The 55,010-nt window shown below is 46.6% G+C and carries 31 protein-coding genes and 4 tRNA genes (1 of these 35 only partly in view); 6 read left to right on the top strand and 29 right to left on the bottom strand.

Going from position 1 to position 55,010, the window contains the following annotated elements; all coding sequences use genetic code 11:
- From nikE to ACTJLE_RS05510, 4 genes are all read right to left on the bottom strand, one after another.
- On the bottom strand, positions 1-406 hold the start of the coding sequence (nikE, locus tag ACTJLE_RS05495) for a nickel ABC transporter ATP-binding protein NikE (RefSeq protein ID WP_481267811.1). 1,175 nt of this gene lie to the left of the window's left edge; only the first 406 of its 1,581 coding nucleotides appear in the window; it begins with the start codon at positions 404-406; its stop codon lies off the left edge, out of view.
- A gap of 48 nt (positions 407-454) precedes the next feature.
- Positions 455-2,242 carry an ABC transporter substrate-binding protein gene (locus tag ACTJLE_RS05500; RefSeq protein WP_481267784.1) on the bottom strand — a complete coding sequence of 596 codons (1,788 nt, stop codon included), beginning with the start codon at positions 2,240-2,242 and terminating at the stop codon, positions 455-457.
- Positions 2,243-2,456: 214 nt separating this feature from the next.
- On the bottom strand, positions 2,457-3,578 hold the full coding sequence (locus ACTJLE_RS05505; protein WP_481267785.1) for an ABC transporter permease: 1,122 nt from the start codon (positions 3,576-3,578) through the stop codon (positions 2,457-2,459).
- Complete coding sequence (locus tag ACTJLE_RS05510; protein WP_481267786.1) at positions 3,575-4,507, bottom strand: ABC transporter permease; 933 nt, start codon at positions 4,505-4,507, stop codon at positions 3,575-3,577. The genes ACTJLE_RS05505 and ACTJLE_RS05510 overlap by 4 nt, the downstream gene beginning before the upstream one ends.
- Positions 4,508-5,020: 513 nt before the next feature.
- On the opposite strand from ACTJLE_RS05510, the gene ACTJLE_RS05515 reads away from it, so the two are divergent.
- Both ACTJLE_RS05515 and ACTJLE_RS05520 read left to right on the top strand, forming a co-directional pair.
- Complete coding sequence (locus tag ACTJLE_RS05515; protein ID WP_119486831.1) at positions 5,021-5,296, top strand: BrnT family toxin; 276 nt, start codon at positions 5,021-5,023, stop codon at positions 5,294-5,296.
- Positions 5,274-5,477, top strand: a complete 204-nt coding sequence (locus tag ACTJLE_RS05520) for a hypothetical protein (protein WP_481267787.1) — start codon at positions 5,274-5,276, stop codon at positions 5,475-5,477. The genes ACTJLE_RS05515 and ACTJLE_RS05520 overlap by 23 nt, the downstream gene beginning before the upstream one ends.
- Positions 5,478-5,584: 107 nt before the next feature.
- Here ACTJLE_RS05520 and ileS read toward each other — a convergent pair whose 3' ends face one another.
- From ileS to ACTJLE_RS05635, 23 genes are all read right to left on the bottom strand, one after another.
- Positions 5,585-8,983: a mupirocin-resistant isoleucine--tRNA ligase gene (gene ileS, locus ACTJLE_RS05525; RefSeq protein ID WP_481267788.1), complete on the bottom strand. Its 3,399-nt coding sequence runs from the start codon at positions 8,981-8,983 to the stop codon at positions 5,585-5,587.
- Positions 8,984-9,300: 317 nt separating this feature from the next.
- Positions 9,301-9,373 (bottom strand) — tRNA-Arg (locus ACTJLE_RS05530).
- 49 nt (positions 9,374-9,422) lie between these two features.
- Positions 9,423-9,752 carry an exodeoxyribonuclease VII small subunit gene (locus ACTJLE_RS05535; protein ID WP_481267789.1) on the bottom strand — a complete coding sequence of 110 codons (330 nt, stop codon included), beginning with the start codon at positions 9,750-9,752 and terminating at the stop codon, positions 9,423-9,425.
- A 62-nt stretch (positions 9,753-9,814) separates the two neighbouring features.
- Positions 9,815-11,161: an exodeoxyribonuclease VII large subunit gene (gene xseA, locus ACTJLE_RS05540; protein WP_481267812.1), complete on the bottom strand. Its 1,347-nt coding sequence runs from the start codon at positions 11,159-11,161 to the stop codon at positions 9,815-9,817.
- 112 nt (positions 11,162-11,273) lie between these two features.
- Positions 11,274-11,347, bottom strand: a tRNA-Lys gene (locus ACTJLE_RS05545).
- Positions 11,348-11,749: 402 nt separating this feature from the next.
- Positions 11,750-17,335, bottom strand: a complete 5,586-nt coding sequence (locus ACTJLE_RS05550; RefSeq protein WP_481267790.1) for a S8 family serine peptidase — start codon at positions 17,333-17,335, stop codon at positions 11,750-11,752.
- Between the two features lie 174 nt (positions 17,336-17,509).
- On the bottom strand, positions 17,510-18,604 hold the full coding sequence (locus ACTJLE_RS05555; protein ID WP_481267791.1) for a class C sortase: 1,095 nt from the start codon (positions 18,602-18,604) through the stop codon (positions 17,510-17,512).
- A 94-nt stretch (positions 18,605-18,698) separates the two neighbouring features.
- Entirely contained in the window at positions 18,699-20,441 is a 1,743-nt protein-coding gene (locus tag ACTJLE_RS05560) for a SpaH/EbpB family LPXTG-anchored major pilin (protein WP_481267792.1), read from the bottom strand.
- On the bottom strand, positions 20,438-23,395 hold the full coding sequence (locus ACTJLE_RS05565) for a hypothetical protein (protein ID WP_481267793.1): 2,958 nt from the start codon (positions 23,393-23,395) through the stop codon (positions 20,438-20,440). The genes ACTJLE_RS05560 and ACTJLE_RS05565 overlap by 4 nt, the downstream gene beginning before the upstream one ends.
- Before the next feature lie 633 nt (positions 23,396-24,028).
- Positions 24,029-24,760 (bottom strand): Abi family protein, encoded by a 732-nt coding sequence (locus ACTJLE_RS05570; RefSeq protein ID WP_481267794.1) that lies wholly within the window; start codon positions 24,758-24,760, stop codon positions 24,029-24,031.
- Between the two features lie 458 nt (positions 24,761-25,218).
- The gene (locus tag ACTJLE_RS05575) at positions 25,219-26,292 is read right to left on the bottom strand and encodes a class C sortase (RefSeq protein ID WP_481267795.1); all 1,074 of its coding nucleotides are present in this window, start codon (positions 26,290-26,292) and stop codon (positions 25,219-25,221) included.
- A gap of 705 nt (positions 26,293-26,997) precedes the next feature.
- Positions 26,998-28,677, bottom strand: a complete 1,680-nt coding sequence (locus tag ACTJLE_RS05580) for a SpaH/EbpB family LPXTG-anchored major pilin (RefSeq protein WP_481267796.1) — start codon at positions 28,675-28,677, stop codon at positions 26,998-27,000.
- A gap of 371 nt (positions 28,678-29,048) precedes the next feature.
- On the bottom strand, positions 29,049-35,603 hold the full coding sequence (locus ACTJLE_RS05585; RefSeq protein WP_481267797.1) for a hypothetical protein: 6,555 nt from the start codon (positions 35,601-35,603) through the stop codon (positions 29,049-29,051).
- Between the two features lie 1,119 nt (positions 35,604-36,722).
- The gene (locus ACTJLE_RS05590; RefSeq protein WP_481267798.1) at positions 36,723-37,652 is read right to left on the bottom strand and encodes an ORF6N domain-containing protein; all 930 of its coding nucleotides are present in this window, start codon (positions 37,650-37,652) and stop codon (positions 36,723-36,725) included.
- Positions 37,653-38,032: 380 nt separating this feature from the next.
- Positions 38,033-38,105: transfer RNA gene (locus ACTJLE_RS05595), tRNA-Arg, on the bottom strand.
- Positions 38,106-38,919: 814 nt separating this feature from the next.
- On the bottom strand, positions 38,920-41,760 hold the full coding sequence (locus tag ACTJLE_RS05600; protein ID WP_481267799.1) for an ATP-binding cassette domain-containing protein: 2,841 nt from the start codon (positions 41,758-41,760) through the stop codon (positions 38,920-38,922).
- Between the two features lie 54 nt (positions 41,761-41,814).
- Entirely contained in the window at positions 41,815-42,423 is a 609-nt protein-coding gene (locus ACTJLE_RS05605) for an ECF transporter S component (RefSeq protein WP_481267800.1), read from the bottom strand.
- Positions 42,424-42,973: 550 nt separating this feature from the next.
- A complete protein-coding gene (locus tag ACTJLE_RS05610) occupies positions 42,974-43,792 on the bottom strand; it encodes a DUF4191 domain-containing protein (protein WP_481267801.1) in 819 nt (272 codons plus the stop codon).
- Between the two features lie 105 nt (positions 43,793-43,897).
- A complete protein-coding gene (locus ACTJLE_RS05615) occupies positions 43,898-44,536 on the bottom strand; it encodes a DUF3043 domain-containing protein (protein ID WP_481267802.1) in 639 nt (212 codons plus the stop codon).
- A 52-nt stretch (positions 44,537-44,588) separates the two neighbouring features.
- A complete protein-coding gene (locus tag ACTJLE_RS05620; RefSeq protein WP_481267803.1) occupies positions 44,589-45,956 on the bottom strand; it encodes a M20/M25/M40 family metallo-hydrolase in 1,368 nt (455 codons plus the stop codon).
- Between the two features lie 138 nt (positions 45,957-46,094).
- Positions 46,095-46,643, bottom strand: a complete 549-nt coding sequence (locus tag ACTJLE_RS05625) for a low molecular weight protein-tyrosine-phosphatase (protein WP_481267804.1) — start codon at positions 46,641-46,643, stop codon at positions 46,095-46,097.
- Positions 46,644-46,731: 88 nt separating this feature from the next.
- On the bottom strand, positions 46,732-47,361 hold the full coding sequence (locus ACTJLE_RS05630; RefSeq protein ID WP_481267805.1) for a dihydrofolate reductase: 630 nt from the start codon (positions 47,359-47,361) through the stop codon (positions 46,732-46,734).
- 45 nt (positions 47,362-47,406) lie between these two features.
- Positions 47,407-48,279 carry a thymidylate synthase gene (locus tag ACTJLE_RS05635; RefSeq protein ID WP_481267806.1) on the bottom strand — a complete coding sequence of 291 codons (873 nt, stop codon included), beginning with the start codon at positions 48,277-48,279 and terminating at the stop codon, positions 47,407-47,409.
- Positions 48,280-48,376: 97 nt separating this feature from the next.
- Between ACTJLE_RS05635 and ACTJLE_RS05640 the strand changes: the two genes are divergently transcribed.
- From ACTJLE_RS05640 to phoU, 3 genes are all read left to right on the top strand, one after another.
- A complete protein-coding gene (locus tag ACTJLE_RS05640) occupies positions 48,377-48,796 on the top strand; it encodes an OsmC family protein (RefSeq protein WP_481267807.1) in 420 nt (139 codons plus the stop codon).
- Positions 48,797-49,043: 247 nt separating this feature from the next.
- Positions 49,044-50,297 (top strand): glycosyltransferase, encoded by a 1,254-nt coding sequence (locus ACTJLE_RS05645; RefSeq protein ID WP_481267813.1) that lies wholly within the window; start codon positions 49,044-49,046, stop codon positions 50,295-50,297.
- A 177-nt stretch (positions 50,298-50,474) separates the two neighbouring features.
- On the top strand, positions 50,475-51,155 hold the full coding sequence (phoU, locus tag ACTJLE_RS05650; RefSeq protein WP_481267808.1) for a phosphate signaling complex protein PhoU: 681 nt from the start codon (positions 50,475-50,477) through the stop codon (positions 51,153-51,155).
- Between the two features lie 123 nt (positions 51,156-51,278).
- Here phoU and ACTJLE_RS05655 read toward each other — a convergent pair whose 3' ends face one another.
- Both ACTJLE_RS05655 and lysS read right to left on the bottom strand, forming a co-directional pair.
- Complete coding sequence (locus ACTJLE_RS05655; RefSeq protein ID WP_119486849.1) at positions 51,279-52,019, bottom strand: phosphoglyceromutase; 741 nt, start codon at positions 52,017-52,019, stop codon at positions 51,279-51,281.
- A 339-nt stretch (positions 52,020-52,358) separates the two neighbouring features.
- The gene (lysS, locus tag ACTJLE_RS05660) at positions 52,359-54,032 is read right to left on the bottom strand and encodes a lysine--tRNA ligase (RefSeq protein WP_481267809.1); all 1,674 of its coding nucleotides are present in this window, start codon (positions 54,030-54,032) and stop codon (positions 52,359-52,361) included.
- A 474-nt stretch (positions 54,033-54,506) separates the two neighbouring features.
- Here lysS and ACTJLE_RS05665 point away from each other — a divergent pair.
- Positions 54,507-54,580: transfer RNA gene (locus ACTJLE_RS05665), tRNA-Pro, on the top strand.
- Positions 54,581-55,010: the final 430 nt, after the last annotated feature.

The raw sequence follows: 55,010 nt of genomic DNA on the forward strand, positions 1-55,010 counted from the left end.
CAACCTCAAGAAGCTGCGAAATCACACGCTTCTTACGCTCTCTTTGGCTAAGTTTTCCTGCTTTTTCAGGATGATATATTAGCGATTCTTCTATTTGCTTGCCAATTGTTTTCACAGGATTAAACGCACTGGACGGCTCCTGAAAAATCATGCCAATCATTCCACCGCGAATCAGATCGTAAGGCGCATTTTCGCTTAGTAAATCTATGGCAGATTCGTTGGCATAAGTAGCGTTAAGAAGCGCGCTTCCTTCAACTTTCGCAGAGTCTGAAAGCAAACCCATAAGAGCCAGCGCAGTAAGCGACTTTCCGGAGCCGGACTCACCCACTAAAGCCGAAACTTCGCCCGCACTCATACGTAACGATACATCTCGCGTAATTTGACGGCCGCCAATCGAAATCGACATTCCGTCGACACTTATAACAACTTCTTCTTTCGCACCAGTCACAACTAATCACCTCTTCAAAGATACAGCGGCGTAATTTGGGTACGCAGGGAAACTTCCGATGTAGAAATTCTCCACGCCACTTCCGTGAATAAACGTATTATGCGAGTAAATAAGCGGCACAACCGGAGAATCAGCCATAATAGTGCGGTCTGCTTGCTGCCACAATTTTTCCGCTTCGTGCGAGTCAACAGTTTGTATTGCTTTTCTAAGCAGGGCATCTACTTTAGGATTTTCGTAGCGAGAAATATTCCAGTTACCGCCGCCAATTTGCGAAGAATCAAAAAGTGGACCCAAATTGGCGTAAGCAGAAGGAAAATCAGGCTGCCACGAAGCCAAAGCCAAATCGTAATCTCCGGAATTTGACGTGATTGCATCCGTAAAGTTTACTGCGTCAACAGTTTTAATCGTCACTTTAATACCAGCTCGCTTTAAACTTGATTGCACAGAAGATGCCACTTGCGTTTGATCCGGACGAGCAATCAGAATCAATTTAATATCAGTTTTACCTGATTTTTTCAACAGTTGTTTAGCTTTCTCAACGTCTCCGCGTGGATCTGTAGCATACAAATTAAACTGCTTCCTGCCCGAAATACCAGGCGTAATAAGCGTTGTTGCAAAACCGCCAGCAATTGAGCCGCCCTTCGCCGTGCGGTACGACTGCTTATCAACCGCATACTGAACTGCCTTGCGAACATTGACGTCCGTTATTCTGCGCGTATTCATAGCCAAATATTCAAGAGCACCGTCACTACTTGTAATGAGCAAGCTTCGTGACTTAGGGTTTGCTTGAGCCTGCGCAAGCTGAGCAGGCGGCACGAAATCAGCCAAAAATGCGGATTTTGTATCCGAATTTCCTTGAATCATCGACTGAGCCGCAACAGTAGCATCCGAACCAAGCTTCCAAACAATCTCATTAGGACCGGCTGTGCGAATGCTGTCAAGCTTTGAATCCCAATACTTATTACGCTGCATAACAACTTTTTTGCCGACTTCGTTTTGCACAATTCGGTATGGTCCGGAAGCTTTAGGATGCTTTGAATACGTTTGCGCGTCGCCAGAATTCGCTGGAACTGGCACAAATGCTGCCAAAGACGCAACCCAAGGCCAATCTGCAAACGGAGCTTTTAAGTGGAAAATAATAGTTTGATCGTCTGGAGTTTCAATGGAATCAAGCGACTTTCCACTAAAAGGACCGTCATAATTTTCTCCACCAACAAGAAGAGTCTTATGGTAGCTAAAACCGCCGCTTAAAGAATCAGCAAAAGAGCGCTCAATGCCGAATTTAATATCGCGCGAAGTAATCTCACTTCCATCTTCGTACTTGACACCCTTCTTAAGCGTGTACTTCCAAGTTTTGCCGCCGTCGCTTGTGGTGCCGGTATCCGTTGCTAAATCTGGAACAACGCGCGTTTTGTCGACTGAATTTGGACTCACTTTCCAAGTTGTAAGCGCGCGGAATATGAAATTATTCGACGTAATCGGCAAACCTTGGCTACGAGCTGGATCGAAATTCATATTGGTATTCGACGTAAATACTGTAAGACTGCCACCTTTTTGCGGATTGGAATTTAGCACGGAAGCGTTGGTAACGCTAGATTTTGTAGAGCTGGCACTTCCGCAAGCAGAAAGTGAAAGTAACGAGAGTAGCGAAATCGGAAGCAACGAAAAAGCTGCAAGCGACGCAACAAACTTCTTCGAAATTGCAGTCACGCTTGAAGTTACGACTGAAGTTATGCCTGAATCTTTGTTTGTATTTTTATTTGTAGTTTTAGTTGCAGTTTTAAAAGTGAACATAATAATCCCCTTATATTTATTAGTATTTTTTAAATTTGTAATTTGACTCTTCAAAATGTCAACTATCGACTTAATCCCGATTTTCTATTTACGTGCATGTACAGAAAAAATCGTTTTTTAGCGAGATTTTGTTATTTTCTTTACACAGCAGTAAAGAAAATGTCGCTTATGAAGCTTTTGAAGAGTTATGTTAATTTATGAGCACGCGAATCCACTAACAGACTGCGGCACGAGGATCGACGAAACGATAACAGATGTCAACCACAAGATTCGCAACAATCACAAGCGCAGCCGCAAACAGCGTCACACCAACCAGCACTTGCAAATCAAGATTTTTCACCGAATCAAGAAGCAGCGAACCCAAACCTTGCATAGAGAAAACGCTCTCAGTTATTACAGCACCGCCAAGCAAACCGCCCAAATCCAAGCCAAACATAGTCAGCACAGGAAGCATCGCATTAGGCATCGCGTGACGCGTTATAGCTTTCGAACGCGGCATGCCCTTAGCTAAAGCAGTACGCATATAATCCTGCTGCAACTCGTCAAGCATGTGAGCGCGAGTAAGTCGCGTATAGTATGCCGCGTTAAGAAGCGCCAAAACAAGCCACGGAAGAAGCAAATGCTGAAGCCAATCTAAAGGACTTTCCGCAAAACTTATGTAACCACCCGTAGGAAAAATCGGCAAATAAACTGCAAAAGCAAGTATTGCAAGCATTCCAATTAAATACGCTGGAGATGAAATCCCTACAGACGAAAGCGCTCGAAGCGCGCGGTCAATAAAAGATCCTTCTTTTGCAGCAGAAATAACTCCAGTTGCAACGCCCACAGTAAGCCAAAGAACCGCAGCACCAGTTGCCAACGAAGCGGTTACCACAAAACGACTCATAATAAGATTAGTTACAGGCTCGTTTAGCGCAAACGACCATCCTAAGCATGGACCAGCGCACACGATAGTAGCTCCAGAACTATCTGTGAACACGCGCCCGAAGAATATGCCACGAATATAACTGCCAAGTTGCTCATACCATGGCGCATCAGTTCCCATAAAAGCGGAAACTCGTGCCAAACGTTCAGGCGTGCAAGGCTTTCCGCAAGCAAGTTGCGCAGGATTGGCAGGAAGCATAAAGAAAATAAGGAATAGCACTACTGCAATCAGCGTTAAAACAAGTATTGCGCTTGCTGCGCGCTTGCCAATAAAAACAAGAAAATCGGAAATCTTGCCGATTAATCGCGAATTGGCAGCAGATTTATTAATGCTGATTTTCGGTGTATTGATTATATTTTGTTGCGCACTTTGCGCATTCTGCGTATTTTGAGTATTTTGCTTGTTACTCATTCCGTCACCGCCTTTTTGGAAGCTCGCGGCTGAAGAGCACTAGCCAAACCGTCGCCAACAAGATTAAAGCCGAAAGTAAGCAAGAACAGCGCAATTCCAGGGAAAAGAAGATACCAAGGATCAACCAAAACCCACTGAACTGCGTCCGCAATAGCGCGTCCCCACGAAGGCGAAGGCGGATTCATGCCCACACCAAGGAACGACAACGCAGCCTCCGCTCCAATGCGACCAGGAATAAGAAAAGTCACATTCACCAAAAGAAGAGGCAACATATTCGGCATTATCTGCTCACGCAAAATATGCCATGTGTTCGCACCCATTACGTAAGAAGCCACAGTGAAATTGCGAGATTTTAGCGAAAGCGTTTGCGCTCTAACCAAACGCGCAATACTTGGCCATCCAAAAAAGCCTAAAACAAGTATTAGTAGAAGCGGACGCGGAAAATCTTGCGGCACAACAGCAGACAAAGCAATCGCAAAAATCAGGAATGGGAAACCGAAGAACACGTCCATTGTGCGCGAAAGCAAAGCATCTGCAAAACCACTGAAATACCCTGCAATCATGCCGATTAGAATGCCAAGAAATAGCGAAATTACAGTAGAAGCGACGCCAATTCCAAGAGATACGCGTGCTCCATGCGAAATAATCGCGAAAATATCAAGACCACGAAGCGGAGTTACACCGAACCAATGTTGGAAACTAATACCCCCCTGGCCTACTGGAACTGAGTTGGAATCTAATATTTCCGGATGCTCAGAGTAAGGATTATTGCCAGTAATTGTTGTAAAAACGTCGGCAAAAATAGCCAAAATCGCAAAAATAGCAATAATTACAGTTCCAGCAACAATGCCGGTATTAGTTCTTGCAAGAACGGTGACGCCAGATGAATCACGCTTATAGCGTGAACGAAATACACCGACCCTTCTCATCTTTACTCATTTCGTCACCTGCACTTTCTTTTTGAATATCATGCAATATAAATTAACGCAAAATACAAATCGAGTAAAAATTTGTATTGTTGTCTTATCGACACTATAGGAACCCATAGAAAACGGGGTGTCGCATTGCCCTTGCTTGAAGCTGCATTGTGCGCTTCAAGCAAGCTCAATGCGGTAGCGCTTGCTCAATATGGAAAGCCCAGTGGGCTTTCCATGCAAGCGCGCACTCGATTACGCTTTCTTTATTCTCTTAAGAAAGCGTAATCTGACGACCAACAATCCAATAAGACAAGAATACAATTGACTCGCTTTTCGCTTAAGCGTAGCGCGAAAAGCGACCCAATGCGGCAGCCCTTGCTTCTATAAATAGCCTTTAACCACAATGCGTAAAAAATCTAGGAAAGCCGACTTAAAGCATTTACTATACCTAATACAAAACAACAATCATTAAAAATAGTTTCAATTGATGCTATTTTACGTTAAAATAGACGATAGAAGGTGAGTATGAATTTTGAATACGATCCTGCAAAAAGCTTAAAAAATTTAGCTAAACATGGTATCAGTTTCAAAAGAGCCCAAATACTTTGGAACAATGAAACAGCTGAAATCGAATCCAAAAATTCAGGCAATGATGACTCTCGCTACTTAGTTTTTGGAAAGATAAACGGCAAACATTGGACTGCAGTAATAACAAAAAGAAATAATAGAATTCGCATTATTTCTGTAAGAAGATCGCGTAAAAATGAGGAGCAATATTATGAAAAACACCACAAAAAGTAGAGAAATAAGCGGAGAAGAAATTGATAGAAAATTCGATAACGGCGAAGACGTACTTGAGTACTTTGATTTGGAGCATCCAATTATAGAGAACCACTCGAACGAACAAAAGCACGTCACTTTTATTATGCCTGAATGGATATTTAGAATAATGAAATTCTTTAGAGTAGCTACAACACGGTAGCCAAATAAAAGAAATAAAACTAAATATAAAACAAAACGTGCCGACGTATATGAACTATACACCGGCACGTTTTTGTTTAGTTAACTAAGATTTACGAAATACTTAAGCTACGCGCACTTAAGACTTACGCTAAGCTCAGTTGCGCTAGAATCAGCCTCAACAACTTCGAAGCTCGTAGCCAAAGTCTCCTCCGCAATCAAATCACGGAACTGCTCAACTTTAGCAACGTCCGAAGCTGGAACGCTCAAAGTCAAAGCGATTCGGTCAGTAACATCCAAACCGTTCTCCTTGCGCGCATCTTGAACAGCGCGAATAGCATCACGAGCGTAACCTTCAGCAAGCAAATCGCTAGTCAAAGCAGTGTCGAGCATAACGAAACCGCCAGTTGGCATAGCAACAGAAGCAGTATTTTGAGCTACTTGAGCATCCGAAGACTCAACGCGATTTACAAGCTCATACTCGCCTTCAACAAGCGCAACTTCGCCGTTTTCAGTATTAACAACAGGAGCGCCAGACTCGTCAACTCGCCAATCACCACTCTTAGAAGCCTTAATAGCAAACTGCACTTGCTTACCCAAACGAGGACCAGCAGCGCGAGCATTCACCTTAAGTTCGTGAACAATCTTCAAACCGTGTTCGCTTGCGTCTTGCAAAGTGCAGAATGTAACATTCTTCACGTTAAGCTCGCGCTCAAGCACCTGCTCGTAAGGCTCAACAGCAGCAGTATTTTCTGCAACAACAGTCAAGTTTGCCAACGGCTGGCGCACGCGCAACTGCTCCGCCTTACGAAGCGAAAGCGCAGAAGACACAACCTCGCGAACCTTATCCATAGCAGCAACCAAAGCATCGTCGTGTGCAAGAACAGCACCAAGCTCAGTCACTTCGCCAGCCTTAGGATTTGCTTCGCCATCCGAAAGCATTTGAGGCTCAACAAGATACGGCCAGTCAGCCAAATGCACGGATTCGCCGCCAGTAAGACCACGCCACACAGCCTCCGCTTCCATTGGAGCAAGAGGAGCAATCACACGCATAAACGCTTCCAAAACAGTGTAAAGCGTGTTGAAAGCAGCTTCGTCCTCATTCCAGAAGCGGTCACGGCTGCCACGAATATACCAATTCGTAAGTACGTCAATGAAGTCGCTAACTGCCGCGCAAGCATCGCTAATAGCAAACTCGTTCAAGCATTTTTCAACTCGCTCAACAAGCAAACGCGTGCGAGCAAGCAAGTAACGATCCATATTGCAAAGACCTGCAACCTCATCCGCACGAAGGCGACGAGCATCGTAACCCTTGCCACCGTTTGCAGCATTCGCATACAGCGTGAAGAAGTAGTACGAGCTCCAAACTGGAAGCATAACCTGGCGAACCGTATCCCTAATGCCGTCGGCAGTAACAATCAAATTACCGCCGCGCAAAATTGGCGAAGACATAAGGAACCAGCGCATTGCATCCGAACCGTACTCGTTGAAAACGCCGTTCACATCCGGGTAATTGCGCAAATGCTTACTCATCTTCTGGCCATCGGAACCAAGCACAATGCCGTGGCAAATCACGTTCTTAAATGCTGGGCGGTCGAAGAGAGCCGTAGCCATAATGTGAAGCGTGTAGAACCAGCCGCGAGTCTGACCAATATATTCAACGATGTAATCGCATGGGAAGTGCTCTTCGAAGAATTCCTTATTTTCAAACGGATAATGGAACTGTGCGAAAGGCATGGAACCGGACTCAAACCAGCAGTCGAGAACATCCGTAATGCGGTGCATTTGCGACTTTCCAGTAGGATCGTCCGGATTTGGACGAGTAAGACGATCGATATACGGGCGATGCATATTCACATTGCCATCGTCGTCGCGAGGATAGTCGCCAAAATCAGCCTTAAGCTCATCCAACGAACCGTAAACGTCTACGCGAGGATACTTTGGATCGTCACTCACCCACACTGGAATTGGCGAACCCCAGAAGCGGTTACGGCTAATCGACCAATCGCGAGCGTTAGAAAGCCACTTACCAAACTGGCCGTCCTTAACGTTTCCAGGAATCCAATTAATCTCCTGATTAAGCTCAAGCAAGCGCTTCTTAATCTTCGTAACGGACACAAACCAGCTAGAAACAGGCTTGTAAATAAGCGGAGTTGCGCAACGCCAGCAGTGAGGATAGCTGTGCACGTAGCTTTTTTCTTGGAATAGCAACGCGCGCTGATCTTCCGGCATTTGAGCAAGCGGACCGTCTCCTGCACGCAAGTTACGCAAAATTGGCAAGTTCGCGTCGAAAACGTACAAGCCTTCATAATCTGGGCAGTCGCTTGTAAACTTGCAGCCTGCGTCGAGCACGTCAACGCTGCGAATTTCGTGCGCGTTAAGCGTGTTCATATCGTCCTCGCCGTAAGGAGCCTGGTGAACAAGGCCAGTACCTTCAGCGGTATCAACATAATCTGCTGTAAAAATCGTAAAAGCGTTAGGACCAGGAGTGCCACCTTCAGCGAGCGCAGAATCGCTTGCAAAGTATGGGAAGACTGGATAGTAACGCCAGCCGGCCATCTCAGCACCCTTAAGTTCGCGCACAACCTCGTAGTTTTCGCCAAGTTCCTTAGTGTAGGATCCGAGCAAAGGCTTGCCGATGTAGAACTTCTTACCAGCGAACTTGCCTTCGGTTGGGCGAACTTCCACGTAGTCGATGTCTGCGCCGACTACGATTGCGAAGTTTGTTGGAACTGTCCAAGGAGTAGTGGTCCAGAATACTGCGTAAGCGTCGGCTTCGTCGCGAAGCTTAACAGCGACGGAAACGGTGGTATCTTGACGATTCTGGTAAACGTCCGCATCCATACGAAGCTCGTGGGCGCTGAGCGGAGTCTGATCCTTCGGGCAGTACGGAAGCACGCGGTAGCCCTTGTAAGCCAAGCCCTTATCGTAAAGCTGCTTAAATGCCCACATAACGGATTCCATGTATGGAATGTTCAGCGTTTTGTAGCCGCGCTCGAAATCAACCCAGCGCGCCTGACGATGCACGTAGTTTTGCCATTCGTTGGTGTACTTCAAAACGCTGGCACGGCAAGCATCGTTGAACTTTGCGATGCCCATTTTTTCGATTTGCTCAACCGACTCGATGCCGAGTTCCTTCTGCGCTTCCAACTCTGCAGGAAGACCGTGAGTATCCCAACCAAAAACGCGGTTTACTTTGCGTCCGCGCATAGTCTGATAGCGCGGAACAACGTCTTTTGCGTAGCCTGTGAGCAAGTGGCCGTAGTGAGGAAGACCGTTTGCGAATGGAGGGCCATCGAAGAACACGAACTCGTTTTGGCTACCTTTGCCGGACGGACGGTATTCGATTGACTTGCGGAAAGTATTGTTTGCATCCCAGTACTGAAGAACAGATTCTTCAAGCTTTGGGAAGGAAGGATTTGGTGCAACTTGCGCTCCGGCGCTTTCTTGCGTTGATGCAGAAACACTTACCTTTGGATATACGTGATTTGCGGACGCGTTTGCTGCTGGATTAGTGGATTCGCTCACTGTGCTCTCCTCGCTCAACAGGGTGAATATTTCCCTGCGAGGACGACAGTTACTGCCGCGGTACCACCTCGCTTGCTGCAAGATGCTTAACGCTACGCTTGCAGCCTCTCGTGTTTGGCTGTGCGGGCCAACCCCGTCGGTTCTAATAAGCGAGAACCTTACAAATCCTCGCCGTTCTTCCGAAAACTCCCCGCCGATAACGGATCATCGCTTAAGTTAGAAATAATCTAACACTATCCCCTAACATTGGGAAGGATTTCGCGACTCGCGAATAATTTCATAGTTTATATTGAACAAAGCAAATAAGTAATAAAAAGTGCCCCGGATCAGAATCGAACTGACGACACCCACTTTAGGAGAGTGGTGCTCTATCCACTGAGCTACCGAGGCAACAAATGGCAATTGTACACCATGGCGTGGTTTACACGCTATAGAATGCTCAAGATTCAAGATTAGACTGCGTGCCGGCTGTAGCTGCCGTCGCCGACTGCTCCGCTTGAGCAGCGTCCAACTTGGCGCGAACCGTGGCAAGCAAGCCCTGCGCGCGCTTTGCCAGCGCCTCACCAATCTCCCACTGACGCATTGACTGATCCAGCGTTAAACCTCCAGCTTCCAGCGCCTGAACCGCCTGAACAAGCTTTTCGCGAGCCTCTTCGTACGACATTGCATTAATTGCATCGCGCTCTTCTTTCGTAAGCGTGCTCGCAAATTCTGTGCTTTCTGCATTTTCCGCTACTTCTTCTGCTTTCTTCGTTGCTTTCTCGCTCATATCTAACCTTTCGTTGTATCTAAAATATTTAAAATATCTAAAAATCTAAAATATATAAAAATTTACTTAGCTGACTTTCCGGCAGCTGACTTTACTGCAACTACTTTTGCGCCAGTCACCTTGCCAAGAACCACACCGCTTTTAAGCGTAACTGTCATATCGTCGCCGACTTTCGCGCATGCCGCGTCGTCAAGCACTCGCCCACCGCTGAGCTGCACTACGGCGTATCCGCGATTCAAAGTCGATTGCGGACTTAGCGCAGTCAAGCTAGCATGCGCCTTTTCGACTGTTAAGCTCGCGTCGTCAAGAAGTCGCACCAAACCGTGACGCATTCGCTCAACAGCCTGCTCAACCAATCGCTCGTGCGGCTCAAGCATAGTGCTCGGGCGCGTAAGGCTCGGGCGGTTCGCGTAACCTTCAACGAGGCGAATCTCATTGTCAACGCGCGCAGAAATTCGCATGCGCATAGTTTGCAGCGCGTTATCAATAAGCTGCCACTGCTCGCGAACGTCCGGGACCACGCGCTTTGCAGCATCCGTAGGAGTAGACGCGCGCATGTCTGCAGCCAAATCGATAAGCGTCCAATCGTCCTCGTGGCCGATTGCAGACACAATCGGCGTTACGCACGCGGCCGTAGCGCGAACCACACCCTCGTCCGAAAAACCAATCAGATCCTCAAAGCTGCCGCCGCCGCGAGCAACGATAATAACATCAACCTCCGGATCCGCGTCGAGCTGCTTAATTGCGGCAATAACGTCCGCCGGGCATTGCACGCCCTGCACGTGCGCGTGAACAACCTTGAAGCGCGTAACAGGCCAGCGCAAATTCACGTTCGTAATAACATCGCCCTCAGCGCGCGCTTGAGGAGCACATACGAGGCCGATGCACTTAGGAAACTCCGGCAGCGGAATCTTATTTTCCGCGTCAAATAGGCCTTCGCCTTTAAGCTTTTTACGCAACTCGTCAATTTGCGCTTTTAAGTCACCGGCACCGACGCGGCGGATTTCGTCCGCAACGAAGCTTAAACGCGTGGCTTTTACCCAAATATCCGCCTTGCCGTGAACGACTACGCGGTCGCCCTGGCGAAGTTCGCGCGCTTGCTGCACGAAATTGCTGAAGCCCATTACGGAAATCGACACTTCTTCGTTGCTGTCGCGAAGGGTGATGTAGCCGGAAGATGCGCGGCGCATGTTGATTTCGACGATTTGACCCTCGATCCACGCTGCTGGCCAGCGTTCTACGGCACCGTGGAACTTTTGGCTTAAGATTGCAACAGGCCACGGGTTTTCGACGGTTGTGTCGGCGGCTTTTAGAGGAAGCGGACGCGGCTGCGATAGATTTTGTTGCGGCTGTTGCGGATTTTGCTGCGGATTTTGCGAAACATCATCCTGGAATAATTGTGGCATCATATTCGACGAGGTCATAATTCAAGATTGACTGCTAAGAGGGACAAACGATGGCTTCGTTGCGTGTGGTGATTGGATACGAAAAAACCCAAGCGCGAAGCTTGGGTTTTGTCTGTGCCCCCTCAGGGATTCGAACCCTGGACACGCTGATTAAGAGTCAGCTGCTCTAACCAACTGAGCTAAAGGGGCGTTGGTTATCTCGGCTCGTTTCCGCGAACCGAGTAACTACTATACTCAGAATTTGATTGGACGCAAGCCGGCGTGTCGCATTGCCCTTGCTTGAAGCTGCATTTCGCGCTTCAAGCAAGCTCAATGCGGTAGCGCTTGCGTTTTGGAAACTCCAAACGTGGGGAGAATTTCTCACATTTGGAGGGTTACGGAGGGTTAGACGCTCCAAAAGCGAGGAAAGTCTCTCACATTTGGAGGGTTTGGGGTTGTGTGGCGCTCCAAACGCGAGGAAAGTTTCTCACATTTGGAGGGTTTGAGGCTGTGTGGCGCTCCAAACATGGGGAGAATTTCCAGCGTTTGTAGCTACAACTTGCTTGAGCGCAGCACAGCGCGCTTCAAGCAAGCTCAATGCGACAGCGACTGCTATCGCCTATTTGCGCGCACATGATGGCGGCGACGAACCGTAAACGTCATCATTCCGCCAGTTATAAGCGCTGCGAAAGTCGCAACTGCAGCAATAACGCCACTGCCAGTGACAGCAAGCTCAGAAGTTAAAGCTTTCGCACGATCGCGCTTAACCTTGTAGTCAGCAGCAGACGAGCCAGAAGCAGAAGAAGCAGAAGCAGCATCATTATTCGCTTTTTCAACTCCCCTCTTGTTTAACTTATTGTTATGCACGCCGTCAGTGTAAACGAAATCATTCAGCAACGCATAGCCGGTTCCAATTCCATCGGAATTATTCCCATTGGAATTATTTCCAGCAGACGCAGCTTCGGAAGACTCAGAGCTTTCTGAAGCACCAGCACCTGCACCAGCAGCAGCACCAGAATCACCATGAATCTTCTCATAAGTCAAGTTATCTTCAGCAGCAGCTTCATCAAATGCCGTAGCGTCCGCAGGAATAACCCACACGTCAGTCCACGCAATCTGATTTCCTTCAGCATCAACCAAAAGAATCGAATGCTTTCCTGAATAACCATCAGGAATCTTGGCATCAAAGCTAGGAACGCCATTATTATCTAAGGTGACTTTTACGTAGTTCGTTTCTTTATTGCCATCCATTCCATGCAATTGCACAGGCGAAGAATAGATATAAGCATAAGCGTACGCAACGCGCTTCTTTTTGAGCGTCTTTATAAACAAATTCGTAGGAGATTTTGTAGACACACCCTTCGCAGCAAACGTCAATTTCATAGGATTTAACGCGCCCGAGCGAGCAATGTTATTTTCGTACTTTCCTACCACGAGATTGCTCTTTAAAGAAGCCTTTAGTTTTGCAGAAGATTTAGGAGCCTCAACAGTAGGCGCGCTACTGGCTGGAGGCACAGAATCCGCATCTGGAATCGTGGAAGGCTTAGAGTCACCACCAGATTCTGTATTACCAGAAGCGCCCGGCTTAGACGGCTCATTTGGAGTAGTCGGCGTCACAGGCTTAGGCGTAACCGGCTTAGGCGTCACAGGCTGAGGCGTCACCGGCTTCGGCACCACAGGATCCACCGGCTTCGGCACCACCGGATTCGGCGTAACCGGCTTCGGCACCACCGGATCCACCGGCTTCGGCGTCACCGGCTTAGGCGCCACCGGCTTTTCCTCCGCAGCTTTAACAGTAAATTTCGCAGAAGTATTCTCAGTTGCCACGTTCCCTGCGTAATCTACTGCTTCAACAGAAATCGTATGCTTTCCCACTGTTAGCTTGCTAGCTGGCACAGTCACTTGCAAAGGAGCATCCAATCCAAGCTTTGCAAAATTAAGCGAATACGGGTCTTGAGTTGTTAAGGTTGACTGCACTGTTGTTTCGTTCAACTTGTGCTCTTCAGCGCCAATTTCTTCACCGTCAAGCTTCACTTTCAAAGACTTAAGATTTGCATCCTTCGCCTTTACAACAATGCCATTTTTCCCATCAATATTATCGTTGTCTTTCACACCAAGTTCCACATTAGGAACCGTAGTATCAACAACCACAGGGAATCGCGCACTCAACGCATTCTTAACGTAATTTCCTCGCCCAGAAGCAGTGATAAGCACAAAATCGCCATCTTCAACAGAAAGATCCCTATCAAACTGCTGCTTATTCGTAACTTCACCCTTTGAATCTTCAGTAGAATTATCGGCAGCAATAAGATTGTTGATTCTAAGCGTATAGCCAGCAAAATCGTCACTTATACTTCCGCTAAATTTTACTGTACTTTCTTTTGTGAAAAGCCTTCCGTCATAAAGTTTTGTTGGCGAAGTGAAAGTTACAGCTGGAGGTTGGTTATCAAAATAGAACACTGCAGGAGTGTCAAGCAATGTTTTATTACCATTTTTAATAACAAGCCTAAAATCGTTTACGCCGGTATGAATTGGGATTTGCGCAGTAAACTTTTTTTCACTGCCAATAAGCATCTGCTTTTTTACTACTTTAGCAACAATTGGTGCAGGATTAGTGTATCCGGTTCCAGAATCGTTCACGCGATTAGCTTGCGTAAACATAACTTCAGTCGCGTCAGTATCTACTTCGCCCGAAACAGTAAACTTACCGTCCTTCACATCTTTTACGCGCCAATTGTATTTGCCATAAGACATCACATTGTCAAGATAGAAGGAATATTCGTCAAAAGTAGTCTCATAATTGTCGTCGTTAGAGCTACTGCCACTTGCGTTTGGCTTAGCACCGGCAGGCTTAGCTCCGGCAGGCTTAGAAGTACCGGCAGATGCTACAGCACCAGAACCATTGTCAAAAGCAACAGTTTTAGTAGTATTATTTCGACCATTGCTTGCAACTAACGTAATCGTAGAATTGTTAGCAGCCGGCTCTACTTTAGTATCAAATAATCCATTATTTAACTTAACTTTTTCTTCTACAGACTTAATCTCAAAAGCGCCTTTCGCATTCTTCACATACTTGCTATACATTACAGAAAGCGTAAGTTTGCTTGAAGAATCATCTTTAGAAGAAACCTTACCCTTAAGCTTCACAATGCCATTCGTGCCAACAGCAACACTTCCATTTCTATCCGCACTCATAACACTAATTTTTGGTGCATCAGAATTAGAAGAGAGGCCTCCAATAATGCCTCCAAAATCGCCGCCAGAGCCGCCTATAATATCGTCAAGACCACCGCCAGAACTACTCGTAGTATTCTCGATTTTAAATGGAATATCCGTTGTTTGGCACATATCTTTTGTAATGCATGCCTTTATACGGTAAAAATACTTGCCATTTGGAAGTTTCTTACGTTTTTCGCTAGCATTCTTTGCTTTTTTGTTATAAATAGTTCCGTCAAAAGCACCATACCCAACGAATGCGGAACGACTCCTAGATACTTTTAAATCATGCATCGTAGGCCTAGAAACGTAATGATCCTCGCCTACTTCTTCAAGAAGATTCTTCGATTCGTCCAGAACAGAATACTTAATTAATTGAGCGTTACGCAACAGAGCCAAAGATGGCTTAATCGTGCGCATTTTATTAGGAGAAAACGCAACTGTACCATCGTTACCATCTCCAATTTTTACAGTGCTAAAACCAGATTTGGAAATTAAGGATGTGGTAATTCGAGCGTCACTGTTGCTATATACTTCGCCTGGCTTAAGAAGAATCGGCTCAGCATTCCAGTCTCCCACAAAACCTAAGTACGGCACAGCCAAATCAGGCTGACCACTAGTCTTAGACTTAAATGTAGCCCAGCCTTCAATATAGTGATTTGTGCCATATTGCGGCTGTAGTGTGAATGTAACTTGCTTGGTTTCGCCAGCATTAATACTTACGCTAGAATCGCTTGAATTAAGAGATTCACTAGAGTTTATAAATGTTGTAATCTTCTTTCCAGCTTTAATATTTTCATTCACTACAACTTGCTTAGGAACATCAAATTCTACAGTTTTTGAACCGTAATTGTGCAATTCAACAGTAAAGTTGTGCGAACCACTTTTTAGTTCGCGAAGAGCAACATAAGCTTTCTTCTTACCATCTTTGCTGTCTTTTACAGTTGCAATAACATTAGTTGCAATTGCTTTATCGAGTTGAGCTAATCCGGCACCAATTTGACGCGGAGCATACGGAATTCCAGTATCGCTTGAGCTGCCATCGTGAGTGAGAATTGTTGCGGTATTCATTAAAGCTTGCCTTGCACGAACAACTAATTCAGGCTTATTTGCACCAGAATTACTCGACTTATAATTTTCAAGCATTAAAGCAACAAATCCAGCAATGCTTGGAGCTGCCATTGACGTTCCAGACATTGTTATGTAGCCGTTATCGTTTTGAGTAGACCACACATTGCCACCAACGCCAGTTATTTGCGGCTTAAAATCAAGCTCTGGAGTTGGGCCCCAAGAACTAAAAATAGAAGGACGAAGAGCATTCGGATTGTTGATTGGAGTAATATCGTTTCCAAAAGAAACCTTTACGCTATTTGCACTTGCGCTATTTGCACCTGCGTTAATCGCATCAATTATCTTCAAGCCGTCTTCTCGACGAATAGACGCAATGAAGAAATCAAAACCTTCAGCACCTTCAATTCCAAGGAACAAATCCGGATTATTGGCTTGGTTATATATCACCACGCCTGAAGCACCAGCGTTCTTAGCATTCTCAAACTTCTTTTTATACGTAATTTCGCCGCGCTCAATTAGCACATATTTTCCAGAAACGTTGCGATTGTTAAAATCACTTACCCTGCCCAAGCCGGCATTCACAATCTCATGCTGCACATTTTCCGCCTCACCGTTTGGACCTCTACGCACGCAAGAGTACGGGAACAAATTCTTATTTCCGCTCTTATCAAAGTAATATCCTTCAGTTTGCATTGTAGAAGAATTCTCCACAGAACCTACAGTAAAAGCAGACGGATAAGATGCAGGCATTCCTAAAGTAGCATCATCTAACTTGCCGAAATCGTTAGTATCATCCTTATTCCAAGAGAAGTTTGAACCAAAGTTTCCAGCAGAAACAATTGGCAGCACCCCAGCTTCCAAAGCCTTACGAAGCGCATACGACGTAGCGTTAGAATTGCCTCCAAAACCATTGCTTGAACCAAGCGAAAGATTAATAACATCCGCATGAAGTTTTACAGAATCCTCAATTGCGGCCACAATATCCGCGTCACGAGCAGGACCAGGATCAGGCTTATTAGAAAAGACTTTCATTGCGAGCAACTGCGCGTTAGGAGCTGCGCCGTCAATTCGACCCATCTCGCAAGTACCGTCACTATTGCAACCGTGGGCTGCCGCAATTCCGGCAACATGCATGCCATGCTGAATTGGACTTACGTCTTTTACGTCGTAATTTTCGTCGGCATAATTAAAGCCGGCAGGAACTTTTTCGTTAAAACCGTCAATAGGCTTTAATTTTTCCGAAGCTTTGGCATCATCGTCAATGCGCATGTCTTTATGGTGAATATCAATACCGCTGTCAATAATGGAAATTACCATTCCGCGGCCGTCAAGATTCTTATGACTAGACTTAAAGGCCTGCGTTACGCCCTGAATTTCGTGAATAGACTTTAAATCATTAAGAGGATAGTACAAACGCTCTTTTTCAACAGACGCAACTTCCGGCTCATCTCGAAGATCGTCAATTTTACTTTCAGGAAGAGTGGCCTCAAAAGCATTCATCAAATAGCCAAACTGACGACGAACACTCATACTATACTTTCCAGCCCAATCTTTAATAAGCTGGTTTTGAGTAGATTTATTACTATTTTCCGCTTGCTTAGACGGCTTACGTGGCTGCTTTTTTAAAGTAACAATAACAGTTACTGGCTTATTAGCTTCTGCGTCATAATTTGCAGATTGTGCAGAATTACGCGAATTATTAAGTGCCGCACTATTATTTGCACTTTCGTTAGCAGCATTCGCCAAGGAAATAGGCATAATTAACGTTGCGAAAGCAACTATTAACGCCGCTAAACGAGTAAAGAAGCTAAGCGAAGTGCGCAAACTAAGCGAACGTACGGATGAGCTGACGCGCGAGATGGCGGAACTGACTGAAGAACGGATCCAACTCAGCAAACGATTGCACCCCATAAAATTACCCCCTAACAATGGGCATCACAAAAACGTGTGGTTCCAGAGTAATTGCGGCGCCCAAGTCAAAACTGTCTAGTTAAAGTACAGATAACCGAAATTAACTGCGTCAACTATACCATAAAATTGACTAGTACACGCGCGACGAAAGCAAGTCGTAGCGCAACTTGCGCATCACCCACGACGTAACTTGCGCATCACATCGCGCGAAACCGCCAGCAAATGCCGTCCGCGCAAAGCCCTCGCACCGCGCTTCTTACCAAACGTAATCGCAAGCATCATAGCTAGCAGCATCGCAGACATCACCATAGATGCCACAAACAGCGTCATCCACAACGGCCACTGCATATGATCCTCCGGCGGCTTCACAGGATCTGGCAGCACGCGGTACCCCGTCACGAGCAGCCTGTGCGTGTTGATTCCGTACGGCGTGCAAGTAAGCAGTGTCGCCAAGTCGCGCCCCTTCTCGCGCCGCAGCAAGCGAATATCGTTCGGCTCCACCACATTTATGCGAAACACTTTGTAACGAAGAGTCTTGCCTTGCACATCAAAATAGAAGTAGTCGCCTTTTTTCAGCGTGTTTAAATCGTCGAACATCGTGGCATCCGGCATACCAGTATGCGCCGTCACAACCGTGTGCCTGCTTTTGCCACCCACCGGCAAATCCGTGCCGTACAAATGCCCAGCTCCCATTGAGAGAGTATCCTGAGTAGTTCCGTGGTAAATCGGCAGCCTAACGCCAATTTTCGGTATTTTCACGATGCCCATAATCCCCATCGGCTCACTAAGCACTTTTTCGTACTCTTTATATTCGGGAGTATTCATGTAGTCGCTGCCACCGTTATACGGATCCGCGCTAATAATCGCCTTGTGGCGAGCGTTGTACAGCCGCGCTTTTCGCAAAATTTGCGCGCGAGTTTCTTTAGGCTCGTACTTATTTAATTTGTCGTACTCGATTGAGAGTTCCTTGGCAGCATGATTGTTGACCAAAGTAGAAACCACAGGATAGCTAAAACACAAAATGCCAATAAGAACAAGCACAACAGGCTCAGCCAGCTTGCGAAGTGGGGACATTTGTTTTGGGGAAGATTGCTCTTGCGAGGACTGTGGAGATTGATCTTGCGGAGATTGATTTTGTGGAGATTGCGCAGTTTCCGCAGTTTGCGAGCTTGCGGAATACTGCGCACTTTTGGAGGACTTATTAGCGCGAATACGAGTAAGCCGCTTAAATAGCGCGCGAGCAGACTCTGCAAAATCAGCCAACTTCATGATTCCTCCAATAAATAAACAGGGAGCCGGGAAAGCGTTAGTTAACGCGCGCCCGACTCCCCATTTTCGTTAATGCTTAAAGAAAGGGATTAACTTAAGCGCGGAGCTTAGCCTGCTCCTCTTCCTTCTTGCGACGGTGAATGTACACCACGAAGCCGGCGCCAACGAAGCACACGCCAGCGAGCGCGAAGAGAATCACGCCAGCAGCACCGGTCTTTGGAAGAAGGTTGAACCAAGCGTGATCGCTATCGTCTGGAACATCTTGGAATGGCAATTCTGTGTCAGTTTTAATATCAGTTACTGCAACAGGATCAGGATTACGGATGTAACCTTTTGGAGCTACAGTCTCTAGAATGTAGAATGTCTTATCTTTTATGACTGAGTAAGACGGGGTTACACCTTTTTCAGTGCCTTTAGTTGAGTCTGTTTCTTTTGCAGTTTCCTTCTCACCGAAGCTAGAATGAGCAGCTTTGCAGGCGGTAGTTAATTCTTCTCCAGTCTTTCCATCGGTAATAGCCTTAGAGCATGTTTTAGCAGCATCTTCAGTATCAAACATCTTGAACTTTGCACCAGGAAGCGTCTTTGTGGTGTCTTTTGCAGAAACCTTCTTGATTGAGAACTTAACGAACTCAACCTTTGCAGTTTTAACACCAACAATCGGAGAGCTGTCGCTTGAAGAAATAAACGCACCCTTGTTTTCAACAGTGTTGCCTTTAATCTTCGCCGAATCAGAAAGAGTGAATGCTAAGTCAACGAATACCTTTACAACCTTGCCAGCGTTGTCGTTCGCAGCCGCAACAAGCTTATTCATACCTGCTGTAGTGAAGGAGATAGTAATCTTATCGCGAGCAACATCAGTGCTTGTAGCAGCAATTTGATTTGGATCTTTAGCAACTGTGTAGTCAGTATTAGCAGTAAGCGTCGTATCTTTAGTACTATCAGGCTTTTCACCAACACCTAAGCTTACTTTCTTAACCACGCTGGAAATATCAGTAGGATATGTGAAGTAGTTGGCAGGAGCGAGATCAATTACAGAATAGCCGGTAAAATCTGCAGCCGTAAGATCAGTGTCAGTAGCGCTATGCTTCATCTTGGTAAGCTCGGAGGTGATTGTGTACTTAACCTCATCTCCAGCACCAATTGCGCCCTCAGTATTAGCTTCCTTCTTAACGATCTTCTTCAAATCCTTGTTCTTTGGATCCGCGTATGGAGCATAGTTGTAGACTACGTTGCCATCCTTATCTTTTTCAATCCTTGGGATTGTCATATAGAATGGCTTGGATTCTGCAGCGGAGAAGCCATTTGGAACTGTTGTTTCTTGAACTTGATACAGGCCGATTCCAAGACTTTCGAACTTTGCAACGCCCTTATCATTAGTATTTTTTGGAGAACCAGTAACAGCTTCAGCGGTTATTCCAGTAGTAGTGCCTTTATTAAAATCATTAATTTTATTGGCGACCTTAACCCAGTCAGCATACTTGGTTAAATCGATATCTGCGTTGTCGATTTGCGTCACCTTTTTTACAGTGAACCCAGCACCTTCAACAGGCTTCGACTTCTTCTGCTTGCCGTTCGCAACCTCATCTTCCCACTTGTAAATGGTGATGGAACCAGTCTTTGTTGAAGCTTCGGTACCAAGCTCCCATGGCGCTTTTCCTGACTCCACAGGTTGGGATGGATTATCACCGGTATTATCATTTTTATGCGCTTGAGGAACAAACTTACCAGTACTAGCCCACGCAACGCCGGACACTGTCACAGCGCCCGCAGCGCACAGCGTCCCAGCCATTGCGAGCGAGGCGAATGCGGCGACGCATCGTTTTGTGAAATTATTCATTTCTTCTCCTTTATTTCAGTGCCCTTGCGAGCAGATACTTCATTGCCCTTTTGAACAGCTATTTCACTGACCTTTTGAGCAGAATTTTGGTACACAAAATTTTTCATAAATGCGCGCCCACACTGTGTTTGGTCGAGAGCAAACGCAAGAACCATTAAGCATGTTGAAACAGTTGCGAAACCGCCGAGCAGCATGTTCCAGCCTGCGAATCCCGTTTTTGGAAGTTTAAAAGGCTCAACAACGTGGATTGGGAAGGAAGTCATCGTCCAATCCTTGTCTTCTTCGAGGCCGGCGCCGTCAAGAAGAGTATCGCCGTTTTGTACGGAAGTTACGCTACCCACTTTATTTGTATAAGCAGCAAGCGCCTTCGGCTTCAACGCATAAACAGCGCACTGATAGTCGCCTGTTTCTGTAGGCGCACCGCCAATAATCGAATCCGTGCGTTCGACGGCATAGAACGGGTTATACACATCCCAATCACTAGCTTCAACATCTCGCCTAAATAAGGTACGCGAAGCATCACACGAAGCTGGAGTCTTCTCGCAATTTTTAAGCTCAGTAACAGTTTTAATATGATCCCATTTATGAATTTGGTTCTCAGTAGGAGTGCTCAAGCCATTAACAGTACTAGACCAGGTTGCATCATTATCAACATTTCCATCTTTATTCAGCTTAGTGCACAAAACTCTCAGCGAAATTTTCTTATCTACATCACGCAATGACCACGCATCAAGATAAGTATTCATAGAACCAACACCACGCATCAAGAAGATACCTTGGTCTGGATCTACATCTCCATAATCATCACCTTCTGAACCAGCAACACCGCCAGCAGAAGCTTTCTTGGCCGTAACACGTAAATTTAAATCACCTTTGCCAATAGTCACAGAATTATTAACTGAAACTTTCAAATAGATAGGCTTACCTTCGTTACTGGAATCCTTATCTTCTGAAGAAGAGCCATCAGGATAATGCGCAACCACTGGCACATAGTAATCCCCTGTTTTATTCCAAGTACTCATTTTTACAGTAATCTTGCCGTACTCTTTGCCAGAGCCTGGAGAAGAATCTTTGCCAGCGTTGCTTTGATTGCCCTTAAAATAAGCCGAATAAGGACATTGATGCTCAGAATCACCATCACACTGCTTTATTTCAAACCAAGTTCCATCAGGAAGATCATGCGTGCGAGCTAGCTTACTATTGCAATTATCGCCGCCTACGCCGCACTTATTAACAGGCACAATAGAAGTTGCATCTTGGCCTGGAAGAGTATTAATTCCGTCACCATAATTAAGCTGATAGTAGTAAGACATTTTGCGGACAGTAATGTTCAAAGTCTTAGCTTCCCAAGCAATGCCTTTATTTGACTTAAACAAATCTTCTGACTTTAGCGCAGAATCAATTTCATCAATGTTGTTAGACTTATTTTTAGCTATTTGATCAAACTTCTTTACTAAAGCATCATCTTGCTTGTCTTGCGCGCCGTCATCTTTAACAGAATTTCTTAAAGCATAAACTTTGCACACAAAATTACCAGTTTTTTCTACAGTGCCAGTAAGTTTGCCAACTGTATACTCGTTTACTTGCTTAGGCTCAAAATCGGTGTGCGTTTTAACATAATTGTCGTAAACGTAATCGTCATAAAGCAAATCATCCATCTTGCAGCCATTAGCAGGATCATCAAAGCACTTCTTTTGCTGATCGTAACTCGCGTGCTTCCAAACTTTTACGTCTTTTTCATCTAACGTAAGTCCGTTAATTCCGCCAAGCTTGTAGCTTCCAGCAACAGTCTTGCCATCAGAATCCTTTTCGTAGCAAATCATGCGCTGATTAATATTGCCTACGCCAAGATGCACAGAAGAATCAAAAGTGGTTTTTTCAATCTTTTTACCAGCCATTAACAGTAAATCTGAGTTATCGGACTGTCCATATTTCAAATCTTCTTTGTCTTTGCTACTTATTGAAAGCTTCAAATCGCCAGCCTGTGGACTAAATCTCGTAACATTAACATATGCATAAACAGGCGAAGACTTGCCCTCTTTACTATTTCCAGCATCAGTAGCATCGGAAGTAGTGCCATCAGGATAGTGCACAACTACTTGCACTTTGTAACTACCTTCTTTAGTCCACCTATTTGGACGGAACGTTATAACGCCATATTTTAAAGCACTGCCACTATTCGGAATGGCTTTTGTTGTTGTGCATTCTTTAGAATTATCGCACTGTTCGCCTTCAAAAACAGCCCATTTAGAAGCGTCGTCTTTACCTTTTACATCTGTCTTAATTTCAAACTTCGTGCCAGCAGGAAGAAGCCCACGCTTGATGTTCTTCTTGCCGCGGATTGGCTTACTCCTAGGCGCGCCCGACTTATTGTTTGCACTTGTAGAAAGATTTCCAGCAACAATACTCGGGGTATTTTGATACTCCGGATTATAGTATTGCGCGCTGTTTTTGTTATTGTTGGCAGAGCTTCTGTCTTCGTTCGAACCAGTCGCGTCTTCAGCAGCTTTTTTATCTTTACTGTTTTGATCAGATTTACCGTTTTGATCAGCTTTTTTATCTTGATTAGCTTTTTTATCTTTATTGGAAGCTTCGTTTTTAGGATCTGTATTAGTCGCTACAGAAGTCTTTTTCTCAGGCTGTTGCTGCTCAGGTTGCTTCTCAGCTTTTTTATCAGCTTGACTACCGGGTTGCTGCCCAGACTGCTGATCAGGTTTCTGCTCAGCTTTTTTATCAGCCTTATGCTCGTCTTGATTCTTAAGCTCTTGATTCTTAAGCTTTTGATCACCTTTAATCTCAGAATTCTCAGCAGTCTTAGCTGTTCCTTCGGTTGAAGCGCTCGACGGAGCAATAGGCACAATCGCGAGAGCTGCGAGAGTTAGAACGCAGGACGTGAAACCGCAAATTACGCGCATAATCTTAGAAAGATTGTTACGACTACGTTGCGGAAACATCTCTAATCACCTTCGTTAAATTCAAACTCTCAAAATTTGTGTAGTCATCATTACAAAATCAAAAACCACACAACACTGCAAAACCTCTCTTAATTGCAGCCGCAGTTCTTGCAACTATACCCCCCCCCCAAGGCATTTTGCAAGCCTAATCGCGAAATAGAAGTAGTAAATGCGATGAGCAAAACACCGTTAAAAACTAAGACAACCAACTGAGAAAACAACACTCAATGCCGTTTTTCGTTACTAGCGCAGATGGCGCTCGCGTTATAAGCGCTCGCTTACGAAACTCGCGTTGGAAGTCCACTGGACTTCCAACTTAAGCGAGTTTCCGCTCCGAGTTGCCTTCGCGTGCTACGCTTTAAGCGCTTCGGCAGGTCGTCGCGCTGCACGAAAGTCCCATAACGCAGATTATCAGGCCCTAACGCAGTAACCGTACTGCACGAAGGTCGAATAACAGGCAAAATGAGACACGCGCGCAGTAAGCATACTGCACGAAAGTCCCATAATCGCCAACCAGAGGCACTGGTGCAGTACGCAATCTGCGCGAAGGTCGCATCGCGCGCTAAATCGCAGTGCTCAGGCAGATCGTTCGCGTAACTTACGCATCTGCTTTAATCCTGCTTACTCATCAATTTATTTCATAAGTTCCAAATATTTATTAGCAGCTTTACGTATTTTTGCTGGATCAATCCATCCAGTCGTAAACGATTCATTAACTGAATGAAGTAGCATAAACAGTGCGTTTGTAAGATTTCTCTTTCCCTTAGCTATGTTGTATAAATTATCAAAATGAGCTGCTTTATTTCTAATCTCTTTGATGTAAATAAGATTTTGTGCTATTACTTTCCTATCCTCATCGTCTTCTTTATTGATTTTGGAGCAATTCACAAATGGAAAGGCATTACATACAGCCTCTTTCCAAAGTTTTTGCTGAATGCGATTGCTGTTTTTTGTTTCTGAAGTTCCAACAAGTTTTACCCACGTTCCCCACATGAGTTTAGATAAAATGTCATCATGATTTATACTTGCACCAGCATGCGAGCGAACTGCAATTTCTCTAGCTTGCTTGATTTGATTTTCAATCAAATCTTTAACCAAATCTGGCGTATAAAGAGGATTAGTCCATTCCTCATTTTGCTTTTCTTTCAATGCAAGTTTGCGAAGTTCTAAATCAATTGAATTACGCACGCATATTTCTACGTATCCAATCTGCTCATGCAATACTCCTGCTAATTCATGATTCGATTTGCATATAAGCATAGCCGTATCTAAATCATTATTTGCATCGCGCATATAACGATCAAATCTAGCCACGCCACAAAATTGTTGCGCTTCCTTCAGAGTAAAAATTGCATTAGCAGTCATGAAAATATTGTACATTTAATTGACATTTACCACAAAATACAATATGGAATATGCAAATCGCCACAGAATGTGTTAGAATTTATTTTACCTGTGTAGGTTGCTCCTACACGTGATTTCATTGAGCTCTTGTTTGTTTAAAACAAGAGCTCAGTTGTTTTTGGCTGGAAGATTTTTACTAAACGTGGGTTTGTGTAGCACTCCAAACTCGTGCGCTGACGACCTGCTTGAGCGCAGCACAGCGAGCGCTTATAGTGCGAGCGTTATCTCGCGTTTGGAGGGTTTAGTTTGGCGTAGCACTCCAAACGTGAGGAGAATTTCCGGCGTTTGTTGTCGCTTTGGCGGATTTGGGAAACATTTGCGGGAAATTTTTCTCCGGCATTTGTTGTCGTTTTCATCATTTTTGACCACATTTGCCGGAAAATTCTATGGCGTTTGCGCGCCGAAACTTGCGCGCCGAATCACCCGCGCCGTAACTTACGCATCACATCGCGCGAAACCGCCAGCAAATGCTTGCCGCGCACATAAATCTCATCACGCTTCTTACGCCACACAGTCGCAAGCATCGTCGCCAACACCGCAATCGTAAGAATTATAGCGAGCACAAACAGTGTCATCCAAAGCGGCCACTGCACGCGATCCTCCGGCGGCTTCACCGGATTCGGCAGCACGCGATACCCCGTCACCAGCAACCTGTGCGAGTTAACGCCATACGGGGTGCAGGTAAGCAAAGTCGCCAAATCGCGCCCCTTCTCGCGCTGCAACAAACTAATGTCGTGCGGATCGACCACGCTAATTCGGAACACCTTGTAGCGCAAAGTCTCACCTTGCACATCAAAGTAGAAGTAGTCGCCCTTCTTCAAATTCACCAAATCGTCGAACATCGTTGCATCCGCAAGACCCGTATGCGCCGTCACAACCGTGTGGCGATTCTTGCCGCCCACCGGCAAATCCGTGCCATACAAGTGGCCGGCACCATGCGCCAACACCTCCTGCGAACTGCCGTGATAAATCGGCAGCTTCACACCAATCTTCGGGATCTTTACAATGCCCATAATGCCCATAGGCTCATCAAGCTGCTTCGCGTACTCCTTATACTCCGGCTTATTCATGTAATCCGTGGTGCCGTCGTAAGGATCGGAGCTAATAATCGCCTTATGGCGCGCATTATAGCGGCGAGCTGCGCGCAGGTGAGCACGGCGCACGTCGCCAGCTTGATCGTGGTTGTACTTGTCGTACGCTGCGGAAATTTCCTTAGAAACGCGATTATTCCAAAGCGTGGAGCACACCGGATATGCAAAACACAAAAGGCCAGCGAGCACGAAGGCGATTGGCTCGATGATGCGGCGGAGCTTAGATTTTTGCTGAGATTTGTGGGCGGCGTGGGGTTTTGGTTGATTTGGTGCGGTGGTTGGGGTGGTTTGGTTAGTTTGGTTAGCTTGGTTAGTTTGGTTAGTTTTGGTTTTGAAAAGCTTGTTTTGGGAGATTTTGTTGAGGAAAGCATATACTTTCGTAACAGCGCTGTTTAATTTCATGCTTCCTCCTTGTAAAATCTATATGCGTAAATACTTGTTTGCTGTGGCGCGAGTTTTGGGGGGATTTCTCTCCTCGCAATTTTCTTTTCGAGATTCTTGAGTATCGTCTATGAGTTTTGACTGGTGTTTTATATAGTCGGTCTGATGAGCCTCGAAAGTTTTCAGCATCGCAAGTTCCCGTCCTTCGTCGCTTTAGCTGTTAAAGACTTTACTGTCTGCTTTGTTCTTAAAAGAACGTTGCTTCCTCAGTCCTCTTTTATTGCTCTGCCCGAAAACTTTTGAGGCTCTACCACACATGCCACTAACACAAAACTCATAGACTCGTGCAGAAAGTTACGTAAGTGCGTGGTTTACTAAGTGCAACTAAAGTCGAAAAATTAAGCTGCGGGTGGTTGCGTGGTTTGTGTGCCTGGCGTGGAGTGTGCAGCAGCACGGACGCTAGTGTTCTTTAAGCAACAAATACTCAACGTCAGCAGAGCAATACTGTTAAAGTTCGCTAAGCAACAAATAGTCACTGTTCGCAGAAGCATTACTGCAAAGCCACAGAAACAACGTCAGCAGAGCAATGATGCAAAGCTACATAAACATCTGCAGGGAACGAAAAACAAGAGTTTTAAGTTATAGCTAGGCGATTAAAGTCTAGCGTGAAGCACGTTTACAACTTTAATCGCCTAGCGGATTGCAATTCCTAAGAATTGCTCGGAATCAGGCAGCCTGCTGCTCTTCTTCCTTCTTGCGGTTGCGCATGAAGAGGAAGATGCCCAAGCACACCAAGCACACGCCAGCCAACGCGAAGATCACAACGCCAGCGGCACCGGTCTTTGGAAGCTTGAACCAAGAACCATTGTCCTTGGTTGGCACGTTCACAATTTCAACTTCCTGAGCAGCTGCACTAGATTGAGCAGTAGTCAAAGAAACTTCATGAGGCTGCTCAGAACGAGCATAACCTTCTGGTGCGTTAACCTCAACAAGATAAATTTTGCTATTTGTATCTGTAACCTTGGCAACGTAATCAGCAGTCTTGCCGTCTTTGCCAGTGGTCGTAATGGTTCCTTGATCACCAGCTGTAGTTCCAGCAGGATCAGCAAAACCTGTCATTGCTTTATCGCAAGCTTTAGCAGCGTCCGGGTTAGCAGCACACTTCTTAGCTTCATCTTGATCAGCAAACGCCTTGAATTCAGCCTTCTTAAGAGCCTTTGTATTATCAGTTGCATCGACTTTCTTAATGTGGAACTTACGGAACTCAGTCGTTGCTTCACCGCCAGTAGTTGGCGTATCTGGAACGCCAGCGGTGTGGCCTGGAACGAAGCCAGACTTGTTAGTTAACTTCTTATCGGAACCAACAAAACCAGAAATATCCGTTTTCAACTTAAGTTCTAATTTAACAGTAACTTTAACATCAGTACCATTTGCAGTATTCACTGCTGCAGCAATTTTTCCAAGACCTGCATCTGTGAAAGCAACTTTGATACGAGTACGAGTTGTATCTCCAGGAGCAGTTAATGCTTCAGAAGTCACCGTGTAGTCAGCTGCAACCATAGCATCATTCTGACCTACAATCTTAACTTCTTTAACAACATCCTTAGCAACAGAATCATATGCAGTAGTTACAGCATCATCGAAAACAGCAAAACCTTGGAGCTCATCCTTCGTAATTCCAGTATTAGAATCAGCAGCATCGGACTTCTTCTTGTTTACTGTTGCAGTAATGGTATAAGGCAATGTATCACCAGCACCAACAATCTTCCCGTTATCGGCGGTCTTGGTGACATTATCCTTAACATTGGTATTCTTAGGGGAAACTGACACTTCATATGTGTAGGTATTGTTCTTATCTTTGGCTCCACGAGTAATCTCTGGAACAGTCATGAAGAACGGCTTCACATCAGTTGCATAGCCAGTAGGAGCAGACTTTTCCTTCACCAAATACAAGCCCAAAGCAAGGTTATCAAATTCAGCCTTACCATCTGTGCCAGTAGTCTTTTCCGTTTCTGTACCTAATGTAAGCTTAGTTTCATCAAGAGGAGTGGTGTTAAGCTGATTTACTTTTCCAGCAAGCTTAGTCCAACCTTCCTCAGAAGTTAAATCTACAGTAAGACCAGTGGTATCGCTTTCACCAGTCTTAATATTAGTAACCTTCTGAATGGTAAAAGTAGCACCTCCTAAAGCTTTATTGCTGTCGGAAGCATCTTGCTTCTTAATGATAATTTTACCCTTCTTGGTGGTAGCTTCAGTACCAAGATCCCATGGAGCTTTTTCAGCTGTTGCTGCAGGACCATTAGCAAATGCTACGTTGTTTGCAACCACGGCGCCGGCGACGCACAGCGTGCCAGCCATTGCGAGCGAGGCGAATGCCGCCACGCATTGTTTAGTGAACTTATTCACTTTCTTCTCCTTTATATCAGTGCCCTAGCGGGCAGGTTTGAGGAAAATACGTTTTGTTCGGGAAATAACCCTTTGCTTGGGAAATAACCCTTTATTTGTTGTTGTGTTGCGGTCGGCCGCGAGCGCTGCGTTTCATAGGAGAGCTCGCGTTGCCTAGCAACAAGTTGTGCCGCGCAATCCGCTTCGTTTCTGCGATTCTGCGTTGCTGCATTTCTGCGATTCTGCGATTCTGCATTGCTGCATTTCTGCATTTCTGCGTTTCCGCAATGCTGCATTTCCGCAATTCTGCGTTTCCCATGCTTTTAGCAGCACGCAAGTCGACGTGCGACGCGGCGGTCATACTGCAGTTTTTAGGCTGCAGAAAATTTTCATCAGCATCGCCACCTTTCGGTAGCCCACCTTCTGACGCGCCTAAATGCGGCACGCAACCATCCGGTGACCTTGCGAGCAAAATCTTTTACAGGCGCACAATATTCGTCAAATCGCCTAATATCCTTGACTTTTTTGACTAAACCGCGCCAAATTTCGGAAATCTTACGGTTGCTGTTGCTGTTTCGTGCGATGTTGGCTTGCGTAGCGTGAGATTGCGTAGTGCGAGCTTGCGTGATGCTTGCGGTAACGCCGCGAGCAACGCCGCGCAAACCGCACATCATGCCAGCAGCCGCGCCGACAGCAGCACTAGCCGCGCCAGCGAGCATCGCGTGACCCCACTTCGTCTGATCAACGAAGAACGCGCCGCACATAACACACATGCCGATCATCGCCACCACCAGCAGCGCCATGCTCATCCCCTCGCCGCCGGTCTTTGGCAGAGCGAATTTGTCGACCACGTTCACCTTGAACGATATGCGATCCCAGTCTTGAGATTTCACTAGAGAACTATCTGTAGTCCTAAGATCTACATTCCACATATCAGTTGATGTGTAAGAACCGTCGCTTGCAGGAATATTCTTTTTAACAGCTGTATCAAAAGCAGTAAGTGCCTTATCTTTCAGAGCAAAAACAGAGCAAGAATACGTTCCAGTCTCTTGAGGAGCGCCCTCGATTTCTTCTTCCCTGCGCGCAACCGCACTTTCTACACTTCCAGGATTAGCATTATCGTTCAGCAAGCCGTAGAGAACATGGTCAACATTGCATACACCATTTTCTCTACAATCTTTCTGCTGCTCTTCGGTAGCAAAAGTCCATTTAGGAGTTCTATCGCCGTACTGATTACCCAATCGCATATTCAGCGTGTTTTCAAGCCATCGGCTCCACTTTTGCTCATTAGATTTAGTGCACATCATGCGCAGATTGATATTGCCTTTATCTTTTACGCTCCACGCTTGCACAAACGGGTTTTTAAGCAACCCAATGCCCTTCATAACTGTAAGATCACTCTTACTATCAAGAGGACTATCTGTATCCTTAGCTTTAGTTAAGACCATCCTCAAATCAGTACGATTATAGCCCAAATCAGTCACTTGCACTTTTGCAAACACAGGGTTCATGGTGCTGGTTGCACTCGCTGAAGCCTTAAACTGGTTATTGCCAGCATCAAGATCGTCCGAAGTAGAGCCGTCTGGGTAGTGAACAATCACATGCGTCTGGTAGTAATCTTTAGGCTCAATCGTTACGTCTGGGTGGAATGTAACTTTGCCATACTTAGAGCCTGAGTTTAAACTAATATCTTTACCACTATGATTGAGTGGGTTAGTTGGATCATGACTTAATGGATTACTTTGGTCTTTAGGCGCATTGCTATCCTTCTGACCCTTCTTCCAGAATGACCAATCGTATGCGTTATCGTACGTTGCAGGCTGAGACGCGCTCTGTTTCAGCTCAAACCAAGTGCCATCAGGGAATGCTTCACCATCAGCAATCGCATTATATGCAAGCGATTTCCGATTTACCTGATCGCCAGTCGGCTTCTTGTTCTTTGGCAAACCAGACTGCACTTCCTTACCAGCTTGCACAGACACCTTGTCGTACACTGGATTGTAATTGTGTGCTTGAGTGTGAATGTGGATTGGTATTGTGCGCTTCGCATAGTCAACGCCTTCCACAGCGTTTTTACTGCCGTTATCACCATCAAGCTTCCACTTGAAGTTTTGCAAAGGATTAGTGTTATTCTTACTTGCATCTTTGTTGAGTGTTTTAACAGCTTTGTCGAATCTATCAAGCAAATCGTCATTGTCATTAATAAGATGCTGCTTATCTTTAATCGCGTACACTACGCACTCGTAATCACCAGTCTCGTTAGCCGTACCCTTAATCCATCCGCGAGTACGCTCAGTTGTGTTGCGTGAGTTACCATTCGTAATGTAATCGTCGTACAGCTGCGTATCAGGGTGGCACTTGCTTCTATCCTTCTCGCAAGCTTTCTGCTGTTTCGCATCCTCTGTATGATACCAAATCTTTACATCTTGCATCTTAATGCCAGCAATACCGCCCGACTGGTAGTGAGACTTAGTGCCATCTGGATTAGCCTTATGGCAGATTGTGCGCAAATTGATTTTTCCAGGCTTATACACGGACCAAGAATCAAGCCAGCGAGCCGTCTGTTTGGAAGTACTGAGCTCCTCGCCTTTACTAAGATTAATAGCAGTATCTTGCCAGTCGCCGCTACCTTCTTTATCACCAACATTCAAGTGCAAATTGCCAGCTTCCTCATCATGCGATCGAGTAATGTTTACAGTCGCATAAACGGGTTTGCCAAGATTACCAGAGTCCGAATCTTCAGAAGTGGAATCGTCCGGGTAGTGCACAATAACCTGCTTTTTTTCAGGCCTACCAATAGTTGTAGAAGGGAACCACCTGTGCGGTCGGAACGTAACCTTACCAAACTTGCCCGTAGGATTCTTAGCTGAATTACCAGAGTCAGCTTTATTGTCTTGATCATCTTCAAAGAATGCGTAACTTAAAGAACCCTTTAGTTCAAACCAAGTGCCGTCCGGCAGCGCGCCTTCTTTAACATCGTCTTGCAAAGTAGTAGCACCATTAGCATTCTTCTTGCTTTGAGGCACCTCAGTGGCTTGTTTGGTGCCGGCCTCCATTGTAAGGGTGGCATATTGAGGGTTGTAGTAGTGAGCGTCCGAGTGCACGTGAATTGGGAAGGTTACAGAGTCCCAATCGACGTGCCTTTGAGTAGCATCAATAGGATTGCTTTTACTGCCCTTCTGATCCTTTAAGACTGTCTTAATAACATCTTCAAACTTGCGTTCGCCAGGATTCTTTACAAACTTATTTAGCTCTGTATCAAACTTAGTTTGCAATCCACCACGCTTACTTCCATTTTCAAGGTCTTTAATAGAGTACACAGTGCAAACAAAGTCGCCACTCTTCTTGTTTACATTGCCCTGTAACCAGCCCCAAGTGCGCTCTGTGGTATCATGCTCATCACCATATAAGTAAAGGCTACGGTTGCATTTGCTACCATTGGCTTTACACTCATTCCGCTGCTTTTCAGTAGCCGTAAGCCATTGAGAAGGTTTACCTACAACAAAACTACCGCTTTGTGTATTGCCTTCTCGACCAGCAAGTTTTAGACCATTAACACCATCAATCTCATAATCTGAGCGCTTATTAGTCGCCTTGTCTAACTTATAGCAAAGCATGCGCTGATAAATTTTTCCTGGCTTAGCGCTTGACCACGAGTCAAAGAACATTGGCTTAGTGTTGCCTTTACCATCACCTAACACTTCACCTGGGCGGAAACGAATACCAGCATTATCGTTGTCCTCAATTTGTCTTCCGCCGGCACCAAGGTGTGAATAAACCTTAAGCTTTAAATCATCATCTTGATATTGTTGATTAGTCACAGACACAGGTGCATACACAGGTTTGCCAAGGTTACCAGAATCTGGATCTTCGGAAGTTGAACCGTCCGAATAATGCACAATTACAGGAGCTAAATACTCTTTAAGTTCTGTACCTCTTAATGGTTTAAAAGTAACTTTGCCATACGCAGTGTCAGAAGTAGTATCTTCGGCTTCATTTTCATTCTGTTTTTTATTACTCTGCTTATCTTTAAAACTAGACCACGAAAGCCAATCTTTTGAATCCGAATGTTTTGAGTATTTCTTTAACTCAAACCATGTGCCTTTTGGCAAACTTGTACCATCTGGCACAAGATCGTTTTGGCTATTATCGCTTCCTACATCATTAGCACCACGCTTGCTTACTGGAGCAGCAGAAGTAACTTCAGACAAAATCTTCACATACGACTTCGTGTACTGAGGGTTATACTTGTGCGCCAAAGAATGCGCAACAAAAGTTACTGTTTTAGACTGCCAATCGTATTTTTGGCTACCACTAGGCAAAGTGAAGTTATGATTTTTAGCTTTGGCAGCATTATCAAAATCAGTTTTCGCTTGACTTCCATCTCTTAAAGCAAACACGCGGCAAACGTACTTACCGCCCTTCTTAGGCGTGCCAGAAATCTCACCACGCGAACGTTCAATAGTAAAAGCGTCACCATCAAACAACTTTTTGCTATTGCACGTTCCGTTATTAAAGCAAGTTTCCTGCTCACTATCGCTAGCGTGAGGCCATTTTTCAGTCTGCTTAAAAGTCAAACCGTTAATAGTATTATCGTTATTCGTTTTAGATAGGTCACTAAAGGTATAGTCTGACTTTGTTACTTTATTATTTTTCCCCGTTGTTTCCTTCCAACAGAGAGACTTCAACGATATTTGACCAATTTGGTACTGAGCCCACGAGTCAATCCAAACTCTTGGATTAAGCGGATCGTTAACAGTGATAGTAACAGAGCCATTTTCCCCTAAATTACTTCCATTCTGACCGTTATGAATATTCAACTTCAGCTCAGAATCTCTAGGATTTGGACGCTTAAGATTAACCGAAGCATACACTACGCTCTTGTTAAAATCTCCTCTTGCGTCAGCATTACCTGCGTCGTCATCAGTAGAACTAGAACCATCCGCATAGTGAACTACTACAGGAGTAATATACTTCTTGACAGGCTCCCTCCATTTGTTTGAATAAAAGCGGACTTTTCCATTATTTTTATCTTGCTGCTCTATGCGCGACCAATCAAGCACAGGATCGCTCTTTAGAGTATTCCTACCAGACTTTTTTGTGTACTGCTTCAGCTCAAAAGTAGCACCTTTAGGAAGATCGCCAGACCGAATAATATCCGCATTCTTCTTGCTTTTATCCTTAACACTTTGTGGTTTAGCAGTGTAAACAATAGGTACAATACTTCCCTGATCGTCACCAGTTTTTTCTGTCAAATCAATTGGAGTGTAAACAGGATTATACAGTGACGCTTGCGAAACGACCTTTATTTTAGTTGTGTGCAATTTACGTAAAGGAGTTTTGTAATTACAGTTATAAGGGCGCTTAGAAGGATCTGGATAAACAATCTCAGTTCCAAAATCAAGAACTTTGCCTTTATCTTCTTTCCTAGGATTATATGTTATTTGACCAGTCTGATTATTAATATAAACCGTTCCTTCTTTCATGTTAGACGGAGAATCAACTATTCTCACACCTGAAGGAACATTCTTAAGCTTATAAGTTATGCCTATATGCTGAGGAACATTAGTGGAAGTTTTGCCGTTATACGCAAATTTTCCATCGGAACTATCTCCTTGCCACTCTCCTTCCTTAATAAAAGGATATAAAGTAATAGGCTTACTATAAGTTGTAATTGGAACGTTAGATTTTCCATAATCTTTCAGCATATCTTCCTTATATGCTGGATACGAAATATCATCATTATTCTTAGGATTCATTTTGTACTGATGCTCAACAAAATCAGGTATGCCATCACCGTCGGTATCAAATGGGCCCATAACAGAATACTTGTTTTTACCTGTTCCTTTAGCAGAAGTCCATCCCGCTATAAACGGAAGCATCATAGCATCATATTCAGTAAGTCCCTTATTTAAATAACCAGATATAACCCATCTACGAGGAAATTCTTCATTACGAAATTCTTGACTAGAAAATACTCTGCCAAATCCTCCCCTATCTTTCCAAGCGCGCACTTCACACATGTTATATTCATAAGTTTTTGCGCCATCACCTTCGGTATTGTTATAGTGATATATCGAATTTGGATCTGTTGGACGCCCACCAAGGCCATGATTGTTAGAGCCGACTGCCAGAGAGTCGTTCCATGAAATTTCAAAATCTTTATCAGTATAATACCAAGTCTTTCTACTGGCTCTATGGCTAGGCCAAGTACTTCTATTTAATACTTCGTCTGGTTTATCAGGCCAGTAAAATGAAACTACGCCAGCTTCGATACTTCTTTGAGCAATTGATTTCGCAACGGTTATAGAACTATCTTCTATTTCCTTTGGAATCCAAGCATAAAACCAAGATGGCCTATCAAATCCCGTACCTAAAGAAGGCTGATTACCGTGTTCACCTTTACCAAACTGACCTAAAGAAGGTTTACCTGCGCGACGACCACCGATAGAATTCGTATTAAAATAGACATCCCAAGTAACCTTTATTCTATCTTCACCATTCACATTAACTTTTGCTATATCAGGATATCCAATACTCATATCACGTATGACATCAACGACAGCTACAGAATCATGACTCATATAACCATTACCAGCGTAATCCCACCAAACCTGCGCAGCGTTTGCAGGCTTAGCAGGCACAACAAAAGTCGCAAAAAGCGTGGTAGCGGCTACGAGCATTGCGAAGAGCGAGCGGCGGAAAGTGCGGGCTGGGCGTGCGGTGCGGAAACGTGCGGTGCGGAAAGAAGAGTCAGAGTCAGCGAAGTTGCATACGGAGTTAGAAGCATCAGAGTTAGAGGAAGAGTCAGATACGGTTGCGCCGGAAGTTGCGCTAGAGGTAGCGTTGAGCGCTGCATCGCGCTCGCTGGTTTTATGCCAAGACAAAGCGCGCAACGCAAGACGACCCACGCGTGATGCGAATCCACTAAACTTTGCCGGTAACATATTCCTCACCTTCCTAATCACCGCCGCCGCAAAAGGCTGATTTTTCGCGCATTTGACCCTCTAAAACAATTCGTCATTGCGCAAAAATCAAGCCGCTTGCAGCACACCTGCAACACATCTTCATCACATCTACAATCAATTGAAAAACAATCGCAATCGATGTAGCGCGCACTGCAACCAATCTCAACAATCGCAATCGATTTCAGCGTGCCTGCACTTGCAAAACAATCCAGCTGGCGAATCTTTATAAGCGTAAATTAGAGATCAAAACTCATCTTCCCTAATCTACGAGAACGCCGGCCAGTAAGCCAACTATAGGTAGAGAGTATATCATACCCTTACCTCCTATAGGCAAATACAGCCACATAGAGACTCTAGTAGTTATACCCCCCCCCGTGGTTCATTTCAAGTAATTTAGCATATAACACACATAGATTTTTATAATTGCGAAAAACTTTTTTTAATAATCAAACATGCCAAAAAATATACTGCAAAAAATGATTAATTGCAGAATATTTTTTGAAAAAATAAACCGCGCAAACAGATAAACGGCGCGCTCGGCGTGTCTTAAAACCACTAAATGTTGTTATAACATCTGCATGTTTTCACTACATGCTGTGTCAGCCGCGCGCGCTGCGCTACCTGCGCGCAAGCTAAATAAGCGCATGCAGCGCTCAAGCAGGTCGTCGCGCCAACGCGAGAAAAGCTGCGCACATTTGGAGCAAAAAAAATCGGGGCAGATGCGCTCTCGTACTTCCGCCCCCCCAAAACCCTAAGGTTTTCAGGCATTTTCAATTTTATCTTTCACATATCCAACTGTCAATAACAGTACAAATAAGGGTCGGTTACACACTAAAATCCGACCAAAACTTTACGCACGCGCAACGCAGCGCTCAAGCAGATTGGAGCGCACGTTTGAAGCAAAACGGTAGAACATTATAAAAACGCTAGAAATCCAACTCAGGATTCTTCAGCAACTCATCAAACATCGCATGATACAAGCGCAAAGACAGGTCGTGTCGCTCGCGCGTTACAGCGCGCTCACGTCTTCGCTTGCGTTGAAAGCACACCGTGCTTTCAACACTAAGCAAGCTCAGCGCTCCGAATTACCTTTTCGCGCTACGCTTTAAGCGAAAAGGTAATTCGGAGCGCACAAAGGTAAACAGCCTCATCATCCGTCCCATAATCTATAACCACATACCTATCGTGATACTTTCTGCCAGCAGTCTTAAACTTCAAATCAACACCAGGATAATCGCTTACAAAATCGTGCAACATGCTTTCCGTAAGCATATTCTTATTCCTAGCATTATCACTAAAAACTACGATTTCAACACCTTCCCCAGCAAACCGCAATAGTTCCAACGTTTTAAGACCAATATAATTATCTACAACGTAAATGCTCTTCTTGGCTGACTTATATATTTTGCAATACGCAAGATCCGCTTCTATTTTATTGCCGTCCATAAGAAGAAAATGTTTATACGAATCTGGATTAATAAAATTATCCATTACCTTATTAAAATCTTCCTTCGTTGCCATTTGAGATTTTATTTCCGCTATATCCTTAGTATTCTGATTCGTTTGAATCGCAAGCTGCGCTAACTCATTCGCACCAATAAAATCCTTATTCTCAACAATATAATCCTTCATTTGCTTAAAGGTTCTAATAAGCGCTTTCGACTGCATTATGGCAAGTTCGCCTCTTAACACCGTCATGAGCATATAAATACCCTGCTCAGTAAAAGCATATGGAAGCTTTCTGCGACCACCCCAACTTGATGTAGAATTTTTCGACATCAAGTTTTTGAACTCATCAGCAGTTAGCTGAAACATAAAGTCATCATCAAACTTTTCTATGTTATTTTTTACCTGCTCGTTGAATCTTGCCGTAGTATACCCATATATTTCAGCTAAATCCGCGTCAAGCATGACTTTTTGATTGCGAATATTATAAATTTTTTCTTTTATTGTTTTAGCGTCTATAAGCGTTTTAGCAGACTCGCTTTTAGCGTCCGCTATAATTAAATTTTTATTCTGCTCTACCATAAAATCCCCTCCTAAAAAATGTGCGTAAAACCTAGCGCCGTGCAATAAACACTTAACTTCTAACACAAACCCCATGAATCACAAGCAACACTACAAAATCAAGCACAAGCCACAAAACATCTAACAACTAGCAGAAAACTAGCATGCATCAGCGCATAAATATGATTTTATAAGATTCCACAGAATAAAAACAACACAAATACGTAGCAGCTCTCAAGCAGGTCGTCGCGCCAACGCAGGGAATTTTCCGGCAAATGTTTCCCAAAAACGCCAAACCGACAACAAATGCCGGGAATTTTCCCGCAAATGTTGCCATCCGCAGCCAAGCCGACAACAAACGCCGGAAAAGTCGCGAGCGCAATACGAAAGAAAATCAAAAGTGGGCCTAATGGGGTTCGAACCCACGACCTTCTGCTCCGGAGGCAGACGCTCTATCCACTGAGCTACAGGCCCGCAACTCGAGAAAGTATACACGCTAGTCGGGATGCGCGACGACGTGCCTGAGCGCTGCACAGCGCGCGCGAAGGCAATTCGGAGCGCCGAGCTTGCTTAGGGTTGAAAGCACGGTGTGCTTTCAACGCAAGCGAGGTCTGCCTTCGTCAATAAAGACGAAGGCAGGGCAGGTTAGTGCGGTTGTGCTTTAGAAACTAGGTTGTGACTTGTGTGCGCTGACGACCTGCCTGAGCGCTGCACAGCGCGCGCGAAGGCAATTCGGAGCGCCGAGCTTGCTCAGGGTTGAAAGCACGGTGTGCTTTCAACGCAAGCGAGGTCTGCCTTCGTCAATAAAGACGAAGGCAGGGCAGGTTAGTGCGGTTGTGCTTTAGAAACTAGGTTGTGACTTGTGTGCTTGTTCCTCACGGCTATTTGGTAGCCGTTCGGCTGATTTGGCATGTGAAGCACACTGTGCTTCACAATTGAGCCAAATCACGCTTTGAAGGAGCTTGAAATCCCATTGATTTCAAGCTCGGTCAAAGCGCCTGCTTGAGCGCAGCACAGCGCGCGCGAAGGCAACTCGGAGCGGAAACTCGCTCAAGTTGGAAGTCCAGTGGACTTCCAACGCGAGTTTCGTAAGCGAGCGCGTAATCCGCGCGAGCGCCATACTGCACCAGTGTCTCAAAATAAGCAGAATGAGACACTCGCGCAGAACGACGACTGCACGAAAGTCCAATAATCAACCACCAGAGACCATAACGCAGAACACCATCTGCACCAGTGTCTCAAAATAAGCAGAATGAGACACTCGCGCAGAAAGCAGGTCGTCGCACTATCACGCGCCGCCGAGGAAGGCGAAGGTGCCGAAGTAAAGCGCCGACGCCACCGAAGCCAGCGGCACAATCGCGCAAACAACCAAAACCCACCAATCGCGCGCATGCACACTACTCACGCGAGCATGCGAACGCGCACCAACTCCCCCAAAACCGCGAGCTTCCATAGCAGTGGCAAGCGTCGTCGAACGTCGAATCGAAAGCACAAGCAACGCAAACGACTGCGGGAAGAACGCCCTCACGCGATGCTCATCACCCAAACCGCGCGAACGCCTCGACGCAGTCAGCGCCGCCCAATCATCCTGCAGCACGCCAAACAGCCTAATTCCAGCCAAACCGCCGTACACGAATCGATCCGGCAAATGCAGCACCTGGCTAAAAGCATCCGCCAAATCGGTGGCATCCATGCCAATCACCATCACAATCGCAGGAATGCCAATCGCCAAAATCCTAAGCGCAGTAGCGACAGCCAGCACCGCCGAGCGATCCGTAGCATGCATGAGCCACCACTGGAACCAAGTATTTCCGCCACTTTTGCCGTATAGCAGCACCGTTAGCGCGGAAGTCGGCGCACCCACCCACACAGGCCACGAAAGTCGAATCACTCGCAACGGCATAAGCTTAATGCACGCGAAAATCGCAAATTCCAGCACGAGCGCCACGGACGCAGACAAGCAATCAAGCGTAAAAATCAGCGGAATAGACGCCACAAAAGCGCCAAAAATGCGAAATACCGGGTTCATCGACGCCAAAAGCGGCGAGTGACTTGAAAGTTTCGCATCCTCTCTGCGATTGTTGACAGCGCTCACTTTGATTCGCGAAATGTCAGTTGCGCTGGTGGTTGCGGAAAGCGCTTCGGTAGTTTCGGAAGATTCTGCTCTCACTTCAGTTTCAGCTTCTGCAGCTTCAGCAGCCCCAACACCTTCAGCACCTTCAGTTTTCGCATCCGGCACAAGCTCAACCAAGCGCGCACCCAACGCATCAACCAACTCGCGATCGTGCGTCACAACAATAATGCTCACGCCTTCGCTACGAAGGCTTGCAATCAAACGAATAATCTGCAGCCAAGTTTTGCGATCCTGCCCGAAAGTCGGCTCGTCCAAAATCAGCACGCGCGGAGCCGCAGCAAGCGACGCCGCCACAGTAAGTCGCCTCTTTTCGCCGCCCGAAAGCGTGTACGGATTCGCCTTCGCATAGCGCGCCAAACGGAATCGCTTCAGCAGCTCCTGAGCCTTCGCGCGCGCAGCATCCTCCGGCACACCCGTGCGAAGCGGCCCCAACATAACCTCGTCCAGCACCGAACCGCACGCAAACTGATGCTCCGGATTTTGGAAAACGTACGAAATTCGCTTCGCCAAATCAGGCGACTTCCACTTCATTGGATCCGTGCCATTCGCGCCTTCAGCAAGAGCCTCGCTAGCCACAACCTCTCCGCTTACAGCCGGCAAAAGACCTGCCAAAGTTAGCGAAAGCGTTGATTTTCCAGTGCCGTTCGCGCCGACCAAAGCCGTAATCTGCCCGGCCCTAAACTCAAGATTGATGTGCTGCGCAATCGGCTCGCTGCTGTGGCTGATTGCGAGATCCTTCGTAGAAAGCAGGATTTCTCCGTAGCCTTCTGCTGGATTGCAGTTTTCGGAAGATTTACTTTCGGAAGATTTTGCAGAAGATTTACTTTCGGAAGAAGTATCTGCAGAAGATTTTGCAGAAGATTTTACGTTTTTCTTGTAGCGCTCAGGAAGCCAAATACCAAGATCTTCAAAGTCCAAATCGGTGCGATTAAACACTTCATCCGGCGTGCCGTCCGCCACAATTACCGTGCGAGAGGAAGCCGCGCGCGCAATATCGTCGTCGTGAACAGTCTCGCCGCTCACATCTTTTCTGCTCGCATCTTCGTCATTCTCAAGCCCAAGCACCACAACGCGATCAATCATTTCAATCCACGGCTCCGCGTGATGCTCCACAAGCACCATCGTGGCGCGCGTCGAATCCAAAACCGCGCGAACAGCGCCCACAATCTGCTGCGTGCCATCAGGATCCAAATTCGCGGTCGGCTCATCCAAAAGCAGCACGCTCGGCTGCATAGCAAGCGCGCCAGCAAGCGCCAAACGCTGCAACTGACCGCCGCTTAAATGCGCAGTTTCGCGGTGCAATTGCAAGCCATCCAACCCAACCTCTTTAAGACTTTTGCGCACGCGCTCCCAAATCTCACTGCGCGGAACGTTCATATTTTCCGGACCAAACGCAACGTTATCACCCAAACGCTGGAAAATCGCCTGCGCATCCGGATCTTGCAAAACAAGCCCAACCTTGCCTCGCGCGCGGCGAACCGGCACGCCGTCAACCAAAACGTGACCCTCACTCACACCACCATCGGCATCTTCGACGAGAGTGGTTTGCTGGGATTTTGCGGAAGTATCGGAAGTATCAGAAATATCGGAAGAATTGAAAGTATCGGAAGAATTTACAGAAGTATTTTCTGATTTTGCGGAAGATTTAGTAGCGTTATCTTTCGCGCTTTTCGCGCTTTTCGCACTGTCTTTCGCAACAAAATCACTGCCAATAAGACCAGCCGCACCGCTTAAAATCGTGGATTTACCAATGCCTGACGCGCCCAGCAGCAACACGCGCTGCCCCGCCTTAATCGTGAGATCCAACCCGCGCACAGCAAAAGCGCGACGGGAAGCATGACGATAACCCCAATGCTCAAAACGAAGCTCAGCGTTACTAGCTTTATTAGCGTTACTAGCGTTACTAGTCTTATTAGCATTGCTGGCACTCTTACAATCGCAAGAAGCTGATGGAAGGAAAGTTTCAGATTCTTGCGATTTAGCAGCATCAGGCATAGTAAATCCTTTATGGCAATGATAGATTTTTAATTTTTGCGAATACGCTATTTACTACTTTTCGCGGATTTCGCGGCCGGAAGCAAACTGATCGAGCGCGCCGGTCTTAGCGATTCCAATATAAAGGAACCACATCAAAACGCCAGCAATCACAATGCCGGAAACCACGGTGCTGACGAAGTATGGAAGACCATACTTGCCGAAGAAGCTAATAGCCTGCAACTTATCGAGGAAGGTGTAAGCCCAGCAGCCGATGCCGGTCAAAGCGCCGGAAAGAACCATGGTGCCCAAATTCCACTTCTTGTAAGCGAAAATAATGAACGCAATTTCAGCGAACAAGCCCTGGAAGACTGCAATACCGAAGGTTGCAGCGCCGCCCCACTGATTACCCATCAAAGCTTCGAGCACGCCAGCGACGACTTCAGCGTAAATAGCAGCGCCTGGCTTGCGCACGATTACTGCGGCCAAAGGAGCAGCGAAGAGCCAAAGACCGTTAATCAAACCGCCAAAACCTGGAACAATGTTGTCGAGCGCGGTCCATGGAACAGCATAGAAGACTGCAACGAGCCAATAAATAAAGGAAGAAACAACGCCAATTACAGAAGCAACTGCGATGTCTGCAACACGCCACTGCATGTTGACCTGATAATTTTCTTCTGACATAAAAATGTGCCTTTCTTGTTTTGTGTTGCAATGCGTTACATTGTGCGCAATGCAATATTTTGCGTTACAACGAAACCTTGCAACAGCTCTCAGGCACGGGAAAAACTGACCTCCGTGCGCCGGCATTAACCGGATTCACGTTCAAGCGGTTTTCTCTCAGCTCTGCGGCGCGAGCAACGCGTCGGCGCAAAGCACCCGTGTCGATTGACGATTGTACGGCACCGCGTCGACGCCAACCCTCCAAACGCTGGCGCGACGACCTGCCTGAGCGCAGCACAGCGCGCGCGAAGGCAACTCGGAGCGGAAACTCGCTCAAGTTGGAAGTCCAGTGGACTTCCAACGCGAGTTTCGTAAGCGAGCGCTTATAGTGCGAGCGTGCGCGCACGTTTGGAGCGATACAAAAGCAATAACGCTCCAAACGCGAGGAACTTATCTCACATTTGGAGCGATACAAAAGCAATAACGCTCCAAACGCGAGGAATCTACCCCACGTTTGGAGCGCTACACAGCAATAAGTCTAAAACAGTAAAATTTACTTAACTTACTTAATTTACTTACCGCGCATCGCACGACGGCTAATGCGCTGAGGATGCGTTGGATCGATCCCCTTCGGAATGCCGAATCCGCTCTTGCTTTGCAACGTACGCAAGCGCTCGTTCAAAATCGCAAGCTCCGTCTTAGTAAGGAAGAAACGGCGATTTGGATGAATCTTATTAAGCAACGCAAACTTGTGATTCGAAGGCTGCAAAGTCTTGGCGCGCAACACTTTTCCGCGCAATTCCCTAAGCTTCACCTGGTTTTCGCCATTGCCAACAGATATGCGGTAGATAGGTATATTCGATCCAGCTGTAACGCTTTTTACAGCGTGCTCCTGGCGATCCATTGCGTGCATTAAGCGCTCGTAATTGCCCTCGCCAATAAGGAAGATTCCGTTAAAACCGGTGCCGCGCCAAATCGCATCCTTCGTGCGAGGATCCACCCACACAGGCTGCTGCGGGAATGTAAATCCGCCCTTGTTAATAGCCGAAACAATGCCGGCCGCCGCCCCCGGGCGACCTTCCAACTTCGCGTAACCAACCTTATCTGCGCGCTTCGTAAGCACAACCGTAAACAGCAGCAAACCAACCATCGCCGCTGTAACCATCATCATAATCCACGCAAAAATCGACCAGCGCAGCACCAAACCAAGCACAATAGCCACAACTATTGGCGCCACAAATGCCACAGCCAGCCACAGCGGCAGTTGCTTGTCATCCGTATGCGTGTACTTGTAAATACGGATAATCTGCGAAAACATGCCCTGCTTGCCAGTCTTCTTTCCAGACTGCTTCGTGTTTTGTGATTTATCTTGTGCTTTACTTTGTGCCATGCGTTTACCCCACGATATTCGCGTTATTTTTGAGTTATCCCAAATAATAATAGTAGGTTGTGCAAATATTAATAAGTTTGCGATTAGTATATTGCTAACTTGCGATTACTTCGGCCAATTTCCGCGCTTTGGCGAACTTGGCTTTGGCAAACGCCAGCGACGCATCTGCATCGCGCGGCTCCAAGCATACATGCCAGAACGCGACTTTTTCGACACAGCCGACTCGCCAAAACGCTTAACAAGCTCCTTACGCAACTTTCGCCACATAATAAACATGTCAATCACGGAAGCAAAAAGATAAACGTAAAGCAGCACAGCGAGCGCAATATAAACAATCATAAAGCGCGAAAGTGCAAACAGGCATGCCATAATCACAATTGCAACCGGCACGAAAAACTCGCCGATATTAAAGCGCGCATCCACGTAATCGCGAATATACACGCGCCAAGGAAGCTGCTCAACCTTTGGCATATGCGCCAAATCGCCTGTGCGCATTGCCTCATATTGCACGTTCTCGCGCTCCCTGATTCTAGCGCGAGCCTGCTTTGCGCTGGCCTTGCGATCAGCCGGAACAAGCGGACGAAGATTTTGCGCTTGAGCCGCGTTGCGCTTAGGAGTTGGCGCGTTTTTTTCGCGGGATTTAGTTGCGTCGCTAGAAGTTGCGCTCTGCTGATTCGATTGAGACGAAGTAGCAGATGCGGCCTCATTGTTGGCAGATTTCTTTGCAAATGGATTCCATGTCATGTTTGCAGATTACTCAACAGACTAGACGCATAAACGCAACGTAGAAACGAAATTACTCGCCCAATCGATCAAGAAGAAGCGCTTCCGTCACAATATTTCCGCGCAATCCAGAAAGCGAAATCGACTCGTTAGGACTGTGCGCATTCGACTTCGGATCTTCCGGACCAGTCACAAGCACTTGAGCTTTCGGGAAGATGCGCTGAAGCTCCGGAATAAACGGAATCGAGCCGCCCTCGCCCTTATTTACAGGCTCCACGCCGAAAGCGTCGCGCATGGAAGCGAGCGCATCCTTCGTTGCAACAGCATCCGGGTCCATTGCCCAACCCATGCCGTTATCAATCGGCTCTGCAGTAACTTCCGCACCAAAAGGCGCGTGAGATACCAAAAAGTCGCACAAAGCTTTTTGCGCTTCTTCCGGACGCTGCGAAGGCGCGGTACGAAGCGAAAGACGCAACTTAGTTTCGTGCGCGATCACATTGAAACTGCCCTCAACTGGGTGCGCGTCCATGCCGATTACCGTCAAGCTCGGCTTAGTCCACATGCGCGCGGCGAGAGAACCGGTGCCGGCAAGCTTATAAGAATCAACTACGGAAGCGTCGGCACGCACTTGCGCTTCGTCCAAATCGCGCTGCAAACCGCCAACCGGCTCCTCTGCTTTAATTCCAGGCACTGCCAAGTCGCCATCCTTGTTATAAAGCGAGGCAACAAGCATGGAAGCGAGAGTGTAAGCGTCCAAAATTGGGCCGCCGAACTGGCCGGAATGCACTTGATGGCCAAGAACCTTAACTTTTACGTCCACGTCGGTATTTCCGCGCAAACTCGTTGTGAGGCTTGGGATTTCGGCGGACCAGTTGCCGGAGTCGGCCACGATGATTACGTCGGATTCGAATTCGGCTTTATGAGACTCGATGAAAGGAATGAAGCTTGGTGAGCCCATTTCTTCTTCGCCCTCGATGAAAACCTTAATATTTACGCGCAAATCGTCGCTTAGTGCGCGCAAAGCTCCGTAGTGGATTGCGATTCCGCCGCCGTCGTCGGCAGATCCGCGGCCGTAGAGGCGACCGTCGCGCTCTGTGCCTTCAAATGGGTTCGTTTCCCACTCGGATGGGTCCGGAACTGGCTGCACATCGTGATGCGCGTAGAGCAAAACCGTTGGCGCGCTTGGGTTTACGATGCGTGAGCCGACGACTTCGAAAGCTCCCGGAGTGCCGTCCGGATTCGTGGACTGCTCGACGCGCGCGTCAATACCAACCTCACGCAATACCCCAGCCACGTATTGCGCGGACTTTTGCATATGCTCGCCGGCAATGCCCTTAGCAGAAACCGCAGCAAGCGAAATCTTCTTATTCAACACGGAAACTACGTCATTCCAAGCGTCCTGCACGCGAGCGCGCACGTCTTCGACAGCCAAATCTGCCATAAATCCTCCCAAGTAAAAGTAGCAGAGCAGTAATTGATGCCTACAAAACTATATCTAAATTATACTTATAAACTATATTCGCAAACGTGACGACTACAGCCGTTAGTTTCTATACACGCTTGTAAAGGGACTGCACTTTTAAGCCCTCTCAATGCGCGCGGCAACCCAATCGACTATGTAAGGCGCGCACTGCTCAACCTGATCCATCGCAACTTCAAACTCGTGCGGGCCGCCGTACCACGGATCTGCCAAATCAAGCAGCATCTCGCGACCCGGCTGCGGCTTCGGAAGAGAAGGATCAAACGCGCGATACATGTGCACAAGCTCGCGCTTTTGTGCAGGAATCAGTCGCAAAAGCGAGCGCATATGCGAAGCCGTCATCGGCAAAAACAGGTTCGTTTCCGCAATCTCGTCCGCTTCAATTCTGTGCGCAAAATGCGACGCAGGCAGCCTGTATCCGCGCTTTGTAAGCTCACGCTGCGCGCGGCGGTCAATCGGATTTCCGTATTCCTCGTCGCTAACTCCGCTGGAACGCACTGCAACAACGTCGCCCAATCCCCTTAACTGAAACTCGTTGCGCAACACAATTTCCGCCATTGGCGAGCGGCAAATATTGCCAGTACAAACCGTCATAACATTGTACGGGTGACGCGCGTCTACCTTGATTTTGCTTGATTCTTCAGTCATGCTTCCTCGTTTATTTTGCTGTCTCGTTTATTTTTGGGTTTTTCGTTTATTTTTGGGTTTGATAGCTTACTTCGCGATTTGCTCTTAGCTAAGGCTCATATACCATAAACCGGTATTGCGCAGGATTGCTTTCGCTACCAACTTTAAGCGGCGCTTCTTGCCAGTCGCCTTCGCGCGCAACATGCCATTTTCCGACATCAACTAACTCATGAATATTCGGAGCAAACGTGTCTGCTGCAACTTTCGCGTCGATTTGCGTAACGTAAGCTGCGTCCGCGTGATAATTCGCGAGCATTTCGCGCAAAATCGCAGCGCCTCCAATAACCCAGATTGCGGGGCCATCTAGAGGAGAGTCTTGAGATACGTCTTGAGATACGCTTTCCTGATTTTCCAGCCATTCGCGCGCGTAATCCAAAGCCGCGTCAATGCTAGTAAAAGTACGCGCTCCATCTGCTACGAAATCCGGATTATGAGTCACCACAATATTTTCGCGGCCCGGAAGCGGACGGAATTTCGGCGGCGTTGCATCCCACGTACCGCGGCCCATAATCACAGGGCAGCCGATTGTCATCGCCTTAAAATAGCGCAAATCTGGGGAAAGTCGCCACGGCATGCCGCCATTCACGCCCATCGCGCCGGGCTTGCCGTCCAAACCGAAAGCCTCGCCCCAAATAAGTCGCACCGGAAAATTATTCAGCGCACTTACGCTACTTTCCATTTTCTCCCCCTAAAAACTAAATCACGCAAAAATAATTCGCAATTATCACACCGCAACCGGCGCTTTAATCGTCGGATGATGCTTGTAATCAACCACCGTAAAATCGCTGTAATCGTAGTCAAAAATCGAATCCGCCTTACGAATTTCAAGCTGCGGATACGGGTATGGCTCGCGCGAAAGCTGCTCAAGCACCTGCTCAACGTGATTGTCGTAAATATGGCAATCGCCGCCCGTCCACACGAACTCGCCAGGCTCCAAACCTGCCTGCTGAGCCATCATCATCGTCAAAAGCGAGTAGGACGCAATATTAAACGGCACGCCGAGGAACATGTCGCAAGAGCGCTGGTAAAGCTGGCACGAAAGCTTGCCGTCAGCAACGTAGAACTGGAAAAGCGAGTGGCAAGGCGGCAGCGCCATATGCTCAACTTCCGCAGGATTCCAAGCGCTAACAATCATGCGGCGAGAATCTGGGTGATTCTTCATAAGATCCAGCACATTTGCGATTTGGTCAATCGTGCGATTCGGATTTTCTGCCGTCGGCGCCGGCCAACTCCTCCACTGCACGCCATAAACCGGACCTAAATCGCCGTTTTCGTCCGCCCACTCGTCCCAAATATGAACGCCGTTTTCTTGCAACCAACGCACGTTACTCGAACCCTTAAGGAACCAAAGTAACTCGTACGCAAGTCCTTTGAAAAACACGGTTTTTGTGGTGATAAGCGGGAAGTATTTGCTAATATCGAAGCGGATTTGCTGGCCAAAAAGTGAGATTGTGCCAGTGCCGGTGCGATCAGATTTTAGAGTGCCTTCCGTAAGGATTTTTCGCACTAAATCCTCGTAAGGAGTAGGGATGCTGGAAAGCGGTTTTTGTGGGATGCGCGCGCGAATTGCGGCGAGTTCTTCTTCTGTTAAAGCCATGATTCAATGGTAACAATTGCTCAGTAAGAAACGGACTGTCGTGGCGGTAACAATCTAGCGTAAAATAGTTAGAATAAACAGTAGCAAAGGAGCGAAAATGTCTAGAAGATTATGGGTTGAGCGCGCAGAAGACGGCACTTGGGAAGCACACAGCGACGATGGCGCGAGCTTGAAATTTGGTCACGGCGAAGGAATGTTCAATCCTGTTGAGCTGATGCAGATTGCTTTGGCCGGTTGCACCGCGCTTAGTAGCCAGTACGCGGCTGAGCACGCTGTTGGCGAGGGTGCCGGCGCGCGAGTCGTAGTAAACGGCACGTATGACGCGGAAGAAGGAGCGTACTTGCGTTTTCAAGAAGACGTTACGCTTGACGCGACTTCGGCAAAACCTGCGCTTAGCGAGGAAGATGCGGCCGCACTTAAGGAGCGCATGGAACGGCATATTTCTAAGGGTTGCACGGTTAAGCATACGCTCGAAAATGGGGCTAAAGTAAGCGTAAACGTTACGATTCGGCACTAAAATAAGCCAAAAAATCGCGAAAAATCGCACCGAAGTCGCGCTAAACTAAGCCAAAAATCGCGCTAAAATCGCACAACAATCTCGCTAAAATCACCTCAAAATCACCTCAAAATTCACCACGTGTGGCACAATTGAATACGCGAATTAAGTACACAAATTAAGTACACAAAATAAGTACACAAATTAGTACACAAGATACTTGCGCAATAACGACGCTACGCATGCATGTATGCAACCGGAGGAAACTTTGAAAATCGCTATTTTTACCGAAACGTATCCACCGTACATAAATGGCGTTGCAACACAGTCCTACATGCTCAAAAAAATGTACGAAGAGCTTGGTCACGAGGTGCTTGTGGTCACGGTTGGCTCCGAAAAACAGCGCAAAACCAAGCTTGAAGACGGCGTCGTCTATGTTCCTGGCATCTTGCTAAAAAAGCTTTACAAGTATCGCGTGGCGCTTCCGATTGGCCACATGCGAAAGCAGCTGCCGCTTAAATTCAAGCCTGACGTTATTCATATTCAAAACGAGTTTGGAATTGGCGAAATCGGCTTGGAAGTTGCGAAAAAAGAGCATATTCCTGTTATTTACACGCTTCACACGGAATACGATAAATTCCTGTTTTATATTGGTTTGAAGCATTTTACTGAGTTTTCGCGCAACCTTTCGGCGAAATATTTTATGCGATTCTCGAAAAATGCCACAATTATTACGAGTATGTCGGCTAAAGCGCAGGCTTATATTGACCGACAGAAAGTAGATAAAAAAGTTGTTGTGCTCAACAATGCCGTGGAATACAAGCAGTTTTTGCCGACGCCTGAACGACTCGCCTTCCGTAAAGCTTTCCGCGAAAAATACGGCGTTTCGGACTCGACTAAGCTTTTCGTTTTCGTAGGCAGAATTGGTGCCGAGAAAAATATTGCGGAGTTGATTGACAACTTTATGTATTGCGATTTTCCTCGCGAAAAAGCGCGATTGTTCGTGATTGGCGGCGGCCCGGATTTGGAAGACTTGCGAAAGCGCGTGGCAGACAACGGTTTTGACGATAGGATTTGCCTGCTCGGGCCTATTTCGCACACGGAAATTCCAAAGTATTTGCACGCGATGGACTACTACACCACCGCATCGCTTTCCGAGATGCACTCGCTTTCTATGCTCGAAGCAATGGCGTCCGGGCTGTTTGCGCTTGTGAAGCATGATGCGCCTAACGAAGACCAGATTATTAGCGGCCAAAACGGGTATCAGTGGGATACTCGCGAAGATTTTAAGGCGGTTTTTAGCAAGGTTTTGAATATGAGCGAGGCTGAGCAGGCTCAGCTTAAGGCGAATGTGCTTGAGTATTCGAAGAATAACGATTTTAAGAGCCAAGCGCTTGAGTTGCTTAAGATTTACGAGCGCGCGATTGAGATGAATAACGAGAAGCTTGCTGAAAAGAAGGCTCGTCGCGAAGCTATTCGCAGGCACTTTATGCTGAAAAAGCGCGGCAAGCAGGAAAAGTAGTAGTAGATATTACTCGGTATTACTCGGCGCTTTTGGAACATTTGCCGGAGATGTCACTTCGTTACGAACATCGTCTATAATTAGTGAGGATGTCCACAGATTCAATCTACAGATAAAGACGTCTGCAACTAACCAACGCGTTAGGCGCTAAAGCAGCATAAATAGAAAGGACGCACCATGCGAGTGATTTTCAACGAAGAAATGAAGGCCGTAGCAACAAACCTCGAACGCATGGCCGAACTTGTGTCAAAATCCATGAACGACGCTGGAAACGCGCTTTTGAACGCGGATCTGGACGTTGCGCAAGCTGTTATCGACAAAGACGCAGATCTGGACGCTTTGGAAGCAAACACAATCAACCAATGCTTGACTTTGCTCGCGCGCCAAAACCCTGTGGCAACGGATCTGCGCGAAGTTGTTGCTACTATGCGTTTGGCGGCAACTTTTGAGCGCATGGGCGATTTGACAAGTCATATTGCGCAAATTACCAGGCGCACGTGGCCGGAATCTGCACTTCCGCAAGAGGCGCGCGAAACTATTGTGGAAATGATTAACTTCCTGCACAATCTTTCAGGGCAATTAACAAGCATGGTTTCTAATCGCGATGTAAAAATGGCGGAAACTATTATTGCAGGCGACGATGCGCTAGATAAGCTGCATGAGAAGATTTTTGCGTTGGTTGAAGGCGAAGATTGGCACGGTACGCGCAGGCAGTTGATTGACGTTGTGCTGCTGAGCCGATTTATTGAGCGAATTGGCGACCATTCCGTGGCCACCGCAAGGCAGATTGTGTTTATTGTTTCGGGATTCGATCCTTCGAAGGCTCCGGAGCCAGATAAAGACACTGTTGTAGCTTAATACGCAAGGATTAAGTAGCGAAGTAGCGAAAGACGTTGCTTAAAAAAAAATAACTTATACAAAAAGTAGGCCTGCAAGATTAGTTGCAAGCCTACTTTTTATTTAACTTAATCTAGTTAAATTTCACTTCTGACCCTGAGCAGCCACAGCGGCAGCGCCGGCAGCAGCAGCTTCTGGATCCAAATACTCACCGCGAGGCTTGATTGGCTTGAAGTTCTCATCCAACTCGTAAAGCAGCGGAATAGCAGTAGGAATATTGACCTTAGAAATCTCTTCCTCACTCAAGTTGTCGAGCATCTTCACGATTGCGCGCAAGCTGTTGCCGTGAGCAGCAATCATTACAGTCTTGCCGGACTTAAGCTCAGGAATAATATCCGACTCCCAGTAAGGAGTTACGCGAGTCACAACGTTTGCCAAAGCTTCAGTTTCTGGAACTGGATCGCCTGCGTAACGAGGATCGTTCGCTTGCGAATACTCATCGTTTGGATCGATCTCAGGAGGTGGAGTTGCGTAAGAACGACGCCAAATCATGAACTTTTCATCGCCATATTCCTGACGAATCTCAGACTTGTTCTTACCTTGCAAAGCACCGTAGTGACGTTCGTTCAAACGCCAGCTGCGACGAACTGGAATCCAAAGGCGGTCGGCTGCATCAAGCGCGTAATTCGCGGTGTTGATAGCGCGACGAAGCAAAGAAGTGAACACGATGTCTGGAAGAACGTTCTTCTCCTTAAGAAGCTCGCCACCATGCTTAGCTTCCTCAACACCCTGCTCAGTCAGCGGTACATCAACCCAACCAGTGAACTGATTGGTCTTATTCCATGCGCTCTGACCATGTCGGAGCAATACTAATTTATATGTCATAATTACCTAGTTTATTCACGCCTTACGACGACAGACCTAAACCCTCCAAATGTGAGATAAGTTGCGCACGTTTGGAGCAAATAACCACACCAAACCCTCCAAACGCGGGCGCGACGACATGCTTGAGCGCAGCACAGCGCGCGCGAAAGCAACTCGGAGCGGAAACTCGTTCAAGTTGGAAGTCCAGTGGACTTCCAACGCGAGTTTCGTAAGCGAGCGCTTATAGTGCGAGCGTCCTCTCACATTTGGAGCACTGCGATACACAACCTCATCGCATACAAAAAGCCGCTGAATGTTAAACAACATCCAACGGCTCTACAATCTACTAAAATTTACCAACTAGCGAAGTGGCTTCACAAGTGGGAACGTAATCGTCTCGCGAATAGTCGCGCCCGTAAGAGCGATCAGCAGGCGATCAATACCCATGCCCATGCCGCCGGCAGGAGGCATACCGACGCCGAGAGCCTCAATGAAGTCCTCGTCAATATCCATTGCCTCAACATCGCCAGCCAAAGCATCCTTAGCCTGAGCCACAAAACGCTCGCGCTGCACAACAGGATCGTTAAGCTCGGAATAGCCGGTTGCAAGCTCAAAGCCGCGCACGTACAAATCCCACTTCTCAACCATTCCAGGCTTCGTGCGGTGACCCTTAACAAGCGGGCTGGTCTCAACCGGGAAGTCGCGCACAAACGTTGGCTCGTAAAGCTTATCCTCGTAGAAGTGCTCCCACAAGTGCTCAACCAACTTGCCGTGATTCTCCACGTCGTCGCGCTCAACGCCAAGCTTGTCCGCAATCGCACCCAAATGCTCAACGGAAGTTTCTGGCGTAATCTCCTCACCCAAAGCCTCGCTAAGCGAGCCGTACATTGTAATCTGCTTCCACTCGCCGCCAAAATCGTACTCTTCGCCATTAAGCAAAGTCACCTTGGTAGAGCCGAAAGCGTCGATAGCAGCCTTCTGAATCAGCTCCTTAGTAAGAGCGCCAATCGTATCGTAAGTGCCGTAAGCTTGGTAAGCCTCGAGCATAGTGAACTCAGGAGCGTGAGTTGCGTCCACGCCTTCGTTTCTAAAATCGCGGTTAATTTCAAACACGCGGTCGATGCCACCAACCAAGCAGCGCTTCAAGAAAAGCTCCGGAGCGATGCGCAAATAAAGATCAATGTCAAAAGCGTTCATGTGAGTTGTGAACGGACGAGCAGCAGCGCCGCCGTGAACCGTTTGCAACATTGGGGTTTCAACTTCCAAGAAGTCGTGGCTGTCGAAAGTGCGACGGAGCGAAGCCACAGCGTGAGAACGCCTGCGAACCATATCGCGAATCTTCTCGTCCGCAATCATGCCAATATAAGGCTTGCGCGTGCGAGTATCGTCGCTTAATTCCTTGTGCAAAGCTGGAAGCGGCTGCAAAGCCTTAGCCGCAATCGCCCACTCGGTTGCAAAAACGGAAAGCTCGCCGGTCTTAGAAGAAATCACGCGACCGCGCACGTACAAATGGTCTCCCAAATCAACCATCTGCTTAAAGCTTTTAATGGATTCTTCGCCAATTTCCTTCTTGGAAACCATAGCCTGAATCGTAGTGCCGTCGCCAGCAGAAAGCTTAACGAAGCACAAGCCACCAGCGTTACGCAAGAAAAGCACGCGACCTGCAATACCAACCTCGGTATCGGTTTCTTCGCCGGCTTCAAGCTTGCCGTCGAACTGCTTACGAACCTGCTCAATAGTATCCGTAACGTTAAGATGCACCGGGTAAGGCTGCACGCCTTCCTTAAGAAGCATCGCGCGCTTAGCAACGCGCATCTGCACCTGCTCCGGGTGCGCAAGAGGGCCAAACTCTTTATTGCTTGGGTCGATTGCTTCGTCCAGAGTTGCGCCTTCGTTTACGCGCTTGGCGATTGCCTCGTCCTGCGCGAGCAGCATTTCGGCATGCTCAACGGTGTCGATTTCGTTGGTGGTATCTGTTGCTTCGTTTTCTGCGGCATTTTGCGCGGCAGACATTGCAGTATTGGTGTCAGTCATAAACGCTTATTGTAGCCAGTAGGTAATACAGATGTAAGGGTTTTGAGTACGTTTTATTGCGCTATTAGCTTGATTCGACCGACCATTTTTGCAAAAAACGTATGTTTTTGCGGAAATATTTATATTTTTCTGTTTTCGGAAGAAAAATGCATTTTTAGTAAAAATTTTTATTATTTTATTAAGATATACGAAATTATTTACGAAAAGTGAGGTAATTTTGCAAATATTGCGGAATGATGCAGCTACAAAATGGTACAAGTGAATTTTCTATAAAAATTTTTATAAGATTTTCAAAATTTCTCGAAATTTTTCGAAAATTTGAGAGAGTTATTTGGAAGCGACACACATCGCTTATTTGTAGAAAGTTCACGATAATATAACCAAGTTGTCGAAGTGTTACGAAACGCGCGAAAATGCAAAAGTGCGCAGCGCGAGTAATCGCAAGCGCTGTTTCTTGATTAGCACAATCGACATCGGGCTGTAGCGCAGTTTGGTAGCGCGCTTCGTTCGGGACGAAGAGGCCGCGGGTTCAAATCCCGCCAGCCCGACTTTTGATTTTTGAAACATTTGCCGGAAAATTCCCGGATTTTGTAGCTAAATTTGCGTAATTATGAAACATTTGCCGGAAAATTCCCCGCGTTTGCGCGACGACCTGCTTTCGCGCTTAGAGCGTAGCGCGCGAAAGTAACTCGGAGCGGAAACTCGCTTAAGTTGGAAGTCCAGTGGACTTCCAACTTAAGCGAGTTTCGTAGCGAGCACTTGTAGTGCGAGCGCATCAGCCATTTTATGAAACATTTGCCGGAAAATTATCCGCGTTTGTGGACTTGAGTTGGGTGTGAGTACACAAAAGCGCGCATAGTTCCTCGCGTTTGTGGACTTGAGTTGGGTGTAAGTACACATTTGCGCGCACACCTCCTCACGTTTGTGGACTTGAGTTGGGTGTAAGTACACATTTGCGCGCACACCTCCTCACGTTTG

This window comes from Gardnerella sp. CCPDSM, from assembly GCF_056754715.1.

Bases quoted from the DNA above. Each gene is read 5' to 3' on its own strand.
- ACTJLE_RS05640 (WP_481267807.1), top strand. From the start codon at position 48,377: ATGTCTAGAAGATTATGGGTTGAGCGCGCAGAAGACGGCACTTGGGAA.
- ACTJLE_RS05505 (WP_481267785.1), bottom strand. From the start codon at position 3,578: ATGAGTAACAAGCAAAATACTCAAAATACGCAGAATGCGCAAAGTGCG.
- ACTJLE_RS05535 (WP_481267789.1), bottom strand. From the start codon at position 9,752: ATGAGCGAGAAAGCAACGAAGAAAGCAGAAGAAGTAGCGGAAAATGCA.
- ACTJLE_RS05515 (WP_119486831.1), top strand. From the start codon at position 5,021: ATGAATTTTGAATACGATCCTGCAAAAAGCTTAAAAAATTTAGCTAAA.
- ACTJLE_RS05570 (WP_481267794.1), bottom strand. From the start codon at position 24,760: ATGACTGCTAATGCAATTTTTACTCTGAAGGAAGCGCAACAATTTTGT.
- ACTJLE_RS05560 (WP_481267792.1), bottom strand. From the start codon at position 20,441: ATGAATAATTTCACAAAACGATGCGTCGCCGCATTCGCCTCGCTCGCA.
- ACTJLE_RS05565 (WP_481267793.1), bottom strand. From the start codon at position 23,395: ATGTTTCCGCAACGTAGTCGTAACAATCTTTCTAAGATTATGCGCGTA.
- ACTJLE_RS05520 (WP_481267787.1), top strand. From the start codon at position 5,274: ATGAAAAACACCACAAAAAGTAGAGAAATAAGCGGAGAAGAAATTGAT.
- ACTJLE_RS05615 (WP_481267802.1), bottom strand. From the start codon at position 44,536: ATGACATGGAATCCATTTGCAAAGAAATCTGCCAACAATGAGGCCGCA.
- ACTJLE_RS05550 (WP_481267790.1), bottom strand. From the start codon at position 17,335: ATGGGGTGCAATCGTTTGCTGAGTTGGATCCGTTCTTCAGTCAGTTCC.
- ACTJLE_RS05635 (WP_481267806.1), bottom strand. From the start codon at position 48,279: ATGGCTTTAACAGAAGAAGAACTCGCCGCAATTCGCGCGCGCATCCCA.
- ACTJLE_RS05610 (WP_481267801.1), bottom strand. From the start codon at position 43,792: ATGGCACAAAGTAAAGCACAAGATAAATCACAAAACACGAAGCAGTCT.
- ACTJLE_RS05620 (WP_481267803.1), bottom strand. From the start codon at position 45,956: ATGGCAGATTTGGCTGTCGAAGACGTGCGCGCTCGCGTGCAGGACGCT.
- ACTJLE_RS05500 (WP_481267784.1), bottom strand. From the start codon at position 2,242: ATGTTCACTTTTAAAACTGCAACTAAAACTACAAATAAAAATACAAAC.
- ACTJLE_RS05590 (WP_481267798.1), bottom strand. From the start codon at position 37,652: ATGGTAGAGCAGAATAAAAATTTAATTATAGCGGACGCTAAAAGCGAG.
- ACTJLE_RS05555 (WP_481267791.1), bottom strand. From the start codon at position 18,604: ATGAAGTTGGCTGATTTTGCAGAGTCTGCTCGCGCGCTATTTAAGCGG.
- ACTJLE_RS05575 (WP_481267795.1), bottom strand. From the start codon at position 26,292: ATGAAATTAAACAGCGCTGTTACGAAAGTATATGCTTTCCTCAACAAA.
- phoU (WP_481267808.1), top strand. From the start codon at position 50,475: ATGCGAGTGATTTTCAACGAAGAAATGAAGGCCGTAGCAACAAACCTC.
- ACTJLE_RS05605 (WP_481267800.1), bottom strand. From the start codon at position 42,423: ATGTCAGAAGAAAATTATCAGGTCAACATGCAGTGGCGTGTTGCAGAC.
- lysS (WP_481267809.1), bottom strand. From the start codon at position 54,032: ATGACTGACACCAATACTGCAATGTCTGCCGCGCAAAATGCCGCAGAA.
- ACTJLE_RS05655 (WP_119486849.1), bottom strand. From the start codon at position 52,019: ATGACATATAAATTAGTATTGCTCCGACATGGTCAGAGCGCATGGAAT.
- xseA (WP_481267812.1), bottom strand. From the start codon at position 11,161: ATGATGCCACAATTATTCCAGGATGATGTTTCGCAAAATCCGCAGCAA.
- ACTJLE_RS05585 (WP_481267797.1), bottom strand. From the start codon at position 35,603: ATGTTACCGGCAAAGTTTAGTGGATTCGCATCACGCGTGGGTCGTCTT.
- ACTJLE_RS05630 (WP_481267805.1), bottom strand. From the start codon at position 47,361: ATGGAAAGTAGCGTAAGTGCGCTGAATAATTTTCCGGTGCGACTTATT.
- ACTJLE_RS05625 (WP_481267804.1), bottom strand. From the start codon at position 46,643: ATGACTGAAGAATCAAGCAAAATCAAGGTAGACGCGCGTCACCCGTAC.
- ACTJLE_RS05510 (WP_481267786.1), bottom strand. From the start codon at position 4,507: ATGAGAAGGGTCGGTGTATTTCGTTCACGCTATAAGCGTGATTCATCT.
- ACTJLE_RS05600 (WP_481267799.1), bottom strand. From the start codon at position 41,760: ATGCCTGATGCTGCTAAATCGCAAGAATCTGAAACTTTCCTTCCATCA.